The organism is Capnocytophaga sp. oral taxon 412 str. F0487 (assembly GCF_000271925.1).
Taxonomy (GTDB): domain Bacteria; phylum Bacteroidota; class Bacteroidia; order Flavobacteriales; family Flavobacteriaceae; genus Capnocytophaga; species Capnocytophaga ochracea.
Genome location: NZ_AJZR01000024.1, coordinates 1 through 57,671, shown reverse-complemented (window position 1 = coordinate 57,671; position 57,671 = coordinate 1). Strand labels below are relative to the sequence as shown.

The window sequence follows — 57,671 nt, the reverse complement described above, 5'->3', positions numbered from 1 at the left end:
TTCGAAGAGGGTTTTTACGGAAGCTAAATCGTTGTAGTTTGCTAAAAGCGTATCTTTAGCTGTGCCTTGAGTCACGCCAGGACTATTGGGACTACCAAAAGTTGCGCCACCACTACCCGCCTCGATGAGGAAAGCATCGGAATGTCCGTGGTAGCAACCGGCAAACTTGATAATCTTCTCACGACCGGTATAGCCACGAGCCAAGCGTACGGCGCTCATACAAGCCTCAGTACCGCTGTTCACAAAGCGAATCTTATCGATATGAGACACCATTGAGACCGCTAATTCGGCGATTTGGACTTCGACTTCGGTAGGAATACCGAAAGAAGTACCTTTCTTGGCGCGCTCGGTTACTGCCTCAATTACCGGAGGGTAGGCGTGTCCTAAGATGAGCGGTCCCCAAGAGGCGATATAATCGATGTACTTACGGTTGTCCTCATCGGTGAGGTAAGCGCCTTGGGCTTCTTTGATGAAAATAGGGTGTCCCCCTACGGCATTGAAAGCGCGTACGGGTGAATTGACTCCGCCAGGGAGTACTTGTTGTGCGGCTGCGAATAGTTCGCTACTTCTTTTGTAAAGCATATCTATTTAGGTAAGAGGTAAGAGATAAGAGGCAATAGATAACACTTTTACTTCTTATCTCTTATTTAAGTTGAATATCAAATTGAGTAAGGTCACGGAATTGTTGTAAACGGGCGTGTCGCTCGTCTTGGGTAAGGGTAAGCAGGCGCTCAGCTCCAAATTTCTCGATGCAAAACGAGGCGATGTTCGAGCCGTGAACAATAGCATTTTTTAGATTACTGAACGAATAGTCGTGGGTTTTGGTAAGATAGCCTACGAGTCCGCCAGCAAAAGCATCACCGGCGCCTGTGGGGTCGAATACTTCGGCTAAGGGGAGTGCTGGCGCAAAGAACACTTTGTCATCGTGGAATAATAGCGCCCCGTGTTCGCCTTTTTTAATCACCACGAACTTCACTCCCATTGCCATAATGCGCTGGGCGGCTTTCACGAGCGAATATTCTTTGGTAAGTTGGCGTGCTTCTTCATCGTTGATTGTAATCATATCTACGCGGGCGATTACCTCCATTAGCAAGTCCCAAGTGTGGTTCATCCAGTAGTTCATTGTGTCCATCACCACTAATTTGGGGCGCGATAGCATCTGGTCGAGTACGTCCATTTGCAGAGTAGGGTGCAGGTTGCCGAGTAAGAGCACTTCGGCATCGCGGAAGGCTTCGGGTACTACGGGCTTAAAATTAGCAAGCACGTTCAGTTGGGTGTCGAGGGTATCGCGTTGGTTCATATCGTTACGATACTTGCCACTCCAAAAGAGCGTTTTTCCTCCGTGCACTATCTCAATGCCCGATACGTCGATATGGCGCTGGGCGAGGAGGTTTAAGTAGTCTTGTGGATAGTCGTCTCCTACGATAGAGACGACAGCTGAGGGGACTTCGAACTGAGCGGCAGCAAGGGCTATATAGTTAGCCGAGCCCCCCATAATAGCGTTGCTTTTTCCGAAAGGAGTTTCTATTTGGTCGAAAGCAATACTTCCGAGAATGAGTAGTTTATTCATTTAAAATAGGTAAAACCAGTAAACAGTGGATTTGTGAGTAATAGATTTCGGGGGCAAAGGTAGTGAAAAAAGTGGATAGAGAGAAGGGAAAGACGAAAAAAGTTTTGTGAGAATAAGAAAGCTGAACAGAAGGGAAGTATAGGATAAAAATTTATAAAAGGAGGTTGATAGAAGAATACTTTTAAAAGAAGCAAAGAGAGGTTAAGTTTGTTGGGGAGGAATAAGGCAGAAAAGGAAGAAAGGAATGCAAATGGGATAACCCATTGTGTCTTCTGTACTATTGAATATGGCAAAGGCAAGGAGCACATAAATACCTAAGAAGTATTTATTTTTGAGTCCGTAGTATATTACTAATACGTGGAAAAGTAATAGGAAGGAGAGTCCTAACAAACCTTGGTCGACGAGAGTAGTTAGAAAATCATTATGTAATTTATTTAAGTTAGAATTTAATTGTTGTAGTATTTGAACTTCATACCCTGCACCTCCACCTATAAAAGGATGTTCTTTAAAATGAACTAAGGCAACTTCATTGACTTTAACACGTCCTTCATCATTAAAAAACGTAGTTTTAGTAATAATTTCTTTAGTAATCAAGCTTCCTATAATAAAAACTATTACTGTGAAAAGGGTAATCAGTTTAGGCTTTTTGACCTGTTTCATCAGTGATACCCAAACGAATAAAGATATCAATATAAAGATACCTAAAATAGCTACACGAGCTTGTACAGCAAAAGAAAAGATTAATAGTGTTGCAAAATATAATAATAGTTGGTAAGTAGTTATTATTTTTTTTTCTCCTTCTTGCCAAAGCCAGTATCCTGCTACACCAACAACCATACAAATCCAAGCCATCTTACTTGGGTGACTTGTTTTTGTCCAAAGAATAATATTGTAATACTTTGCTAAAAGCTCTTGATCACCCATATAGCCTAAGTAACCTTTGTTAAAAGATAAAAAAGCAAAAAAAGACTGATTTAAACTTTTTAGTAAAAAAATATAGGAGATGAATTCTAAAATAAGTAGTCCTAAAAAAATAGAAAATACTGTATAAATAAACAATTTTAGGTCAGCTTTTTCTACTTTATAAAAACAGCTCACTATAGGTAAAAAAATAAATAAGCAATAATAATCAATATGGTCAAACCCTTCTTTAATATTATTAGACCATAAAACACTTAAAAGTTTTATTGTACTAAAAATAAAAATAATAATCATTATAATATGAGGTTTGTAAAAAGTTCTCTTGTAGATACCATAAAACAAACAAAGTAAAAGTAAAACAATACTAAGACCTAGAGGGGTTTTATGATTATAAAAATATATAGCTACGATCAGAGAAGCAAAAATAGATATAAAAGCGTTAAAAAAACTAATACCTTTCAATAAAGAATCTCTTTTTTGATAGATATCTACAAAAGAAAGTCCTAATACTATTGCACTCCCAACATAGAAAAACAATAGAATATCAGTAGAATTATAAGGATTAATTGCAATAGGAGCAAAAAATAAAATTACTGAAGCAAATAAACAAAATAATTGAGAGAATAATATGGTGTGTTTCATAACGATATTTATTTAGGAACAATAATAGGGGTATAAGACTCAAGGTTCAAAATGTAATGTATCCAATTATCAAAACAGTACTTCCCCTTAATTTCTTGGGGGATATCTTCATAAGGAAGAAGTAGGAAATCTTTGAGATTATCTGTATTGCCATTTTCTATAACATAAATATTATTAGAGTTATAGAAATCGTATTTTTTAATTTCTACATTATTGGTTATTAGTTTTTTGCCATAATTTAATGCTTCAAAAACACGAAAAGACAATCCTTTGTTCTTTCCTCCTAAAATATCTATTAAAAGAGTTGCTTTTTTGGTATTAGCTAAACTTTCACTATAACTTATAGGGTGTTCAATAAAGTTGATTCCTTGTGATTGATAAGAATCTACTCCCTTTACTTTGTCAGAATTAAAAAAATATATATTTTGTTGATAGTTAAGTTCCCGAGTTATTTTAAGGATAGAAGAAACTAAGTCAACTCTATCCATTTTATTAGGATATAAACTTCCTAAAAAGTAAACACTTGGGGTAAGAGTCTCATTAGGAAGAGCATCGTCTTGAAAATAAAAATTAGTAGCAGGAAATATTCCTTTTTGTAAATCGACATCATAAGGGTCAAAAGTGTAAAAAGTATCGAATAAAGAAATATAACGTTTGCCTTCTGGGAAGATACGAAAATTATCCCACTGATAGGCTATAAACTTGTTAGCTTTATTCTTAATAGCTTTTAGAATACTTTTAGGATATAAATCTGATCGAAATACAAGAGCATAATCTGCTTTCTTTTCTATAAGATTGAAAGTCGTCCAAAAGTCTTTGTCTCTTTGAAAAGCAATACTCTTCTTGTAATCATGTTTGTTAAAAAACGTTTTTAACAAAAAATTTATAATTCTTTTGAGAGGTGTATAAGTAAAGTTAGAATTGAAAGAGAGGTATATAACATCAAACCCTAATTTTGTTAGATGGTCATATATTTCATTGTCAATCCCAAAAGCTTTAGGAGCACATAATATGATACGTTTTTTATTTTCCATTCTTTTCTTCTTCTCGTTTTAAAGCTTTAAAGTTCTCATATACTGATAAGGCTGAAACCTTACTGAGCAAAAAGCCTTCTTTACCATCTAAGACACCTAACTTGAGTATATACGTCTTAAAAAAAGCAAAACACATTTTAGTATACATTTTTAAAGCACTGTAACGTTTTCCCTTAGCGTACATTTCTTCTCCGCGTAATTTGCCGTACAACACCGCTTTTTGTCTGTACGAATCATAATCGCTTACCGAGTAATGTAACAACTTGTTTTTAAGTGCCCCTATACTACCTTCCACGGCAAGCGTCTCATGTACCTTGCGCTCAGGCACGTAATGGCATTTTGACTTGCGGAATAACCGAAAATTCTTATCTCCTTGTGTACCCGAGTAGTATATAGGCTTCCCCGCAAAGAAAAATAATCTCCGAAAATAATAAGCGTCTTTCTTGTCCGTACGGCTCAAGGTCTGTATAATCTCAGTCTTAAGTTCAGGAGTAATGCGCTCATCACCATCCAAAAAAAGCACCCAATCATTGGTTGCCTCCGCTAACGCCAAATTGCGTTGCTTCGCAAAATCTTCAAACTTATGCTGTATCACCTTTACTTTCGGAAAAGACTCGGCAATGCCTACAGTAGCATCCTTACTATACGAATCCACTACTATGATTTCGTCGCAGAAGTCAAAACACGACAGCGTTTCAGCTATGTTTTTTTCCTCATTATAAGTGATAATCAGTCCGCTCACTTTTTCAGATATAGGTGACATTTTATTATTTTTTTTGCAAAGATAGTATTTTTTCTGTATTTTTGCATTTAAAATAAAAATATTATGCCCAACATCGGTTTTGTTCACGGTCGATTTCCTTATGGAGGGGGAGAGAAAATCACCTCTAATATAGCGCCATATCTCACAGCCTTAGGATATAAAGTGTTTGTGTTTTCTTCTCATATCGCTCATCAAGAGCTTACCGACGAAGATAAACAATATATCACTTTTGTCGATATAGGCAAAACCCGCCTGTTTTCTCGCCCTAATGTGTCTTTAGCTGATAAAGTAAACGAATTAGGTATTGATGTGCTGGTGTTTGTGGGCAAGAGTTTTAGCGCTTCTGGCGAAGGTATCTTTAAGAGAACTCAATGCAAATGTATCTTTGCTCATTATGGAGCTACCTTTTGGCAGTCCGAAAACGAATTGGAAAGCCTCAAGCAAAAAGCGAAGAAAAGTCTATTACACTTTCTCTATTTCTGGGGATTCAAGATACCTTCTTACCACTTGTACAGAAAAATTAGAATCGAAAAATACCGCGTTATCTACAATCATTACCACGCCTTTACCGTGCTCTGCGAAGCTTATAAAGATGAACTCACCCAAGCTCTACAACTCACCGATAATCACAAACTAAAAGCGATTTCTACCCCTATCCCTTCAGTACCTACTCCCTACTCTTTGCAAAAAGGGAACGTTTTGCTATACGTAGGTCGTATGTCCTATAAAGATAAACGTGTAGACCGATTAGTCTCTATATGGGAAATGATATATGAGCAATTTCCTGATTGGCAATTCTTTCTTGTTGGCGACGGCAAAGAGCTCCCTAAACTACGCGCTATGGTAGAAGAACGTTCTCTACCTCGCATTACTTTCGTCGGTAAAACCGATGATATCTATCCTTATTACAATAAGGCTGCTATCTTCTGCCTTTCTTCTCAAATGGAAGGACAAGGAACAGTCCTAATGGAAGCCCAACAAGCTGGTGTCGTTCCTATTGCTTTCGACTGCTCTGCTGGGGTAAGAGGTATCCTCGCTCCTAATGGCGTAAATGGTATACTTGTAAAACCTTTCGATATGAACGATTATGCTCACCAACTTTCCGAATTGATGCGTAACGCTTCTTTGAGAAACAAAATCCAACAAAATATCCTCCCTAAAGCAAATGACTATAGTATAGAAACAATCGTAAAACAATGGGACGAATTGTTTAAAACCATATTGTAATTACTTATGAAATCTTTCCGCGCTACCGAATACAAAATTCTTGCTTACCGACTAGCTTTAGTCTACCTATTTTACTTTTTAGCTCGCATCGCCTTTTATAGTTTCAATCAGGCGCACCTCAGTGTAGACGGCATAGCCGACTTCTTACACCTCGCTTTCTACGGCTTGCTATTCGATACTACCGCCATTATCTATGTGAACCTTCTGTTCATCTTCCTAAGTGTGCTCCCTCTGCTCATCAATACCAAGCCTATTTTCCAAAAAGTGCTCTTCTGGGTGTACTTCATTTGCAATATACCTGCTTATCTGCTCAATTTTATCGATATTGCTTATTTTTCATATAATAAAACACGCCTTACGACTAACGATTGGGCTTTGGTAGAAAACGAACACAACCCACTGACGCTACTCGCAGGCTTCTTGGTGCAGTATTGGGCTATTTTTGCGGTCTTTTTAGTATCAGTAGTGCTATGGGTATTCCTCTACAAGAAATTCCGTGTGAAAGAAGAAAATGTAATGCATCGAAAACCTTACTTTATCACATCGGTAGTGGTGTTGGTGCTATTGGCACCTACGCTTATTTTTGGTATACGTGGTTTTTCGTTCAAAAAAGGGGTGATTCCACTTACTGTGATGGACGCTAGCAAATATGCCCGCGATATCTCTCAAGTGAATGTACTGCTCAATACACCATTTACCATTCTGCGCACTATGGGTAAAAACAAAGGTTTTAAAGAGTTTAAATTTACTACCGAAGACTATATTACCCAAAATATCAAACCTATTAAACAATATCATCGTAACATTACTAAACAGCCTAACATAGTAGTCATCATTCTCGAAGGAATGGGCGCTGAATACTTCGGAGTGATGAACCAAAATACTCATATCCCAAACTACCGCACACACACACCTTTCTTAGACTCTTTGGCACAACAAGGGTTCTATTTTACTAATATTTATGCCAATAGTGTTCATTCTATTGAAGGCATTTCAGCTGTAACGGCAGGTATGCCTACCTTCCAAACCGCTTGGGTAAGGTCGGGATATGCTCAGCGCAAAGTGTCATCTTTGCCCGAAATCGCACGCTCTTTGGGTTACCAAACGCTCTTTGCGCACGGTGCTACCAATGGCTCTATGAATTTCGACGGCTATACCCACCAAATTGGATATGAAACTTACTTAGGGCGTACTGAATTCAACGATGAGCGCTACTATAATGGCAGTTGGGGTATAGACGATGAACCCTTCTTGCAGTACTTCGCAAAAAACATCAACCAAATGAAGCGTCCGTTTTTGGCAACGGTTTTTACTCTTTCCTCTCACGGTCCTTATAAAGTGCCCGAACCCCTCAACAAGCGTTTTAATACCGGCGATATGCCTATGCATAACGTAGTGGAATACGCCGATTATTCCATCGGAAAATTCTTCGATACCGTTAAAAAAGAAGATTGGTATACGAACACTATCTTTGCCATTATCCCTGACCATACTACTGAAGATTATTACGATTATTACAAACAGAAGATAGCACACCACCGTTTGCCTATTATTTTGTTTAGCCCTAATAAAGCACTTATCCCACAGGGGAGCTCAGATGTATTGGGGCAACAAATAGATATTTTTCCGACTCTCGTAGATTTGATGGGGTACCAAAAGCCTTTCCGCTCTTGGGGGCGTAGCTTGCTAGCAAACAAAGCCGATGAAACTCCTCGTGCTTTTGTTACCAATACGCAGTTCTACCAGCTCATTCAAGGTAATTTTATCTATGTATTAGACCTCCAAGGTGAAGTGGTTGGTGTATATGCTAAGGACGATTTAAACCTCACTCACAACCTCAAAGACCAAATCGCCCATAATGAAGAAATGAAAAAAGGCATCGCTGATATGCGTGCCTTTATGCAAGATTTTATGAATAGAATCATTAATGATAAACTGCAATGATTACCTAATTTCCACTATCTTTCTCTGCTCCTGTCTGAACAAGCGTGTCCACCTCCTCATCCATTAGCATCTTCATATACTCATCAAACTCTTGCGATTTCATAAACGGACTCGCCTTCGCTCTGAGCACTTCTACTTGTCTTTCGTAAAAATCCTTATCCAAAGGCGCTATGAGCAACAATAATTCTCCATAGCGGTCTATGGTATACTGTATTCTAGCAGTATTAGCGTATCGCTCATCTGGCGATAAGTGTGCGTAATAATTCAGTTCTTCTTGATATTTCCCAAATATCTGCAAAGCTAATTTACGAGCGGTTTCTTTCTCTCCTACCCTAAAATAACCTTGTACAAAAGGGTCGAGAGTGAAGTAATAGCCATAAGCCTCCAAAGGCATATGCTTCATTCCGATATCCAAGATATCTTTGGCTTTATTTAATTTGCCTTCTTCTATCAGTTTTTCGGTAAGACGTGCCAAATTACCGCGGAAGATAATACTGTTCTTACGCGTTTCGGGGTCTAAGTAAATACCTGCTTTACCCATATTGCCCCAATCCCATTTCTTTATGATGTCGTACATCAAATTACTGTCTATACGACCCATATCAAAGGGGTGCTTCTTATCGATTTCTGTTTTAATAGGCACAAGTTTGTACACCAGTCCATCTAATTGCAAGTACTCCTTCATCCAGATATATTCAGCAGAGTCCATACTACCTCCGGAGAAGTATATCGGGCGTTTCCAATCGTTATAAGCCAAAATATCCAGCATCACAATACGTGCTTTATCGATAGCACTAGGGAGCGTGATATCTATATAGTCTACTATCTTATCAGCGTCTTCGGGTTTTACAATGCCGCTCTTTAATACGTTTTCTTTATTTACAGGAATCCGTATTTTGTTCGTAGGGTAGTAGTTAAAAGTTCTACTTTCACTACTACTGCTACTGAGCTGTGTATTGGGGTCATCGCTGGTTACCCATTTCACAAAGTCTTTAATATTCCAGCGGTTCTCGGTGCGTTTTTGGAAATACACCCCTTCACGCACCCCGTGAGCATATTGTTTGTGCACCATTTCACCTGGGATAGGACTACTTTGGTACGCTTGGCGCTTCATTTGGTCGATATACCAATCCGTTTGCAACAAGCTGGTATTAATTATCCGCACATCGGTGCGATAGCCTTCTATTTCTTGGGCATACCACAGTAAGAACGTATCGTTATCGCCAATGGTGAATATCATAGCGTCTTTATCTTTAACTACCGAGCTCAAATAAGCGTCCGCAATAAACTCTGCCGAATACTTTTGCGAGCGGTTGTGGTCGTCCCAATTCTCACTTGCCATCAGCACAGGTACAGCAAGCAAACTCGCTACCACTGCCAAAGGCGCTCCTATTCGTGGCGAAAGCATCTTCCTAAGTGCGTGGAATAACGCGTATACACCCACTCCTATCCATATAGCAAAAGCGTAGAACGAACCTACTAACGCATAATCTCGCTCTCGCGGTTCAAACGGTCGTTCGTTCAGGTATATTTTCATTGCCAAACCCGTAAAGAGGAAAAGCATCATCACTACCCACGTTTGGCGTTCGCTCTTCGTCGCCATAAAAAATAACCCTAAGAGTCCTAAGAGCAAAGGCAGGAAATAGTAAGTATTACGAGCTTTATTGTTCAGCACATCGGCAGGAAGGTTGTCTTGCGACCCAAGGCGGAAACTATCAATAGGCTTAATGCCCGATAGCCAGTTGCCGTGGTCATTCTCCATCTTGCCTTGCACATCGTCTTGCCTGCCTATAAAGTTCCAAGCAAAATAGCGGAAGTACATATACCCAAACTGATACTCGAACAAGTAGTGCATATTCTTCCAAAAACTTGGCTTCTCTACTTCTATATAGTCCCGATATTCGGTAAGAAATTGGTCGTAACGCTCAGGCGGAAGCGGTTGTATTTGCATTTGCCTTTGCACTTCTTGTAAGAACTGATAGAGCTTCGGCTCGTTATACGCTTCTTCTTTTATTCTAAACGTAAGTAGCCCTGTGAGCTTCATATAATTCGCCGCGTGTTGCGCACTCCACATTCTCGGCAAAACACCCTCTTGTTTGCTATTCGACGCCATCTGAGCGTTTTTGTACTGATTCACGATGATGTATTTGCCTAAGGCATAATCGCGCTCGTATTTTGGCTTCGCATCTTCATACGGGTTCTCTTCGTCTAATCCAGCGTATTTATCCGAATACATAGGACCGTAGAACAAATGCGTTTCGGGGTATTGTTCAAGGTTGTAATAAGCTAATAGCAAACGCGCATCAGTCGGACTGTTCTCATTGATAACCGTATCAGCATTCGCGCGAATAGGTATCATTAGCCAAGACGAAAACCCTATAAACACAAACAACAAGCATAAAACGCCCGTTTGCAAGCGCACTTTGTTTTGCTTATAAGCGTAGTTCAGCGTAAAATAGAAGAACGCAATAACCGAGAGTCCCGCGATAATAGTCCCTGAGTTGAACGGCATACCGAAGCTATTCACAAAAAATACTTCCAAATAACCAAAGTACGCCAAGGTGTAAGGTAATATTAGTTTAAATATCAACAGCAAAATAGCGATAGAAACTACATTAGCAATGATGAAGTTCACTACCGTTTTCTTGTAGTTACTCTTGAAGAAATAAAGCATACCAATGGCAGGAATGGTCAGTAGCGCCATAAAGTGCACCCCAAACGACAGCCCCACTACTAACGATATCAGTAACAACCAGCGGTCGCCACGTGGTTCGTGCAAACTGTCCGTCCACTTAATGCCCAGCCAAAACATAGCCGACATAAATAGCATTGCCATTGCATACACTTCTGCTTCCACCGCGTTAAACCAAAAACTATCCGAGAAAGTATAGGCAAGAGCCCCTACAACCCCACTCCCCAAAACAGCGATAAACTGCCCTTGGGTAAGCGTAGCAGGCGTTTTTTCTTCAACAGAATTGGTTCTTTTTAAAGCGATTTTCTTGGTCAAATTTACAATGATGAAGTACAAGAAAAGAACCGTAAAAGCACTCGATAAAACCGACATATAATTCACAAACAGCGCAATCTTATCCGAGTTGGGAGCAAAAGCAGCTATAAAAGCACCCATCATTTGGAATAAAGGCGCTCCGGGAGGGTGACCCACTTCCAATTTCGCTGAGGTAGCAATATACTCGCCACAATCCCAAAAGCTAACCGTAGGTTCTACCGTAAGCCCATAAGTGATAAGAGCTACGGCAAAAACAGCCCACCCCACAATGAGGTTATATTTCTTAAATTGATTATCTGTCATCAGTATTTTATATTTCAAAGTGCAAAGGTAAGAAACAATTACCAAATGAGCAAATTTGTCAATCAGATATAACCCCCTCACTTCTCCATTTTCTCATTTTCAAATTTGCTAATTCTCTAATTTCTCTTCCCCTTTTCCGTCCCTACATTCCCCCTTTGGAGGGGGCTAGGGGGAGGTTTCCTCCGCTTTTCCGTCGCTCTCTACTCGTCACTACACCCCCTCTCCTTGGGAGAAGTCTCCGAATAGGAGAGTATGTGAACGGGGTGAGGATTCCTTTTCTTTCGCCTCGAAACCCCGTTTTCAGCATTTTTAGCCCTGTTGTATTATACTATTAATCAATTATTTATATACCCTTTCTATAACAATCGTCCAAGATTCGTATAAGCTTCCTATAAGCTCTCTATAAGCTAACCCCACTCTTCTTACACCCTTTTTTCATCAAAAATCCTCCCTTTCTTCTTCCGAAACACTCCGTTTCCTTCCGAATACACCTAACAGTCCCAACATATCGCTTTTTCATCTCAAACTTTGCCAAAGTTAATCGCCCGTCGTGCTACGACTGCCTGTGCGGCTCGCACCTTTGCCAAAGTTAATCCCCTCCGCTGGTTTACAAGGCGCAGCCTTTATTTTGTTTAAATTTTGTTTGATTTCTGAGGCACAGCCTCATTCCTCTAATACAACCTCACACCCATTTCCTCATTCTCTCATTCTCTCATTTTCTCATTTTCCTCGCCCGTGCGGCTCGCACCCGCCCGTCGTGCTACGACCTACTTCTTCAAAAACCCTTTTAAAAAGGCTATTTGTTCGTCCTTCTCTTTCAGCCGTGCCTCATACGAAGCGATAAGTCTCTCTATCGTCTCTTTATTCTCTTGATAAAAGTGCTCTATTCTTTGAGCAGAAATACTAGAATCTTTATTATAGCTATTATGTTGCACCCAACTCTCCCCTATGTCTAAAAGCTCATTTACAGGAATGCCCAAAACAGTAGAGATTTGGAACATTCTCTCCACCGAAAGTTTAGTCTCGCCTGTTTCTATTTTTCTATAAGCAGGAGGAGTAATTTCTAAATCATCAGCCATATTTTCATACGTATAGCCTTTTTTGCTTCTTTCTTTAGCAATTCTTTCTAATATTTTGTTTATTTCCATACCAAATATATACTATTAGTTTTCTTGGCAAAGATAGGAAAAATAGACTAATGCGCAATTTTTTTTAACTAAAAGTATATTTTTCATAAACCAATAGTTTATTTTTTCTTCTTAAAAGTATTGCGGAATTCAAAAAAGATACTATACCTTTGTAATGTGATTTAAAACCAATGCGTTATTATGAAATGGAATAACAGCTCTATTTTTATTGCTTTATCAGCTACTTATATAGTGCTTTCTTATATCTCATCAGCAGTGCTAAACCTAAACGGGGTAATGGCACATTCCTTATCCGAACAACTCACCGCCGAACAGATTAACGAAGTACTCTCATTTAAAGATAAATGGCAATGGGTAGGCTATGTGTTCGTTCCTATACTACTACTGATAAAAATAAGCGTTACCGCCCTGCTGATAGACATAGGTTGTCTGTTTTACAATGAGAAACTACCTTATAAACAGCTTTTTCGTATGGCGCTATTAGGCGAATGTATCTTTTTAGCCGTCCCTATTATTAAGTTGTGTTGGTTTGCGTTCTTTCAGCCCAATTTTACTTTGGAGGACGTGCAGTATTTCTATCCGCTTTCAGCACTGAATATCACAGGGTATAAAGGTATTGCTGTTTGGTTTATCTATCCTTTGCAAGTGCTGAATTTATTCGAAATAGCCTATTGGTTTTTTATGGCGATACAACTGAATAAAGCCATCGGTAGCACCACCGGCAAAGGGATTAACATTATGGCAAGCGGTTATGGGGTAGGTTTACTCTTATGGGTAGTATGTGTGATGTTCTTTACCTTAAATATTTCGTAATATGAAGAAATCAGTCATAAAGAAACTCATTATAGCAGTCGTACTACTATTTCTAAGTTTTATGGGTTTTCAAATCGTACAAAAGTTACAATACAAAAAGCAAGTACAGCAAAAACTCAACACTTTGCCCGAGTTTAGCTTTCAAACCTTAGAAGGGAGTGCTTTTACGAAAGCGAACCTTCCTAAAAATAACAAAGCAGTTTTTATCTATTTCAATACCGAATGTGGCTATTGTTTCTATGAAACCAAAGACATTAGCGAGCAGTTAGAACATTTTAAAGCAACCACATTACTACTCGTCTCAAACGAGAGCAAAGAAGCCATTAAAGCCTTTGCCATAAAGCAAAACTTACTGGGTAAAGACAAGGTAATATGCTTGCAAGATAGCACTTACACTTTTGCTAAACAATTCGAAGCCAATAGTATACCCTATATATTGGCGTACGATGCGCAAGGCAAATTACTACTCAGGCATAAAGGACAACTAAGAGCCGAAAAACTATTACAGCTTTTAGGCGAAAAATAAAATCATCTGTTAAGGAGAGGAGCAAAAAAGCTAGCGTTTGTGGATACTTCTTTTAGATGATAGTAATTATTTATTAATATAAAATTTTTAAACGATGAAAAAATTAGAATTAAAACAAATGGAAGAAATCCAAGGAGGAGATCCTAGAACTGCTTTTGCTTGTGGTTTTGGTGTAGGAATGGCCTTGTTTGGATGGGGAGTACTGGGACCCTTTGCTTTAAGTGGATTAACCCTATGTATGAATAGTGATACTTTCACGCGTAATAATGTTGAATTAGAAACTATTAAACCTATAGAAAATGAAATCATTAAACTTTAATCAAATGAGTGAAATTCAAGGAGGAAGCGACACAAAAGATTTCGTCTCTGGTCTTGTTTGCGCATATGGCATATTCACTATAACTACAGTTATAGGAGCTGTTATGGCTGTTGCAGGTTGTTCTACTTTCTTTGATTGGCAACAAGCACCAATTGAACCAATAGAACCTATTAAAGCAATTGATAACAACATTTTTAATGAAAAATAATGTAAATAAATTAAGACATATTGCTATGTTAGTTTTTATTTTTTTCTTCTTTATATACAATATGATAGAATATTTACGAGAAGGGGAAGGATTGAACTATGTAATATCAAGTGGCTTAATTTTTATAGCTGTTTTAATATCGCTTCTCTATCCTAGGAAGGAGAATAAAATATAACATTATTAATGTTTTAATATTGAGCGTTAGCTTGCTTCAATGTAAAAAATTTTAACCTTAACAACCCTCATTTAGGGTTTCTTAAATGAGGGTTGTTAAAACCTTTTGTTTTTGAGGCACAAGCCAAAAAAATAATTACAGCTTATTATGCGCATTTTTGGCAATTTATTTAGGCTTTTTGTAGTAGCTATTACTATTGTATTATTCTATCTTGTAGATAAGACAGAAGGGAATATCGTTTTGTACAACATTGTATTAAATATATTTTCTTTATCTATTTTTATTCCTTTAGATAACTTTAAAGAAAATAAATACATTACTTTCAAAGAGCAAAGTTTATATACCCCTAATTGGGTAGTATTGTTGTTGCCTTTACTAATGGGGTTCTTTTATAAAATAGAAAACACTTTTTCTATCCTTGAAACAGTAGTATTAGTTGTAGCTTTGCTTATCTTGGCAACAGTTATTGTTAAACTAAGTTTATATCTTTTAAAATTCAAGAGGTATTACTATATTTATATATGTATTATGGGAATACTTCTCCAAAACTATATAGCTTTTTTTAGCGATACTTTTTTTAAAAATATATCCTTTATCTTAGCTTTAAGTGTAGCAGGAGCAGGCTTCTTGTATGAAGAAAAGAGAAAAGAACAATCCGTATGAAAAAGGAAGATTTATCTAAAATATTTATAGCTTTATACGCTGTATTATTAGCCCTCTACGTAATAGTCATTGTATTTGCTTTTGAGAAAGAACACTTCACCGAAGCCTTTTTAATGGACTCAGTAGTGTTCATCTCCTTGCATTTGGTTATCCCTTTCATATATCCCGAAAAGTATAAAGAAGGGAAGGTGCTAGCCAATGTAGGTCAGTTGCTCAAAAATCCTTTCTTTATAGGGTATTTTGTATTAAGCAGTGTATACCTTTGCAAAAATATCATAGGCTATCAGTGGTACGAAGTGCTTTTAGCACATATAGTAACCGTTCTTGTAGTGCTTCTTGTTTTAGAGGCTTTGAGGCAGTACATAGCTAAACACTATAAAAAGGAATATTATATTACTATTTGCTATTTTATACTATTTCTTATCATTCTCGCCAAACTTATTTGGTTTTAAAACCATTAATTTATGAGACCTTATTTAAGAAAGGATTTAAGAAGTGTTATATTTATAGTTGCTTTTCTTACTGCAGGAGCTAGCATTGCTTACGTTGTAGTGATGAATCCTGAACCCAAAATATTTTGGGCTATGATGATCAATGTTTTTGTATGTGTATCCACTGGTATATCTGTTGGTATAGACATTTACAAAATACGAAAAGAAGAAGAAAAAGAACAACAAAAGCGTTAGCTTGCTTTATAAAATTTAACCTTAACAACCCTATTTAGGGTTTCTTAAATGAGGGGAGTAAAAATACTTAGTTATGAATCCCAGAAACCCTATTGTTATTATAGCAATGATACTCCTCGCTTTGGGTAATACTATCTATGCTGTAGTGGAATATTTCCATAATGAAGGAGGTATTGCCCAAATAGTATCGGGCATTCTATTCGTTATTACTTTTTTAGTAGTATATTTTGAGACCAAAAGGAAAAAAACTAAAAGCTAACTAACTTTATCAGCCCTTCTGTTATATGTCTCTCTCCCTAAAACTTATTCATAAAACTTTTGTACTCCAGCACGACCAAAGCGATTGCGGAGTGGCTTGCTTGTTGTCTCTTGTCCAATATTACGGTGGTGCGCACACCTTAGAAGAACTCCGCTCCCTTAGTGGTACTACCGTGCAAGGCACTACCCTATTAGGGCTCTACCAAGCTGCCAATTCCATAGGTTTTGAGGCAGAAGGCAACGAGGCTGATATAGAAGTTCTCAAAGCCTATAACGCTCCGCTTATACTGCATTTAACTATGGGCAACTTAGAGCATTATGTAGTGTGCTATGGCTTTGAAAAGGGTATATTTATCATTGGAGACCCCGCCAAAGGTATTATAAAACTATCTCCACAAGAATTAAACAGCCTTTGGCGTTCTAAAACTTGTCTAACACTCACCCCTACTCCGCAGTTTAAAAAGAAAACAACACAGCAAAAAGCACAGTTTAAATGGTTTTTAAACCTCATTCAAAAAGACGTACGCCTGCTACTCATCAGCGGACTCTTAGGCACAGTTATAGCTGTTTTAGGTTTAGCTATGGCTATCTTCTCTCAAAAACTCATCGATAATATCCTCCCCTCAAAAGACGTTAGTAAACTCATTCAAGGCGTGCTATTGCTCACTTTCTTGTTATTGGCACGCATTGGTATTTCAGTAGTGAGAGAATATTTCTTACTCTTGCAAGCCAAAGACTTCAATACGCGTATCAATGAGCAGTTTTTTAGCAAACTCCTCCACTTGCCCAAATTCTTTTTCGATACACGCAAAATAGGCGAATTAGTAGCCCGCCTAAACGATACCCAGCGTATTCAACGGGTCATAAAAATGCTCGTGAGTGCTACGTTTATTGATATTTTGGTAGTGCTTATTACGTCTGCGTTCTTGTTTTACTACTCTTGGCAAGTGGGGGTATTCACTTTGCTTTCCATTCCCATTTACTTTTTTGTCATTCATAAAAACAATGCTAAAATCGTTGCCTTACAACGCGAAGTAATGCAGAGTTACGCTTTGGTCGAAAGTCATTATATCAATACCTTTCAAGGCATTACCGATATAAAGATAGGTAATAAACAAGGAGTCTTTTCAAAAGTAAACAAGACTATTTTTCTCTCTTCACAAGAGAAAGCATTTCAGTTAGGTAAAGTAAACATCAAACTCTCTTGGATTTCAGGGGCGATAAGCGTCATTTTCTTAGTGAGCATACTCGTTTACAATGCCATACAAGTGCTAAACGGAACATTACTATTAGGCGAACTGATGGCTATCCTCTCAATGGTAGGTTCTTTATTGCCCTCTGTTCTCAATTTAGCCCTGATAAGCATTCCTATCAACGAAGCTAAAGTGGCTTTTGCTCGTATGTACAATTTCACAGCCATACCTCCTGAGCAAGAAGAAGGTGAAAATATCCACACTATCGATAGGATAACCTTAGAAAACGTATCGTTTCGCTTTATAGGTAGAAAACCTATCTTGCACCATCTTTCTTTACAAATAAACAAAGGCGAAATAGTGGCTGTTGTAGGTGAAAATGGTTGTGGTAAGAGTACGCTTGCCAATCTGTTATTACAGTTTTACCCTCCTGATGAAGGTATTATTTACATCAATCAGCAATACCCTTTAAACACTATTGCTACAAAGAGCTATCGCAGTAAAGTAGCCTATATTCCTCAAGAAGTAGCTATTTTCAACGGAAATGTATTGGATAATATTTTATTAGGAACTCCTTGTAAAGCAGAAGACCTCTTGGCTTTTCTTAGTGAATATGGCTTCGACACTTACTTCAATCAGTTTCCACAAGGCTTAGCTACTCAGCTGGGAGAGAAAGGTGTAAATATCTCAGGCGGACAAAAACAACTTATTGCCTTTGCGCGAGCGCTGTTTAAGAAACCTCAATTGCTCATTTTAGACGAAGCTACCTCAGCAATGGATAGGCATACCGAAGCTTTTGTGCATAGGATACTCAATCAAATTAAACGCGATAGTCTTACACTCTTTATTTCTCATCGTTTGCATTCCTTACAACACTTCGCCGACCGTATTTGTATTTTAGAAAACGGCACCGTAAGTCATTCAGGCACTCACAACCACCTTATGCAAACCCAAAACTTCTACAGCGATTTCTTTCTAAGGAATAAGCCTACCCATTAATATCAGTTCAATATAATATATAATACTATTTTTCCCCTGCTCATCGCCCTACAACCTTACATTCCCTTCGTCATTCGTCATTCGTCCCTCGTCATTACTTCCCTTTTCCGTCGTACTCCCTCCTAGTGCCTATGGCCTAAGGTCTAGAGCCTCTTCCTCTTTCTTTCGCCTCGAAACCCCGTTTTTAACATTTTTAGCGTTGTTGTATTACACTATTAATCAATTCTTTACACACCCTTCCTATACCAATCGTCCAAGATTCGTATAAGCTTCCTATAAGCTCTCTATAAGCTAACCCCACCCATCTTACACCCTTTTTTCACCAAAACTTCTCTCAGCTCTCTTCCGAACTTCTCCGTTTCCTTCCGAATTCTCTAATGTATCACTTTTTGTAGCACACACTTTGCCCAAGTTTTTGTCTGTGTGGCTCGCACCTCATTTTCCCATTTCCTCATTTCTCACACCCCCTTATTTCCATCTCTATTTTCGTTATAGATATATTTGCCTTATATTTTAATTATAAAACGTTAAAGATTGTTAAATAAGATAGATTTGTCGCTATTTTGTTTGTAAATGTGAAATAATTTTTCTTACTTTGCCCAAAAATAAAAAACAAATTGTACTATGGAAAACACAGCAAAACTGATTTTTGAAGGGAAAGAATATGAATTTCCTATCGTAGTAGGCACCGAAAACGAAAAAGCGATTAATATCGAAAAATTGCGTGCCCTTACTGGATTAGTAACCTTAGATTCGGGTTACAAAAACACGGGGTCTTGCAAGAGTGCCATTACCTTCCTCGACGGCGAACGAGGCATCTTGCGCTATCGTGGCTATAATATCGAAGATTTAGCTGCTAAAGCTGAGTTCCTCGAAGTAGCCTATCTTCTTATTTTTGGAGAACTCCCCACTGCCGAACAGTATGACGATTTCAAAAAAACAATTCACAAGTACACCCTTGTTCACGAGGATATGCGCCATATTATGGACGGTTTTCCGCGCTCGGCTCACCCTATGGGGGTATTGGCATCAGCTACCAGTGCGCTCACTGCTTTTAACCCTGTACCGGTAAACGTGCATTGTCCTAAAAACGTGTATCAAGCGGTCTGTAAAGCCATTGCCAAAGTAACGATTATCGCTTCTTGGGTGTACCGCAAGCGCGAGGGTTTACCGCTGAATTATTACGACAACAGCAAGGGCTATATCGAGAACATTTTGCGCCTCTTCTTCGAAATCCCTACTGAGGAATATAAAATCAACCCTACGGTAGTGAGTGCTCTCAACAAACTGCTCATCCTTCACGGCGACCACGAACAGAACTGCTCTACTTCTACCGTGCGTTTGGTGGGCTCTTCAGAGGCGGGTCTGTTTGCAAGTATTTCCTCTGGAGTTTCAGCCCTTTGGGGTCGCCTCCACGGCGGGGCAAACCAAGCGGTGATTGAAATGCTTGAAGAAATTCATAAAGACGGAGGCGATGTCGATAAGTTCATTAATAAAGCAAAAGACAAAAATGACCCTTTCCGCCTGATGGGCTTTGGGCACCGTGTATACAAAAACTTCGATCCACGGGCTAAAATCATCAAAGTGGCTGCCGATGAGGTGCTCAACGCTTTGGGAATCGACGATCCTATTTTCGGCATTGCCAAACATCTCGAAAAGGTAGCTTTGGAAGATGACTACTTCAAATCGCGCAACCTCTATCCCAATGTCGATTTCTATTCAGGTATTATCTACAAAGCCTTGGGTATGCACTTAGAGATGTTCACCGTGCTCTTTGCTATTGGTCGTCTCCCTGGTTGGATTGCTCAATGGAAGGAAATGCGACAAGGAGGAGAGCCTATCGGTCGTCCACGACAAATATACGTAGGTGCCACCGAAAGACCTTTTGTTGAATTGAATAAAAGATAAAAATGAAAAACATTATCTATACCATTACCGATGAGTCGCCCTATTTAGCTACGCATTCGCTATTGCCCATCATCAAACGCTTTTGCGCCTCTTCGGGTATCAACTTTGAAGCCAAAGATATCTCATTGGCAGGGCGTATTTTAGCCTCTTTCCCCGATTTTCTCACAGCAGAACAACGGGTGCCCGATGCTCTTAGCGAACTGGGGGCGTTGGCAACGCGTCCGGAAGCCAATATCATCAAGTTGCCTAACATCAGTGCTTCGGTACCCCAACTGAAAGCGGCTATTGCCGAACTGCAATCACAAGGCTATGCGCTCCCCGATTACCCTGAAAATCCTACTGATGAAGCTGAAATGGCTATCAAACAGCGGTATGACAAGGTGAAAGGCAGTGCGGTGAACCCTGTCTTGCGCGAGGGTAATTCCGATAGGCGTGCACCTAAATCGGTAAAACAGTACGCTCAAACACACCCGCATTCAATGGGAGCGTGGAGTGCTGAGAGTCTCACAGAAATCGCTACGATGCAAGCGGGCGATTTCTACCACAACGAGCAATCGGTCACCCTCAAAAAAGCCGATGTGGTGCGTATAGAGTTGGTAAGCCCTAAACACGAGGTGCAGGTGCTCAAAGCCGAACTTCCTTTGCAAGCGGACGAAGTGATAGATGCTACTTTTATGAGCAAAGAGGCGCTTTGCAAATTCTATAAAAAAGCCTTTGCCGAAGCGAAAGACAAGGGTGTACTCCTCTCTTTGCACCTGAAAGCTACAATGATGAAGATTTCTGATCCTATTCTCTTTGGCTATGCGGTTGAAACGTACTTTGCTAATTTGTTCCAAAAACACCCACGAGAACTGAAAGCCTTAGGGGTGAATGCGCGCAATGGTCTTTCGGATATCCTCGCCAAAATAGCACAATTACCAGCTGAAGAACAAGAACCTTTAAAGCACGATATCGAGGGAGCACTTACACGAGCAACTGCCTTGGCAATGGTGAATTCTGATAAGGGGATTACCAACTTGCATTTCCCTAACGATGTGATTGTAGATGCTTCTATGCCAGCAATGATTCGCAATGGGGGCAAGATGTGGAATGCTAAAGGCGAGGCTCAAGATACTTTGGCGGTACTGCCCGACAGTACTTATGCGCGTATCTACCAAGTGGTGATTGACTTCTGTAAGAAACACGGGGCGTTTAATCCTGCTACGATGGGAAGCGTTGCCAATGTGGGCTTAATGGCGCAAAAAGCTGAGGAATACGGCTCGCACGACAAGACTTTCGAAATCCCTCATAGCGGACGTGTACAGGTGGTAGGCACCGATGGTAAAGTGTACTTATCGCACAAGGTAGAAAAAGGCGATATCTGGCGTATGTGTACTGCGAAAGATGCTGCCATACAAGATTGGGTGAAATTAGCGGTAACACGCGCACGCCTCAGCAAAACGCCAGCGGTTTTTTGGTTGGACGAGCACCGCGCTCACGATGCGCAACTCATCAAAAAAGTAAAACACTATTTGGCAACACACGATACCGAGGGGGTAGATATCCGTATAATGTCGCCCGAAACGGCGATGCTCTTCACCTTAGAGCGCACTCGCAAGGGCAAAGACACCATTTCGGTAACGGGCAATGTGTTGCGCGATTACCTCACCGACTTGTTTCCTATCTTGGAATTGGGTACCAGTGCCAAAGTGCTCTCTATCGTCCCTTTGATGAACGGTGGCGGACTCTTTGAAACGGGTGCAGGGGGCTCGGCACCTAAATTAACCGAACAGTTTCTTGCCGAAAATCATCTTCAATGGGATTCCTTAGGAGAATTTCTCGCCTTAGGAGCTTCATTAGAGCATTTTGCGCAAAAACACAAGAACCCCAAAGCCTCAATCTTAGCCCAAACCCTTGATGAGGCAACGAGTAAGCTGTTGAACAACGATAAATCGCCTCAAGCCAAAGTAGGTACGCTCGACAATCGCGGAAGTCACTTCTATTTGGCGCTCTATTGGGCAGAAGCTTTAGCGACACAAACTCAAGACAGCGCACTTGCCAAAGAGTTTGCTCCTATCGCCAAAGCCCTAAAAGACAACGAAGCGACTATCGTGGAAGAACTCACCCGTATACAAGGTACACCGGTAGAGTTAGGAGGTTATTACCACCCTGATTTCACCAAAGTAGCAACAGTAATGCAAGGAAGTAAAACACTAAAAAAGATATTATGATTTTTGATATTGAAATGATAAAGAAGGTCTACGCCCAATTTCCTGAACGCGTAGACAAAGCCCGCCAAGTGGTAGGAAGACCCCTTACCCTTGCTGAAAAAATATTGTATACCCACTTGTGGGACGGCACTCCTTCACGTGCCTTTGAGCGCGGAAAAGACTATGTAGATTTCGCCCCCGACCGTATCGCTTGTCAAGATGCGACCGCCCAAATGGCGCTCTTGCAGTTTATGCAAGCGGGCAAAAGCAAAGTGGCTGTCCCTACCACCGTACACTGCGACCACCTTATCCAAGCCAAAGAAGGCGCTACAACCGACCTGAAAGTAGCTACCGAACAGTCTAAAGAAGTATTCGATTTTCTCTCTTCGGTATCCAACAAATATGGTATTGGTTTCTGGAAACCTGGCGCAGGGATTATTCACCAAATAGTCTTAGAAAACTATGCTTTCCCTGGCGGAATGATGATAGGCACCGATTCGCATACGGTGAATGCTGGCGGATTAGGAATGCTCGCCATTGGCGTAGGCGGGGCTGATGCCGTAGATGTGATGGCAGGAATGCCGTGGGAACTGAAATTCCCTAAGCTCATAGGCGTAAAACTCACGGGTAAACTCAGCGGGTGGACTGCCCCCAAAGATGTGATTCTTAAAGTTGCCGATATCCTCACCGTAAAAGGGGGCACGGGCGCTATTGTGGAATATTTTGGCGAAGGTGCTAAATCGCTTTCTTGTACGGGGAAGGGTACTATTTGTAATATGGGTGCCGAAATAGGGGCTACTACCTCTACTTTTGGCTATGATGAGGCGATGCGTCGCTATCTGCTTGCCACTGGACGCGAAGAAGTAGCCCTCGCTGCCGATGCGATCGCTCCCTACCTCACCGCCGACCCCGAAGTATATGCTGACCCCGAAAAATATTTCGACCAACTCATCGAGATAGACCTCTCTACTTTAGAGCCTTATATCAACGGTCCTTTTACCCCCGATAGAGGTACTCCTGTATCCAAAATGAAAGAAGTAGCTCGCGCCAACGATTGGCCTCTCGAGGTGCAATGGGGGCTCATCGGTTCGTGTACTAACTCGTCTTACGAAGATCTCACCCGCGCGGTTTCGGTGGTAAAACAAGCCTTGGAAAAGAGAATTACCCCTAAAGCTTCCTTTGGTATCAACCCAGGCTCTGAACAAATACGCTATACTACTGAACGCGACGGCATCATAGACATCTTCGAGCAGTTGGGCACCCGTGTGTTTACCAACGCTTGTGGTCCCTGCATTGGTCAGTGGGACAGAGAAGGTGCCGAAAAACAAGAAAAAAATACGATTGTGCATTCTTTCAACCGCAACTTCTCCAAGCGTGCTGATGGTAATCCCAATACCCACGCTTTTGTTGCTTCCCCCGAAATCGTTGCAGCTTTGGCTATTGCTGGTAGGTTAGACTTTAACCCTATCACTGATACCTTGCTTAACGACCAAGGTGAAGCGGTAAAACTCACCCCTCCTTATGGCGAAGAGTTGCCCTCTAAAGGTTTTGCGGTTGATGACCCTGGCTATCAGGCTCCCGCCGAAGATGGTAGCAACATCGAGGTCGTGGTATCACCTACTTCCAACCGCCTCCAACTGCTCACGCCTTTCGCTCCTTGGGACGGCAAGAACATCACAGGAGCTAAACTCCTCATCAAAGCGCAAGGAAAATGCACCACCGACCATATTTCGATGGCAGGAGCTTGGTTGCGTTTCCGCGGACATTTGGACAATATTTCCAACAATATGCTCATAGGGGCGGTAAATGCTTTCAACGGTAAAACTAACTCTGTGAAAAACCAACTTACTGGCAAATACGACGAAGTGCCTAAAGTACAGCGCGCCTATAAAGCCGCGGGTATTCCTTCCATAGTAGTAGGCGACCACAACTATGGCGAGGGCTCTTCACGTGAGCACGCTGCTATGGAACCTCGTCATTTGGGCGTACGAGCGGTATTGGTAAAATCGTTTGCGCGCATTCACGAAACCAACCTTAAAAAACAAGGAATGCTCGCCCTCACCTTTGCCAATGAAGCCGATTACAATAAGATTCAAGAAGACGATGTGATCAACTTCCTCGACCTCACCGCCTTTGCGCCTGGCACTCCTTTACACTTAGAATTTGTACATAAAGATGGCAGTAAGGACGTGATTACCTGCAACCATACCTACAACGCCCAGCAAATAGGTTGGTTTAAAGCAGGAAGCGCCCTGAACCAGTTAAAAGTTAAAAGTGAAAGATAAAATGAATAGTGAAAAAGAAGCTGTCCGAAAAAGTCTCAAAATAGCATTTGCGTCGCTACACTTTGCCAAAGTTAATCGCCTGCCGTGCTACGACCTTTGGCAAAGTTAACCTCCTCTGGTGCAAGCTTGTAATTCGTACCCCATTTGCTAATTTCCTAATTCTCTAATTCCCTCATTTCCTCATTTCTCTCGCCTGTGCGACTCGCACCTTTGGCTCGCACCTTATCTTGATAATACATTATAGGGGCGTTTTACAAACGCCCCTATAAACAGAATTCTTCAGATAGATTCATTTTTTTATTGGAATAGTTGTATCAAATTTTCTATGACCCCGAAGTTTGTTTGCTGTGCTAATTCATTCAAACGCAATTTGTAAGTGTTATTAATCTTTAGTAAGAAAGATTTGGAAATATTATAAAAATATATTACTTTTGTAGTACAAAATAAGCTATTTAAATAATTATAAAAAACATTGAATATGAATACTTTACAACAAATAGAAGAAGATGTAAAAGAGTTTTTAGATAAAGGGACTAAGATTTTTTTTAATGAACGAGATTTTCAAGTAGAATTAGCCTTTTACTTAAAAGGAACTAACCATTATAAAAATATTCATTTAGAGTATTCTTTACCTTTAGGAACAACTATATCTTCTAAGGAAAAGAAGAAAAATAAAACAGAATGGGTATGGAATGAGCAACTAAAACAAAGGTGGGAGGAAAAAGGGGGAGATTATACTTTTCTAAAAAAAAGGAAAAAGACTCCACAAAGTATAGAAACTTATGAAAAAACAATTAGGATAGACATAGTAGTGGAAGGGTATGATAATTACTTTTACCCTATAGAACTCAAGTATAAAACTAAAGAGCAAAATGGATCTTTTGAACGTTTTCAAGAAAACTTAGATAATTTAGAAATTTTAAAAGATCATGGTGCTAGGAATTTAGGTAGATATTCTTTTTGGAAAGATGTAGCTCGTTTGCAATTTGTGAAAGGATGTTTTAACAAAGTGAAAGGAGGAATTTGTGTATTTATAACTAATGACAATAAATATACAAAACACCCCACTGATAGTTCACAAAATTTTAGTATGGAAATGAAACTAGAACCTTTAGAAAGTCCTCTTAAATGGCATGAAAATTTTAAACTTCAACATACTACTCACCCTGAGTTTTCATTACAAGGAAATTATCGAGCTATAGATGTAAGTAATGAATCTAATACAAAATGGAAAACTCTTCAAAGAACTATTTTTAAAAACGAAAAGAAGAATGAAAAAGAAGCAAAATCTGTAGATTTCTATTACTGTATAGTAGAAGTATAATTATAAAACAAATATAAAAAGATGTCACTAATAAATAGAAAGAAAATTATTATACCAGAACCCAAAGGTATAATTGAAGGCTACCAGCAAGTTTTTAATGGAGCAGAAGATTGGGTAACTAACAATACTAGTTTATTTTTAGCTAACCTTGCTTTTTTATTGAGAGATTGTTTAAAAGTCGCAGATGAATATAATGATGTAGGCTTTTTTGAAACTGACCCCTATACTTTTATTCCTCCTAAAAATCTTTTAGAGTTCTACTTAGCAAAATATTTGCGTAATCAGTTGGATAAAGAAAGATGGAATCTCCTTTTTAAGAAACCTATCAATGGAATTGTTCCAGATATTAGACTTGTTGAAAAAGAAGATTCTAATAATTATCAAGAGAAGAAAAGGAAACTCAGAACTATCATAATTGATTTGTTTGCAGAGTTGTGGTTGTACCCTATGTACTACAAATCAGACTTTATTGTAACAAAAGCAGATGATGAGAGAGAGATGCCAACTATTTCTCTTGATGAGTTTGTAGCGGAAATTAAGAGAAGAATTAAATCCTATAACGTTTCTACTGAAGACTATTATATAATCTTACCTATTATTAATGTGGTAGGCAAAGGAGAAGGGATAGATTTAGAAGAGCTTGCCAATAGATTAGGTATTCCAAGAAAGAATATTATTATCTTAGCAAATGAATCAACAAAACTAAAACTTACAGAGGAATTAGACGCTTTTATCAGCTTTTTACAATCCTTGAAAATTCTTTTTGAAATTGAAGGTTAGACTGTACAAGTATCTTAATAAACTCTTTTTATTTTGAGTCTTCTAAAGAAGAGATAATCAAACAAAAACCACCGCTGTGCATTTATCCGCTCAACGGTGGTTCTTTATTACCTTAACTTTCCTAATGAGCAAATTTCCAAATTTCCTCATTCTCTCATTTTCTAATTTCCTCATTTCTCTCGCCTGTGCGACTCAAAATAGTATTAATTGGTATTATTTTTGCATACAAAAAATCATTAATAATAAAACATATGAGTAAAAATGTATCCGACCAATTGGTCGAAATGTTAGTACAAGCAGGCGTAAAAAGAGTCTATGCCATTACTGGCGATAGCCTCAACCCTGTAAACGACGCCATCCGTCGCGATGGTCGCCTTGAGTGGATACACGTCCGCCACGAGGAATCAGCAGCTTATGCAGCCTCTATGGACGCCGAACTAAACGGCATAGGCTGTTGTATGGGAAGTTCAGGACCTGGACACGTGCACCTTATCAACGGACTCTACGACGCCAACCGCTCAGGCAACCCTGTGATTGCCATTGCCAGCACCTGCGCCACCCATAAATTTGGTACCCACTGGTTCCAAGAAACCAACCCCTTCTTGCTGTTTCAAGATTGCAGTAAATACGTGTATGTAGCCAATACCCCCAAACAGTTCACCACAATGATGCAACGCGCCATACAAACGGCTATCAACGAGAAAGGCGTGGCGGTATTGGGACTCCCTGGCGATGTAGCAGGCGCCGACCTCGAAGAAGTGCCTTCCGCTACACAAACCTTCTTAGCAAAACCCGTAGTACGCCCTTCCGATAGTGAACTCGACAAATTATCAGCCGTACTAAACGACGCTAAAAACAAGAAAATAGCCCTTTACTGCGGTCACGGTTGTCAGTATGCGGTGAAAGAAGTAGAACAGCTTGCCGAAACCCTTAAAGCGCCTATTGTCGCTTCTTTCCGTGGCAAAATATTCTTCGACCGCACCGATAGCCCTTATATAGCGGGAATGAACGGCTTGCTCGGACACCGTTCAGGTTATGATGCTTGCGCCAAAGCCGATGTGCTCGTAATGCTCGGCACCGACTTCCCTTATGCGGAGTTCTTGCCTAAGAAAAGTACTATTATCCAAATAGATGAACGCCCCGATATCATTGGGCGTCGTGCCAAAGTAGATTACGGTTTTGCAGGCGATGTGAAGGACACCATTACCGCCTTATTACCTAAACTCACCCCTCGCACCGACGATAGTTTCCTCAAAGACATTCACAAAGAGTATTTGGATCTTGAAAAATCATTGGACGATTACACCAAAAAGAAAACCGAAGAGAACCAAATAGACCCCGAATATGCAGCTAAACTTTTGGATAAATACGCCGCCAACGATGCTATTTTCACCGTCGATACAGGTATGAATGTAGTATGGGCAGCGCGCTTTATCAAAGGTACAGGCAAACGTTACCTCACCGGTTCGTTTAACCACGGTTCTATGGCAAACGCCCTCCCAATGGCAATTGGGGCAGCAGCCTCCTCCAAAGGCAGACAAGTGGTAGCAATGTGTGGCGATGGCGGTCTATCAATGCTCTTGGGCGACTTGGCTACCCTGATGCAATACCAATACCCTGTGAAAATATTTGTGTTCAACAACCGTTCGCTCGCAATGGTAAAACTCGAAATGGAAGTATCGGGCTACCTCGATTGGCAAACCAATATGGTAAACCCTCCTTTCGACAAACTTGCCGACCTGATGAACATCAAAGGCTATGAAGTGCGTAAAACCGAAGACCTCGAAGCCACCGTAAAAGCAGCTTTCGAGCACGACGGACCTACCTTGGTGAATATCTACACCAATCGCGATACCTTAGCGATGCCTCCTCATATCACTTTTGAACAGATGAAAGGTTTTGCAACCAACATCATCAAGAAGATAGGTCAAGGTGACTTTGCAGAAGCCAAAGGCAGTATTGCCAACAGTATAAAACACATCAAGGACGTTTTTTAGATTTTAATTTTGATAATAAAAAAGTCGCTAAGCGAGATGCTTAGCGACTTTTTTTCTTGTATTTACTCTGTTACTCTCTTTTCTTCAATTCTCAGCCTTGTATCTCAAACGCACAATCCTTGTCCTAAAATCCTACAACCCTTGAATAAGAATTTGCCCATAAAAAATTATCGCCAGAATTTTGCACCGTAAAAACTTGATAAGGAGAAAAGCCGAAAGACAAAAGGTAAATATAAAGTCGACGCCTTCCATCTTTTAGTTCTTTGACCTCTTATCTAAAAAATCAATCATTATGGCAAGAAGTAAAAATAATGTAGTAACCGAAGGATTGAGCGGTATGTTAGCTCGCCAAATCGTATTCCGCCAACGCGCAGGACAAACCATCGTAGGGAAAGCCCCCGTTCGCTCTCAGAAAGCAAGCCAAGCACAACAGCTACATCAGCAAAGGTTTGCCCGAGCAGCTTTCTATGCTAAAAGCGCTTTGCAAAATAGTGCACTTAAGCAAAGCTATGCCGAGGAAGCTAAAAAGCGTCCAGGTACCACCCCCTATAATATGGCAATTGCCGATTATCTTAAAGCTCCTGTGATTGACGCGGTAGATACCTCAAACTATACAGGTTCCGTTACCGGAGAAAAGATTGTCGTACAAGTGTCCGACACTTTTAAAGTAACAGGCGTGAAAGTGAAAATCACCGACCACGATGCTACACTTGTAGAAGAGGGGAATGCTACCTTCCAAGAAGGTAAGTGGGTGTATACCACCACTGTGGTAAACGCTTCTCTTACCGGCGATAAGGTAATAGTAACAGCCACCGACCGTCCTGCCAATGTTACCACTAAGGAATTTATCCTTTAAAGTGAGTAACAACAAGAAAGGTAAAGCCAGTTTTGCTGGCTTTACCTTTTATCTTTTACCTTAAAATCACCCTTATTACAAAATAATTCGTACCTTTGCATCGCTTGTTACCTTTTACTCACACACCACCCAGCTGTGAGTCATTACTGATTTTACCTTTTACCTTTTATTTTTAATAGAAAAATATTATTATGGAACATTCACACCACCAACACGACCATCATCACCACGGTCACGACCACCATCATCACACCGTAACTGACCTCAGTACTCTCAATCGTGCCTTCTACATAGGCATTGGGTTGAATCTGCTCTACACAATTATTGAGTTTGCAGTAGGCTTTCGCGTCGATTCCTTAGCACTTATCTCCGATGCAAGTCATAATCTAAGCGATGTTGCCAGTTTAGTGATTTCACTTATCGGTATGAAACTCACCCATCGCACCGCTTCTCAGCTTTATACCTATGGCTACAAAAAAGCATCTATTCTCGCATCGCTCATCAATGCGGTACTACTGATGTACATTGTGATAAAAATCTTTATCGAAGCCTTCGAGCGTCTTGCTAATCCGCCCGAAATGGTCGGTTCAGCAATTATGCTTACAGCTTTTATAGGAGTAATAATCAATGCAGTTTCAGCATTCCTATTCTACAAAGGACAGAAGACAGATATCAATGTCAAAGGGGCTTTTCTGCACCTAATGCTCGATGCTTTGGTATCGGTAGGGGTAATTATCTCAGGGGCAATTGTATATTTTACCGGTTGGAACTTAGCCGACCCTATCAGTAGTTTTATGGTAGGTATCGTGATTCTGTTCTCCACTTGGGGATTGCTCAAAGAAAGTGTAAAACTCATCTTAGATGGAGTGCCTCACGACATCGATAAGGAACATATACAGCATCTTATAGAAGAGCACCCAATGATAGAGAGTGTACATCACTTGCATATTTGGGCGCTCAGTAGCTCACAGAACGCTCTCACGGCTCATATTGTACTGAAAGAGTGCATTACGCTTAAAGAATTTATGAATATTAAAGCCGAGTTAAAGCACAAACTCTCACACGAAGGGATTACCCACAGCACTTTTGAAATAGACACCGATAATTGCCACTGCGAAGAAGAAAAATGTAATTAATACCACAAAGCTAATAATACCAATAAAACCAATAATTAGAAGATTAAAATTAGAGTATGAAAGAAAATATTTTGAAAACAAAAAGTCTTGATTTTGCTATTAGAATAGTAAATCTTTATAAATATTTATATGAAAGTAAGAAAGAATTTGTACTTTCTAAGCAAATATTGCGCAGTGGTACTTCTGTAGGAGCAATGATATGTGAAGCTGAACATTCTGAAAGTGCTGCTGACTTTGTACATAAAATAGCTATATCACAAAAAGAAATAAATGAGACGCTCTATTGGTTAGAACTTTTATGTAAGACAGATTATATTACAGTTACTGAATATGAAAGTATCAAAGAAGATGCTATAGAAGTAGCTAAAATAATCTCAAGCAGTATAAAAACAGCTAAAAACAATATTAAAGCAAAAGCTAATAGCCTAAACAAACAATAAACTACTATATAAAATCACTATTTATTACCAGTATTATTGGCATTACTGGTATTATTGGTATTAGAAAGGATTCCGCCACTAAGGGCAAACTCCATTGCTTTTTGGGAAGAGAAACCTTCAGCAGGCTTTATGTTATCTTTAGAAGTAACAATCACCCAACCAGAAATAGCATACGAATGCGGAAGATAAACACTTACCATTTCGCTGAGCTCAGCAAAATCCATAGAAGGTTGGGTAAGGAACCCAATACGCCATATTTCGGGCGTTTCATTCACTTTTACCCATACCGGATTAGTAAGCTTGCGTTTGTCACCTACAAAAGAAGCTAAAATATCTTTAATAGAAGAATAAATAACCTTTACACCGGGAATATGAGCTACTAAATAATCTAATAGTCCCACGAACAGTTTCCCTAAAATCAGTCGACTACCAATAAAACCAATAATAGCAGTACCAAGTAAAACCAAAGCAAAGACTAACCCTGGGTAAGCCTTTGAGATATCAGGCACAAGGTTATCTACACTCTTGAATATCGACCAAATAATCCAGATAGTAGCACTCAGCGGACCTATGATAAGTATCCCCTGAAAAAAGTATTTAATAAAGGTACTGAAATAATTCTTTAACATATATTTTATTACTAAAAAATAGAAGTATGTGTTTGTGCGGTAAACTCTTCTAAGAACTTCATTCCTCTATACGAATTCCCTTTGTTATTAAGTTTCGGACTCCATACCGCAATGCTATATTGATTAGGCAAAAGAGCTACAATACCACCTCCTACACCGCTTTTACCTGGTAGTCCCACCTTAAAAGCAAACTCCCCCGACTCATCATAGAAACCACACGTTTGCATCAAAGCGTTTACCCGTTTAGTACAAGTTTCAGTAAGGATTTGAACTCTATCGTGCATACGGATACCATCGTTGGCAAGAAACGAGAAGATATATGCCATCGATTTGCAAGTAAGCTCTAATGAACAAAGTTTAAAGTAGAAATTGAGTACCTCAATAGGGTCATTCTCTATGTTCCCTAATGATTTGATATAATAACATAAGGCAAAATTGCGATATCCTACTGATTTCTCCGATTCGGCTACTAATATAGAGTAATTTATACTATTATCATTAGCTAATTCTCTTACAAAAGTTAAGAAATCGGCTTCAGCATCTTCCAAGATAGAGAGGAGAATATCACAAACTACAATAGCCCCTGAATTGATAAGAGGGTTACGTGGAATACCGTTATCGGCTTCTAACTGTATTAATGAATTGAATGAAGTGCCCGAAGGTTCTACATCTACACGTCGCCATAGTTGGTCGCCTATAATACTATACGCCAACGAAAGTGCTAATACCTTAGAAATACTCTGTGCTGAAAACTTTTCATCGCAATCACCAATCCCATACGATTGTTTGTTGAGGCTATAAAAATATACCCCAAACTTATCGGGGTTCACTTGTGCCAATTCTGGGATATAAGTAGGAACTTTACCTAAATTATCAGCAGATAAAACAGATTGATATATAGTGTCAATTATTTTAGAATATTTCATATGTATTTATTGTGGATTGTTCGTTCTAATGATTTTGATTTGCTTGATGCGTTTCTTGTCAAAAGCCTCTACAATGAATTTATAGTTGCCAAAGAGGATAGGTGTTCCTTTCTGAGGAAAGTTGCCCGAAATCTCCAAGAGAAAGCCTGCAAGCGTTTCGGCATCACCGCGATTTTCATCAAATAGAGCCTCTTCTTCATCAGTAAATTCAAGAATGCGATAGAAGTCCTTCAAAACCGTTTTTCCTTCAAAAATAAAGACATTATCATTGATTTTGGAGTGTGTTACATCTTCATCGTCAAACTCATCGTTGATATTTCCCACAATCTCTTCTATGATATCCTCTAAGGTAATCACTCCACAAGTACCACCGTACTCATCTACTACAACAGCGAGGTGTATCTTCTTCTCTTGAAACTCGCTCAACAAATCGTCTAATTTCTTGTTTTCGGGAACGAAGAAAGCATTGCGTTTCACACTATTCCAGTCGAAATCAGTTTTGTCTAAATGTGGCAAGAGGTCTTTGATGTAAATTACCCCTGTGATATGGTCTAAATTCTCGTGGTATACGGGAATGCGTGAATAGCCTATCGCCACGATTTCGTTTAGCAACTCCTGATATGAGAGTTCTTCGCTGAGAGCAAAGATATCTACACGGGGTACCATTACTTCGCGGGTTTCGGTATTGCCAAAAGAGACAATGCCCTCTAATATCTTCTTTTCCTCGTTGGTGGTATCTTCTTCGGAGGCAAGTTCTAAGGCTTGCGAGAGTTGTCCTACTGAAATATTGCTTTTCTGTTTGCCCAATTTCTTTTGTATCCATACGGTAAAGTTTTTCATCGGCATACTGATGGGTGTAAAGAAGGTGTCGAGGATATAGATGAAGTAAGCTACGCGCTGTGAAAACAAAATATTGTTGCGATTGGCGTAGATTTTAGGCAGGATTTCACCGCAGAGCAAAAGCACAAAGGTAACCACGCCCACATCGAGTACTGCCCGTACCCAAGGAGTTGTAATTCCCCCGAAGAGGAAGTCTCCTAAATCGGCAAAGAGGAGTACGATAGAGATGTTTACCAAGTTATTGGCGATAAGTACCGTTGCCAATAGCTTTTTAGGATTCTCTGCGAGCTTGGCTATAATATTGCCGGTAGGCGTTTTTTCTTCTTTGAGTGTTTCAATCTCAGCAGGAGTAAGCGAAAAGAGAGCTACCTCGGCTCCTGAGATAAGAGCAGAGCAGAATAATAATAGTATAAACACTGCAAATTGAATAACGATACCCACGTCAATGCTTAAAAAAGGCATTAATGAGAGTACCGACAAAGGTTCTGTTTCCAAAATATTATTATTTCGTTACACATTTAGAAAGGAGGCTCCGTGCTTACGGGCGGTTCAGGAGCCTTAGGTTCAGCTGTTTTAAGAGCTGGTTTAGGTTGCCCATCACGTTTAGGATTTGGTAGGAAAGTTACATCGGAAGCGTGGATTTCAGTTGTTTGGCGCATCACGCCGTCTTCCGTTTGCCATTTACGTGTTTTGATGCGCCCTTCGACATAGATAAGGTCGCCTTTGTGAGTGTATTTCTCTACGAGTTCTGCCAGCTTGTTGCGTACGATAACAGTATGCCATTCGGTACTGCTAATGCGCTCGTTGGTAGCGCGATTGGTATACTCATCATCAGTGGCTAAGGGGAACTGACCAATGCAGTTACCTTCGCTGAAATAGGTAAGCTTCACAACATCTCCCATACGACCTATGAGAATAACTTTATTTAAAGTTCCGTTCATTGATATATATAAATATAAAGTTGATAATCTAAATATTCTCCAAAAGTACGACAAAATTTTAAAACTACCAAAATTTGGTAATGAAATTTGCAGTGAGAGCTGATACGGGATAGCTGTGTATATCGGAGATAAGTATGCTATTATCAAGGAGTTCGGTGGTGGTAACTATCCAAAAAGAAGTATAAATATGCTGGTGGGTGAGTTTGTGGATTACAGGCATTTCGTTGTACAAGCTCACGGTAGCAGAGGGTAAGATAGAGGCTATTTCTTCGGTAGTAGCAGGAGCGTGAGTTTCGAGTAGAGGAAACTCATAGAGCCCGTGCCAGATATCTTTGCCTTTGCGCTTTTGCAAAAGGGTTTGTCCGTAAGGATTGAGCCATACGAGATAGTTGAAATAGCGTTTTTTAATAGTGATTTTCTTGATTTTTACGGGTAGGACGTCTACTTGCTGATGATGAAAAGCCCAACAGTGGTCACGTAATACACAATTTGCACAATCGGGACTCTGGGGAGTGCACTGCAAGGCGCCGAACTCCATCAGGGCTTGGTTATAAGTGCCGGGGTTGTGCTTGTCTAAACATTCGTAAGCTAATGCTTTGAACTCTTTGGCACCTTGTGGACTGTTAATAGGTGTTGCAATACCAAAAAGACGAGAGAGCACACGGTATACATTACCATCGACTACGGCACAAGGTTCGTTATAACAAAAGGAGGCTATGGCACTTGCAGTATAATCGCCTATACCTTTGAGTTTTACAAGTTCTTTATAGGTTTTTGGGAAGACACCTCCCAATTCAGTAGCGATATATTGCGCTGTGTGGTGTAGATTCTTAGCGCGCGAGTAATAGCCTAAGCCCTGCCATAGTTTGAGCACTTCTTCTTCGGGGGCATTGGCTAAATCGGTGATGGTAGGGTACCGACTGATAAAACGCTGGTAGTAAGGCAGACCTTGCACTACGCGCGTTTGCTGTAAAATTACTTCGGAGAGCCATACCTTATAGGGATTAGCGGTGCCACGCCAAGGCAAAGACCTTTGCGCAACTTTATACCAAGAAGTTAGTTTGTTGATGAGCCAATCTGTCAATTTGTGATTTTGCTAATTAGATAACTACGGCAGTGCCGCTAACAGTAACCATTAGCATACCGCCGTTAGCGCCTACGGTTTCATAATCGAGGTCGATGCCAACGATCGCATTAGCACCTTTTTGGGCAACACGTTGTTGGAGTTCAGCAAGGGCAGAATCTTTAGCTTCGCGGACTTTTTGCATAAAATAGTGTTTCTGCAGTAGGACTTTCTGTATCAAATCCATAAAAATCTTTTCTGACTTAATATTTTTTATGACTACATTTGCTACAGCAATATCCTTCTTTCCATTTTAAAAAAGCTACTTAGGCTTGTTCATACTTATCATTCCAAAGCCTAACATAGGAATATCTTTTAAAATAAAGAAATCAGTAACGGGAACTCCTTCTATATAGTAATAGGTTTTAGCAGAAGTAAAAAGAAAACTCAAAGTAATAAGAAAAGTAATTGTACAACCTACAAAGGCTAATTTACGCACTATCGGAGAGAATATCCCTATTATCAGTGCTACTGCTATAGCTATCTCTATTACGCCTATGAGATTGGAAACTCCTTGCAAACTTAGAATTTTATAAAGCCATGATAGCAGGAAACTTTGTTCTACTAAGGATTTAATTCCCTCTGCCTCAGCGTGAGTAAACTTGAATGCGCCTATCCAAAGTAGAATTGTTGCCACTCCAAAAAGACTGATGTAATACCCTATTTTGTAACATAGGGAGATACTGTTATTTTTCATTTCTTGCGATTTATTATATTGCAAAGTTGCGATTTTTTTAAGTAAAAAAATTACTGAGGTGCCTATTAGTTACATACTAAGGAATTTGAGTTATATGAAAGTCTTTTATAGGTTTATATCCTTTCCATTGGTCAGTAGTAACTTGTGCTGTTTTCCTTCCTCTTTTTCCTCCTATGGTAAATTCATCAACCTAAACACTATTATTCAATTTGTGCGATTCACTGGATTTCATAGTTTCACAGACTTTTTGCATAAAATAGTGTTCCTGCAGTAGGACTTTCTGTATCAAATCCATAAAAATCTTTTCTGACTTGATATTTTTTATGACCACATTTGCTACAGCAATATCCATCTTCCCATTTTGAAGAAGCTAAATATTCTTCGCAATCTAAGTCAGTTTTAAAGCGTTCAGTAAACTATAAGAGGTTTTGTCCATTAAATAATCTCATAATGCATTAATTTTCAGAGTGCAAATATATGAAATTATTTTGACATCTCAATTTCTGATTTCTCGGTATTTTCTTTTTTCTTGTCGGTATCGTTATTCTCTTTGGTAGCATCTTTGAACTCGCGAATACCTGTGCCCAGACCACGCATTAATTCGGGAATTTTCTTGCCTCCAAAGAGCAATAATATAAGGGCTACAATGATGACTACTTGCCAGGGACCTACTACCCCTAAAAATATACTTAGCATAGTTATTAGATTTTAGTTGTTAGTTATTAGTGAATTAGGTATGTCGGAATTGTCAAACTTAACGGACGATTCTGAACAAAGAAATAATATATAGTGCAAAATTACAAAACTTTTTTGAATTGGCAATCTTTTTCTAACGACTAAATTCTATCGACTTGATAATAGCTTCGAGTTCGAAGAGCATATCGCGTTTAGCAACGCCTGGGGCATATAAAAAACCTTCGGCTACTACCAGGCGGTTATGAGCTTTGTCTTCAATAATATAATTGATATAGGGGCCTCCAAGGGCGAAATCTTTTACTTCCCACAAGCCTTTGCTTTCAATGGTTTTTCGTCCTTTTATCTTCGTTTCGCTGATGCTGGGAGCCAAATAGGTTTCGGTAACCATATACATACCTTCTTTGGGACCTGGAATATATTTTTTGCCTATGGAATCGCGCATCTTTACGATGGTTTTAGCGCGCCCTTCTTCATCGGCAGGGATACTTCCCAAAGGCATTTCGTAAAGGATAATACTTGCTCTTCCGCCTTTGATAGGGCGTTCTATCCAGAAGAAATTGTCGCCGTATTTTCTCACCTGGTACACGGCGGGCATCACGAATTTGAAGCCTAAGGTTTGTTCTACTTGTTTGTCTTTGCTAAGGGCATTGTTAAAACGATGACGTGTTTCTTTGAGGTCGTTGTTCTTGAACGCAAGGATAAACTGGTCGTGAAATTCTTCGACTTTACAGGCTATATCGCGCACTTGTTTGCCTTGTACTTCGCATACTACTTGTGGTTTGGCGTATACATCGTCGCTGATAGTTGCTTCGTTTTTATTACCGCGATGCACAATAAGCACATTGCGACTGTTACGGGTGTTGCCTTCAAATACTTGTGGGGGCACTTGATGTAACGAAAAGATAGGTTCTTCCGTAGGTAGTCCATCGATAGGGGCGGCGAAGTAACGGCGAATGGTATCGCCTACGGCGCCTTCCCATAGGTCGTTATCGATGACCACGGCGAGGGTGTTGATTTGCCCTACTGAAGAGGGGAGGTAAGTTTCTCCGTTTTTATTGTTGCTATTGTTACAACCCAATAGGAGCAAGGAGCAGGCGATGCTTGCAAATAGAAAGCGTTTCATAAAAATAACTGATTATTTCTTTATAAGAAAAAATACAGCTAAAATCGTTCCAAAATCACTTTTTTGGTAAAAAATATTGTTAGATTAGCAAGAAGGTGCGAGCCGCACAGGCTGTTAAATTAGGAAATGAGAAAATTAGCAAATTAGAAAATGAGAGAATGGGAAAATGAGGTAAATGCCAATAATACCAAACAACCAACTTTGCCCAAGTTTCAAACTTTGCCAAAGTTTGAGATGAAAAAGCGATGTGTTGAGGTTATTAGGAGGATTCGGAAGATATCGGAGAAGAACGGAAGAAAGCTGAGAGAAAATTTGGTGAAAAAAAGGTGTAAGGAGGGTGGGGTTAGCTTATAGAGAGCTTATAGGAAGCTTATACGAATCTTGGACGATTGGTATAGAAAGGGTATATAAGTGGTTGAATCATAATGTGATATAACAACACAAAAAATGGTAAAAACGAGGTTTCGAGGCGAAAGAAAGAGGAAGAGGCACTAGGTCTTAGGCCATAGGCACTAGGGGGAGTATGACGGAAAGGAGAAGGGATAATTAGGGAATTAGCAAATTAGAAAATTAGTAAATGGGAACGTGTAATAGAAACATCCCCCTTTACACATACCCAGCTGTCGCTGGCTACCTTCAAAAGGGGGAATGTAGTGACGAAAAAAGTGAAGGAAACCTTTCCCCCTTCTCACATACCCAGCTGTCGCTGGCTACCTTCAAAGGGGGAATGTGATGATGGGGGAAAAAGAGGGGTGGGGTGGAAATCCGTGAATAATATGTAAATTATTAAGGAGGTAAATGGTGCTACTTAGGTAATTGGTAGGCAATGAATAATAGGGATAATTTGTTTAAAGACTTAAATAGCTAATTTGCTACATTGCGAAAATTAGATTTCTGAACAATAACAGTAGCGAGAGCTGTGGTAAAACCCCAATGAGCCAACTTAAAAACATTAGCCATAAGGACTTCTGGTTGAGGTAAGCTTGTGCTGAAATACAGGCTCCGCTGAGGAATAAGAAAAAGGCTATTATGTAGGTCATATCTTTTTCTACGGCAATACTGAGCAATACTGAGAAGGTAGTAAGCGCCCCCATTCCCATAGCGAACATATTGACTTGCAATCGCAGAAAATGTAAAAACAAAATTATAAAACAGCTGATAGCTAAGTTCATCACATAGAAGTAGAGGATAGGATAGGGGTCGATGGGGGTGATGCCAAAAGCTACCCCTAAGAGCATTGCTATATAGCCGTACAAAAGCCATTTTTGTTTTTCTAACGGAATGATAAAAGGGTTCTGCAACCAGCCTACTACAAACAAGATGAGGTAGATGAGTGTAGGGATAGCAATGGTAACTATTAGTAATAATAGCCACGTAAACTTCATTTGCTCTACCGGGAGAGGGAAAGGGATATTAAAAAGCACCACCATAGCTCCGTAGATAGGGAACCAGATGGGGTGAGTAAAAAAAGCTATGATATAACTCAAAAAACGCATTGTATTCTTCTTTTTTTGCAAAGGTAGTACAAAATAGCAAAATAGCAAATTTGAGAAAGAGCAAAAAAGCCCCTCGCGTGAGCGAGGGGCTTTTTATTTAAGGAGTGTAAATAATGTTTTCTACTAAATCGTTGTCGGTATTCTTGGCGAGCTGTGAGTTTTTCTCGTTAAAAGGTGTGGTATAGAGAAACTCTTCGCTACTTAAATGTCCTGTGGGCATCTCGTCGGGGTTCGTCTCGGCAACTTTATTGGTTCCAGACAGTTCTTTCAGTTCTTCAACGACAATCTCTTCAAAGAAATTGTCTTTCCTTGTTTTTACATTTTTCATCTTGTCTGCTTTTAAATTATTATTAAACTTTCTTTTAGTGCTTAGGTCACACGCCATAGGGCATAGGTTTCGAGGGGTAGCGTTTCTCAAAAGAGGGTAACATTTCCCCCTTTCACATACTCAGCTACGCCAGCTGGCTGACTTCTCTTAAATAGGGGGAGAAGGGGACTGAAAAGTGACTTTTCACTTTTTCCTTGTCTGCCTCTTTTTCTTTGTTACTTGTGTGGTTTGCACCTCTTCTTGCTCGTGTGGTTTGCATCTTTCGATGAAATCGCTGAGCACGTTCATATAGTTGATGAAGGCTTCGTAGGGCGAGTCATAAGGCAAACGATACTTGTGATAGTCCGCCCCCGAAAAAAGCTTAGTACGCATAAAATAGAAGTGCTCACTGGCTTGCAGACGAGTATAATCGTCTATGAGGTCGGCGTTCTTTTTCTTTCTTACTTCTGGTTGTATCTTAAAGAGCTCTCGGAAGGCTTCTTTTTGTAACTCGTTACCCAACCAAGAGGTGGTATCGCGCTCTTCGTCTGTCCACGAAATAGGGTAGGGCACAGGCAAGACATCTTTAGCAGGGTGCTTTTTGGCTACTTCCTTAGGCAATAAGAACTCATAGTTATCGTCTTCCATCATATAGATGATGAAATAGCGCAAGAAGTCGAAAATACCGCTTTGGGCGTTGTTGTAATAGCCTATTACCTCGTAGTTCATAAACAGGTTGAGCACCTCGCTATCTTGCAAGCTGTTTTTCACCCAACTGATATACTTTTCGGAAGTGAGTGGGTATTCACTCCAATTTCTATCGGAAAAGCGTATGGCGATATCATCACTGAGTTTGCTGTTTTTGAGCAAAAGGTTGAGGTTTTCGTCGATAGCGTTTTTGTAGACAAAGTTTGGACTCTTCCAACCCAATACGTGCTTAGCTCCATCGGTGAGCATCGTCTTGAAACCGAGTTTTGCGACGCGTTCGCCTATGGTATCGGAATAGATGAGAGAGGTGTTGCGAAAAGTTACAGGCTTCTTACCAAAGAGCTGTTTGATAGCCGTAGTATGTCGTTTTACTTGTTGTTCGAACTCATCGGTATCATCGGAAAGCGAAGCCAAAGAGTGGGAATAAGTCTCTGCCAAAAACTCTACACTACCGGTTTGGGCGAGTTCTTGGAAAGAGCGTATCACCTCAGGAGTGTGCATTTCGAGCTGATCGATAGCACTTCCTGTGATAGAAAAAGCTACTTTGAACTTGCCTTTGTATTTATTGATAAGCTCCAAGAGCAAGGCGTTAGCAGGTAGATAGCAATGCTCAGCCAAATCTTCAAGCTCAGAGCGATTGGCGTAATTATCGAAGTAATTATGTTTCTTACCGATGTCGAAGAATTGATACTTTCTAAGACGTTCGGGGTGATGGATTTGGAAATAGATACAAATTGACTTTTTCATCGTTGGTTATTTTATATTAAAGATTCGTAAATGTTTTTGAGTTTCAAGGAAGCTTTTTCCCATTTTAGTTGATTTACCTCGTCGTACCCTTCACGTTGCATATAATGAGCGAGGGTAGGGTAAGCCAAAATACCATAAATAGCATCGGCAAGGGCGTTGATATCCCAATAGTCTACTTTGATAGCGTGGTTCAGTACCTCAGCCACTCCCGATTGTTTGGAGATGATAGTAGGTACTCCTGAGCGCATTGCTTCCAAAGGAGAAATCCCAAAGGGCTCAGATACTGAGGGCATCACATACACATCGCTGTATTGGAACATACGCTGTACGTCGTTACCTCTAAGGAAACCTGTGAAGTGGAAGCGGGTTCCCAATCCCAATTGTGCAACACGGCGCACTAAGGGGTTCATCTTCTCGCCACTACCTGCCATTACAAAGCGTACGTTAGGCATACGTTTCATCACTTTTGCAGCTGCCTCAACGAAGTATTCAGGACCCTTTTGCAAGGTGATACGCCCTAAGAAAGTAACGATTTTATCCTTAATACCGCGTTCTTCTTTGGCATCAGTTTCGGCTTTAAAGTCTACTGCATTGTGCACAGTAATCACCTTCTCGGCAGGGATACCGTATTTTTCAATGACGATATTGCGCGTCCAGTTGCTCACGGTTACTACTCTATCGGCAGCTTCCATACCGCGTTTTTCGATGTCGTAGACTAATGTGTTGCGGTTATACTCGCCCCCACGGTCGTATTCGGTAGCGTGTACGTGTACGATAAGGGGCTTGCCGGAAATCTTTTTGGCGATGATACCCGCGCTATAGGTAAGCCAGTCGTGGGCGTGAATCACATCGAACTCATAGCGTTGGGCAACCGTACCCGCTACTAAGGCATAGCGGTAGACCTCCTCCATCAGATTTGCACCGTATTTGCCTGAAAACTGAAATTTGTTATGATACGAAATGCGCTCGCGGTGTTCGCCTTCTTTGAGGTATTGGTCGCGTTCGCGGGCGAAGGTTTCGGGGTCCAGGTAAGGCACGAGGTTCGAACCTATCTCCATAAAATTGATGTGTTTCCAGAAATCTTCAATCTTTTCAGCGTTTTGCAACATCTCTACATCGCTAGCGTTGATAATCTTAGCCACATTGCCGTCCTCATCACCGGAGGCTTTTGGCATCACAAACAGCACTTTTACGCCGTTTTTAGCCAATCCTTGGGCAATACCTAAGCAGGCTGTTCCTAATCCCCCACTGATATGAGGGGGAAATTCCCATCCAAACATTAATACTCTTGCTTTCTTCATATGCTTTTATTTATTCCTTCCCCAATCCCCTCCCACGCGGGGAGCAAGAAGAGCGTTATTCTAATTTTTGTTTTGAGATGATGCTGATTAACTCATAATCATCGGGCAGGTTACCATCTTGAATAGGGTAGTCATAGATGATTCTCTTGACTTTCAACTGATATTTATAACCTTTTTCAAGGGTAATACCTTTTATTTGGTTGTTGCTAAAACAAAGTTCTTTATTACCTATTAGTGCTTTAAAACATTCGAATTTCACTTCAGGCCAACTAAAGGCTTCTCCTATCTCTCCTGTAATTGTAAGTGTCACTTTTTGTACTTCTTTAACTCCATTATTGGTGTAATCACTTTCTTTACTAAGGCAAGAACAGCACAAGACACATATCAATAATATTAAGATATTTTTTATCATATTAAAGTAACTTTCTCAAAGTGTTGCAGGCATCTGGCTCAGTAGCCATTGAGCACGTAATATCTCAGCTACATTCTTAGCTTTGGCAATACAACCGCGTGAGTGGAATGGTGGATTGCCGTCGTAAATAGCCGATATAGTACATACGCCGTGTTCGTTGAGCTCTTCTTCAAAGTTTTCCAAGATAGCTTGCGCTTCTGGCAGGTACTGTGCTCCAAAGATTTTCAGATAAGCCTCTATATAGAACCCAATAAACCAAGGGTGTGCTGACCCGTTGAATGTGGCTTTGTCGCGCACATATACATTGCCTACACTCACGCCTTCATAACGAGGGTTTTGAGGAGATAAACTGCGCAATCCGCGAGGGGTGAGCAACTCTTGGGTGACAATGTCCAATACTCTCTTCTTGGTTTTCTCGTTTATGGGAGCATAGTCAAGCGCGCAAACAATGAGCTGATTAGGTCGTACATCTACGTTTTTATTCGTGCGGTTGGCATAATCGGCAAGGTATTTCTTGTCCTCTATCCAAAAAGTCTCTACAAAGCTCTTTTCGATGGTTTCAGGTAGCGTAAACCACTCGCCTAAGAAAGCCTTATCTTTTGCCTCTTCTGCTAAGGCAAGGGCGTAACACACGGCATTATACCAGAGGGCATTCACTTCTACTACATAACCGTTGCGTGGTACGATAGCGCCGTAATCGCTTTGCGCATCAAACCACGTAAGCGGACGTGTAAGGTCATCACTCCAAATAAGTCCGTTAGCTTCCATACGGATATTCTTATGAATACCTTGTTTGTAGGCGTTTAAGATACTTTTGATTGTATCGCCATACTCCTTCCAAAGTTGTTTCTTACTCTTAATAGTTTCCTTTTCATACTGTTGAAGCGTCCAGAAGAACCACAACGAGGTGTCGGCATCATATTCAGGGTGTATATTGTGCGTACTGATTTCCTTAGCAAAAAGCCCTTCGTAGAAGTATTTTTGAGTAGAAGTGAGCACGTCTTCAAATATCTTGGCTGTACTGCCCGATAGAGCAATACCTGGTAAGGCAATAAAAGTGTCGCGCATATTGCTGTCGAACCAGTGATAACCTGCCTTGATACGGGTTTCGCCTGCCTTGTGAATAATAAACTGAGAGGCAGCGTACTGCAAGCATTCTTCAAACGAATTGCGGTCGGCGCGCTCTTTGAGGTACTTGGTAAAATCCTTTGCAAGGTTCTTAGGATTAGCTTCCTCTAAGCTGGCTGAAAAGACGATGCTTTCGCCTTTCTTGAGGCTCACTTCGAAAGCTCCTACACTTAGGAGGTCTTCTAGGTAGTCATACCCGCGTTCTTTTTCCTTGGTGTAATAGATGTTGTTGTTCCAATAAGCCCCACCGCCAAAATTAGCGGATTTACTGAGTTGCATATAGAGATAAGGAAACTCTGGGTATAGTTTTACACGCACACCACCGCCTACCGCTTCAGCTTGGGTATTGGCTACGGGGTTTTGCTTGCTAAGAGAATGGATATCGCGGAAAGCCAAGAGAGGGTTTAGGCGCAAAAGGGTAGCCGAATGAGCTTCTAGTAGTGTATAGCGTATCAATACTTGGGGAGCATTGTGCATCATCAAGATTTCTTTTTTCAGCAGTACGCCACCTACTTGGTAAGTAACGGTAAATGCTTTTTCGTATGAAATATCTACGATATACTTATGCCCGCGCGGTTCATAGGTACCTTCGTATTTATGAACGCCGAAATTGAAATCGCGTCCGTGCTGAATGATACTTTCATCTAAGGAGGAGAGCATCACGTAGTTTTTGCCTCTGAACTTTTCAATAGGCACTACTAGTAGCCCGTGGTATTTACGGGTATTGCAAAAAACGAGAGTAGAGGAGCAGTAGCCTCCCCCTCGGTTCGTACCGAGAAACTCTCTATCCAGAGAGTATTCAAGATTAATTAGTTGGTCTTTTTTAAATGATAAATAACTCATATTTCAATTAACAATTTACGATTAATAATTTACAATTTAGGTTGTAGTATATACTTTGCCAGCATTGCTGGAATATCTCACACAGATTTCACGAATCTCACAGATTTCTTCACGGATATTTCTTTTTATAATGTTTATTTGTGCCACGGATTACAGCAACAAGTTGCTGAGATTTTCACAGATTACCTAATTCAGCTATGCTACCAATCTAACAATACCTTTATTAATATCTACTTCATTGAAATTTACTAAAAATCCTACTTTTTTATGAGTAAGTTTTAAATAGGTTAACAGTTGTTTCTTGTATATAGGTTTTATCTCCTCTACTGATTTTAACTCTAAAATAATCTTATCCTCTACCAATAAATCTAATCTAAAAGCAGTTTTTAACATAACTCCTTTATAAACAATAGGAATAGGTACTTCTGAAAGTACTTTCAAACCTTTATTTTCTAGTTCGTATTTTAAAGCGGTAGCATAAACACTTTCTAATAAACCTGTACCTAATTGGTTATACACTTCATAAATAGCTCCTCTTACTTTATAACTAAGCTCTTCTTCTACTATCATCTTCTATCTTATTTATTGTTGGTTTTTTTTCACCTTCACTAGGGTGCTTTAGTCTGTGCTATCTCTCACCGAAGGTGAGTAATCAGTGGAAAAGATATACAAAATATAAGAACTCTTATACATATAAATCTGTGAGATTCGTGAAATCCGTGCGAGGCTTTTAAAATCGTTAGTTTGCTAATTTCAATATAAAGCCAATTCTCGCGGGTATGTACAACGACAGCAAATTCTCCTTGCCGGTGTACTGCGTAAAATGCTCTACGCTTTCATCAATGCGGTTGTCTCCTCCAAAGGCGAGGTTATCGGTATTAAGAACGGTAATGTATTTACCTGCTGGCACATCAAACTGATAATCGGTGTAAGAGGTAGTGGGGTTAAAACTGAAAACAAATAAGTACCCACTGCGCTCGAATATGAGTAGCTGTCGCTCGATGTCGCGCACCAACACACGAGGTTCACGGTCGAGGAATTTGCTTTCGGCGGCAAAGTGTATCATCGCGCTATCAAAAGCGTTGAGGTATTTAAACTTCAAGTCGGTATTGTCTACCAAACTCCATAGCCTGCGTGCGTGGGCATAACTCCAGTTGTTGCCAGCACGCGGAAAGTCAATCCACTCAGGGTGTCCCCATTCGTTGCCCATAAAGTTGAGGTATCCCCCACCTGCGGTGCCAAGAGTTACCAAACGTATCATCTTGTGCAAAGCTATTGCACGGTCGATGATGAGACTGTGGTCGAATACGCTCATTCCGGTATATACTTCCTTATCAGTAAGCCAGAAAAAAATCGTTTTATCACCCACCAAGGCTTGGTCGTGGCTTTCGGCATAACTGATGGTGCGTTCTTCGGCGCGTTTGTTAGTCAGTTCGTAATAGATATTGCCTACGTGCCACTGCTCATCGGGGACTTCTTTGAGGAGCTTAATCCAATAATCGGGAATACCCATACTTAGCTTGTAATCGAAGCCTATGCCTTTTTCAGCAATAGGTGAGGCAAGACCAGGCAATCCGCTCATCTCTTCGGCAATGGTCAGCGCTTCGGGGTAGAGCTCGTGAATAAGTTGGTTAGCCATAGTGAGATACACCAAAGCGTCGTCGTCCTCATTGCCATCATAATAGAAACTATAATTGGTAAAGGCTTTGCCCAAACCGTGATCGTAATAAATCATACTGGTAACGCCGTCAAAACGGAAACCGTCGAAGCGGAACTCTTCAAGCCAGTATTTGCAGTTAGAGAGTAGGAAGTTGAGTACTTGGGGCTTACCATAGTCAAAACAGCGGGAGTCCCAAGCGGGGTGTTTACCGCGCTCACCGCGGTGGAAGTAAAGATAGTCGGTACCGTCGAAGTAGCTGAGCCCTTCTGCCTCATTGCTTACCGAATGCGAGTGTACAATATCAAGCAGTACACGTATGCCCAAGCCGTGGGCAGCATCGATGAGTTCTTTGAGTTCTTCGGGGGTGCCAAAGCGTGAACTCACCGCAAAGAAGTTAGCCACCTGATAGCCAAAAGAACCGTAGTAAGGGTGCTCTTGTATTGCCATCAGCTGGATGGTGTTGTAGCCCAAAGCAGCGATACGGGGCAGTACATAGAGGCGAAACTCTATAAAAGTACTCACGCGCTGGTGCTCAGTACTCATCCCGATGTGTGCTTCGTAGATAAGCGGATGTGGAGCAGCTTTTGGGCGCGGGTGTTGCCAAGGGTAGGGGTGCTCGGGGCACCACACTTGGGCGGAAAACACCTTGGTATAATCGTCCTGCACGGCGCGGATAGTATGTGAGGGGAGGCGTTCGCCACTGCCTCCTTCCCATTCCACGAGTAGTTTGTAGAGCATTTCGTGGCGGAGGATATTAGCAGGAATACGCAATTCCCAGTCTTGGTCGTTTAGTTTAGTGAAAGAATAGTGTTTGTTTTTTTGCCAGTCGTTGCTATCACAAAGAAGAAAGATAGCTGTTGCATTTGGAGCCCACTCGCGTAGCACCCATTCTGTATGAGTACGGTGCAGACCGTAGTAGAGGTGCGAATTACAAGCATCAGCCAGGCACTTAGCGTCCCCTTGCACTCTATGAAGGACATCGATAAAGTGCTGATGCCTTCCCTGAATAACAGGGAGGTATGGTAGCAATAGTGGGTCGTTCATAAGGTTTGGTATTCTGGCTACGGAAAAGTCAAAAGATTGGCTTTTAGGTAAGTCAATTAAATTCGCCGTAAAATTAAAACAATATTTTGATAATTGCAAATTTTTTTGCAATTATTTTACAATAATTTTATAGTCTGTTATGATAAACTTATGTAGTTTAATAGAATACAAACACTTATAAAGTAGAAGACATCACTGTTAATGCTGTGTAAAAACAACTTTTTTATTACTTTTTACCCACATAAATATACCCCAAAGTACCTATCAGCAGTAAATGTAAGTAAATAGCATACATCACCAGCTGGGGGTAATCTATCGTGTCGGCAAATTTGTATAGGGCAATTACCTGCGCTCCATATGGGATAAGCCCCTGCGCATAACAAGAGAAGATATCCAATACCGATGCCACACTGCGCAACGGTATTTTAAACTGTTCAGCAATCGTTTTGCTCGTTTTCGAAGCGATAAGAATAGCCACCGTGTTATTCGCCACGCACACATCGGCTACTGTCACCAAAAAGCCCATCCCTAAAAGAGCCGACGAGCCACTTTTGATGCGCTGAGTAATGAGGTTCATCAAAAACCGAATCCCGCCAAAATGCTCTACCAAAAACGCCAATCCTCCTATGATAAAGTATAAGAAGAAGGTATCAGCCATTCCCATAAAACCTTTGTGAATATCGGTAGCAAACTGCAAGAAATGAAACTTGCCGTACGCAAACCCTATCACCCCCGAGATAAGAATACCTAAGAAAAGCGACACAAATACGTTTACCCCAAAAAGCGCAATTACCACCACCGCCACATAAGGCAAAATAAGCACAGCGTTAAAATCGCTATACAACTGATTGTGAAGGTGATTTTCAGCGTCAGGATTTCCTATCAACAGCAGTATGATAACCGTTAAAATCGCCATTGGTATCGCAATTTTAGCATTCGCCTTCATCTTTTCGTTCATCTGACATCCAACCGACTGCGTGGCGGCAATCGTTGTGTCCGAAATAAGAGATAAGTTATCCCCAAACATCGCCCCCGATAGCAGTGATGCGCCTATGAGTGCCGTGTTCGATTGGCTTTGGGTAGCAAGGTCAAACACTATCGGCGAAAGCGTCATTATAGTACCCACCGAAGTGCCCGTAGCAAATGAAAGAAACGATGCAATGATAAAAATCCCTACCGGAAAATACTCTGGCGAGATGTAATACATACCCATATTCACAATACTATGCGTACTTCCCAAAGCATTAGCCACCGAAGCAAATGCCCCAGCCAAAAGTGCAATCATACACATTTGTAGTACATTGCTATCACCCGCCCCTTTAAAGAACAATCCTATTTTCTCTTTCATAGGAGCTCGGTAGATAAGCAAAGCCACTACCACCGAAAAAAGCGCAATAATAGGAGCAGGTAGCGAGTAGAAGTTGTCGAAATACAACCCACTACCTAAAAATAATGCTACGAATACGAGCAGAGGAATAATACTGATGATAGTTGTTTTCTGCATAGTTATTGTCTGTTTTATAGCAAATCAAAATCACTTTTGTGTCCCTTCCCCCCTTCGCTTTTGCAGATTGTCCCCCTTCGGGGGCTCGGGGACTTTATACTAATACTTGCCAATCTCCTTTATCTTTACCCTACCATAAAAATAAAAAAGCCTTAATTCACTTACTGATGAATTAAGGCTCTTGTGCGGGTGAAGGGACTCGAACCCCCACGCCGTGAAGCACTAGATCCTAAGTCTAGCGTGTCTACCAATTTCACCACACCCGCAAATGATGAACGTTTCAATGATTGACGGCGCAAAAGTACAACAGTTTTTTTTAACTGCAAATTTTTTCCGTGTTTTTTTATTCTTAATCTCACCTTAGCCCCACCAATACATTAATTATCAGTTAAATTTATCAACCAAAAATCATTCCTTCATCTTGCCTTCCCTTTTTTATCGCTACCCCTCTTTTTTTCCGTCACTACATTTCCCCTTTGAAGGTAGCCAGCAATAGCTGGGTATGTGTATCGCGAGAGCGGAGTATGTGTAAAAGGGGAGGTTTGTTTCCTTTTCCAGCTTGTCCCCCTTCGGGGGTTCGGGGGCTTACCGAATAAATGACTCGCCACATTCCCCCTTTTTCGTCATTCGTCATTCGTCATTTCTTTCACTTTCCCGTCACTACATTCCCCCTCTCCTTGGGAGAGGGTCGGGGTGAGGATTCTCTTTCTTTCGCCTCGAAACCCCGTTTTTACCGCTTTTAGCCTTGTTGTATTATATTATGAACCAACTATTTACATACCCTTTCTATACCAATCGTCCAAGATTCGTATAAGCTTCCTATAAGCTCTCTATAAGCTAACCCCACCCAATTTACAGCTCATTTTTTACCTTCCAGCTCAACTCAACCTTCCGAATCCCTCCGTTTCCTTCCGAACTCCTCAACCCCTCCACATTTGCTAATTTTCTCATTTTCTCATTTCCTAATTTTTCCTGCCCGTGTGGCTCACACTGCCTGTGCGGCTCGCACCTTTGGCAAAGTTGATTATCGGTATTTACCTCATTTTCTAAATATTTTTCTTCATTATTTATTGTCAATTACTAATTATTTTGTACTTTTGCACTTTCTAACACAACAACACCAATTTTCAACAACAAAAAAATGATTAAAATCACACTACCCGACGGCTCTGTAAAAGAGTACCAAAGTGGGATTACTCCCGCCGAAATCGCAGCCTCTATCAGCGAGGGACTGGCGCGTAACGTCCTTTCTGCCAGCTTCAATGGCAATACCGTAGAAACCGTTACCCCCCTGACGACCGACGGTAGCTTAACATTATACACTTGGGATAGTCCCGAAGGTAAAAAAGCTTTCTGGCACTCCTCAGCGCACATCTTGGCACAAGCACTCGAAGAGCTCTACCCCGGTATCAAGCTCACCATAGGACCTGCTATCGCTAATGGTTTCTATTACGATGTCGATTTTAACGGCAAACCTATTTCCGAAAAAGATTTTCCTGCTATCGAAGCTAAATTCTTGGAAATTGCTCGTGGCAAACACCCTTTCAAAATGCGCCCTGTGAGCAAAGCCGAAGCCTTGTCGTACTACGCTGGCAAAAATGAGTACAAAACCGAACTCATCGAAGCTCTCGAAGATGGTACGATCACCTTCTGCGACCACAGCACCTTCACCGACCTTTGTCGTGGTGGACATATCCCTAACACGGGCTTTGTGAAAGCCGTAAAAGTACTCAGCGCTGCTGGGGCTTATTGGCGTGGTGATGAGCACAACCCACAACTTACTCGTGTGTATGGTATCTCATTCCCTAAACAAAAAGAACTCACCGAATACCTCGAACTGCTTGAAGAAGCTAAGAAACGCGACCACCGTAAGCTCGGTAAAGAACTCGAACTCTTTACCTTCTCTAACAAGGTAGGACAAGGCTTACCTCTCTGGTTACCCAAAGGGGCTGCCTTGCGCGAACGCCTCGAAGCCTTCTTGCGCAAAGCCCAAAAACAAGCCGGTTACGAGCAGGTAGTTACCCCACATATCGGTCATAAGAATTTGTATGTAACCTCAGGTCACTGGGATAAATACGGGAAAGATAGTTTCCAACCCATTGCCACCCCTAACGAAGGTGAGGAGTATTTACTAAAACCGATGAACTGTCCGCATCACTGCGAGATATACAATTCACACCCTTGGAGTTATAAAGATTTGCCTAAACGTTTCGCCGAGTTTGGTACAGTATATCGCTACGAGCAAAGTGGCGAGTTACACGGTTTAACCCGTGTGCGTTGCTTTACCCAAGATGATGCACACATCTTCTGTACTCCTGAGCAGTTAGACGACGAGTTCAAACACGTAATCGACTTGGTGCTCTATGTATTCGGCTCTCTTGGATTCGACAATTTTACCGCACAAGTATCGTTGCGCGACCCCGAAAACCCTACCAAGTACATCGGTAGTGATGGGAATTGGGCAAAAGCCGAAAATGCCATCATCAACGCTGCGAAAGAAAAAGGCTTGAGCTATGTAATCGAAACAGGTGAAGCCGCTTTCTATGGCCCTAAACTCGACTTTATGGTGAAAGATGCCTTAGGCAGAAGCTGGCAACTCGGTACTATTCAGGTAGATTATAACCTCCCAGAGCGTTTCGACCTTTGGTATAAAGGCGCTGATAATGAAATGCACCGCCCTGTAATGATTCACCGTGCGCCTTTCGGAAGTATGGAGCGTTTCGTAGCCATTTTATTGGAACACACTGCCGGAAACTTCCCATTATGGCTCAACCCGAGTCAAGCTATTGTGCTATCATTGAGTGAAAAATATGAAAAATATGCTCAAAAAGTTTTGAGATTGTTAGAAAATTCCGATATTCGCACCCTGATAGACAATCGTGCTGAAACTATGGGCAAAAAAATACGTGAAGCCGAAACCCAAAAAATCCCGTATATGCTCATTGTCGGCGAGAATGAAGAGAAAGAAGGCACCGTATCAGTGCGCAAACGCGGTGGTGAAGATTTAGGCAGTATGAGCGTAGAAGCTTTCGCTAAACTCATCAATGACGAAATTAACAAGAGTATTAAACAATTCCAATAGCCCTTCTCCCTCCCCCAAGGGGAGGGATTGGGGTGGGGATAAAATTTAAATAGCCATCATAAAAAAAAGTAACACACCGGGCAGAGATGACAAACAACCTCATCGTATCAATCGCGATATCCGCGTTCCTGAGGTGCGTTTGGTAGGGGAAAACGTCGAAGGAGGCGTATACCCCACTCGCAAAGCATTAGAAATTGCTAATGAATTAGAACTCGATTTGGTGGAAATTTCACCAAACGCCACGCCTCCTGTTTGTAAGGTAATCGATTATAAGAAATTCCTTTACGAACAAAAGAAGCGTGAGAAAGAGCTAAAAGCCAAAGCTACTAAGGTAGTAATTAAGGAAATTCGCTTCGGCCCTCAAACCGATGACCACGACTATGAGTTTAAAAAGAAACACGGCGAGAAGTTCCTTAAAGAAGGCTCCAAAGTAAAAGCCTACGTATTCTTCAAAGGTCGCTCTATCATCTATAAAGACCAAGGGGAAATCCTCCTCTTGCGCCTCGCTACCGACCTCGAAGACTATGGCAAAGTAGAACAAATGCCTAAACTCGAAGGAAAACGTATGACGATGTTCCTCGCACCCTTACCCAAGAAAAAATAATCCCCTCCCTAACCCTCCCCCAAGGGGAGGATAAAAGTGAGGGCAAAAATAAACTCCCATAACTCCCCTCCTTGGGAGGGGCAGGGGGAGGACGGAATTATATCAATAAAAATCTAAGCAAATGCCAAAAATTAAAACTAAATCTGGAGCTAAAAAGCGTTTCAAGCTCACCGGCTCTGGTAAAATCAAGAGAAAACACGCGTTCAAAAGCCACATCTTAACTAAGAAAGCTAAAAAACGCAAGTTAGCACTCACCCACGCTACGCTCGTTCACTCTAACGACGAAGCAAGCGTGAAGAAACAATTAGGCTTAAAATAATTGTTTAAATAGTAGGAAATTAATAACCGTGGAGTAGGTACCCCTAAGAGTTTGTTTTAAGCACAAACCACCTGCTACAAAAATTAAAAAAAAGGAATTTATGCCAAGATCAGTAAATGCTGTAGCTCGTAGAGCTCGTAGAAAAAAAATAATGAAGCAAGCCAAAGGTTTCTTTGGCCGCAGAAAAAACGTTTGGACGGTAGCCAAAAACGCTGTTGAGAAAGCAATGCAGTACGCTTATCGCGACCGCCGTAACAAGAAGAGAACCTTCCGCGCTTTGTGGATTGTGCGTATCAACGCAGGAGCTCGCTTGCACGGATTGTCTTACTCTCAATTTATGGGTAAACTTAAAGCAGCTGATATCCAGCTCAACCGTAAAGTTCTTGCCGATTTGGCAATGAACCACCCCGAAGCGTTCAAAGCTATTGTAGAAAAAGTAAAATAAACGTTTAACTAAAGATATAATTCCGTATAGAAAAAGCGACTCCTTAGGAGTCGCTTTTTTATTTTTCTTGTTACGGTCTTTCTGATATTCCACCTGCCTGTGCGCTCATTTCGCCCATTTTCTTTTGTAGTCAAAGCCGGCGTTGAGCAATATTTTTTCCTTGTGCAGGTCTTCTAAATAGGCTAAATCGTTGTTGTAAAGGGGTTTGCTAAGGCATTCTACAGCTACAGGCTTGCCTTCTTTGGGTGCTAACAAAATATCGATAGTATAACCACCAAACTCGTAGTCCATTGTAATACGCTGGTCGGGGTATTTTTCTTTGAGCTGACGGTAGGTTTGTTCTTTAAAAGCACTTTTACTTTGCTGGTCGACATCGATGTGTTTGTGTCCGTAGAGGTCGAGTTCCGATAGGATTTCACGGCGAAGGGCATCATTGCCGTCGCTTACGGCACGGGCGTAGGCGAGGTAGGCGTAGACCACAGCGCGACGGTTGTTAGCACCTTCTTGAGCTAAAGCATCTTTATAGGTTGCTAACAATTCTTCGGGGATAGAGTTGCACACGTATATCTGTTCCTTGGCGCGGGTGATAATCACATTCAGCAGTTTGTAGCCTTTGGAGAAGTTCAGCGGACCAAAACTCTGTACGAACTTGCCGCCTTTCTTCTTGCCATAAGTTACCGATAAGATGATGATATCGCGCTCGTCACCTTGTATGTTCTCCAAGTTCTTGATAAAGAGTCCTGCTTGCTCTAAGGCGTTGATTTTCTCGCGGAAAGCCTTTTGGGTAGGGTCGTTTTGCTTTTGGAGTATCTGTTTGCGTATGTAGTTGCGCTGGGTGATATTGAAAGTCGCAATCCCCACCGATGGATAACTACCGTCAGGACGAGGCTCTATTTGCGAGAGGATACGCAATACTTCGGCGGCTTCCTCACGGTTGATATGCTCATCGAAAGTGCCATTTACCTGAGTGAAATGGATAGGAATACGATTTTCGGTACTGGGTAGCGGACGCAATCGGGCGTTGTAGAAAGCGTGGTTAGAAAAATCAATCAGATAAGGGTGTTTAGAACGATAGTGAAAATCTAAATGGTTCTTACTGAATTGGTATTCCAAAGCGTAATCCAAGAGCGACTCTATGTTCAGCATTGCGTTTTTGTAGGTGAGCACTTCATCTTCTTCCTCGTTATCGTCATCATCTTCGGCAGTACCGTCGAATACTTTGCTAAAATAGTTAGACGGCGGCATTTGGTGTTCATCACCTGCGATGATAATCGTCTTGCCTTTGAGCATAGCCGGCAGGTTGTCTTCAAGTTTCAGCTGACTCGCCTCGTCAAACACCACATTGTCAAAATAGAAATTCTTGCCCTCAAACAAATTGCAACAAGCATCGGAGGTGGTGAGGATAATAGGGAAGAAACTCGTAAAGAGGTCGGTGTCCTTCATCGCTATTTGTCTCAAAGTAAGTCGGTTGTGTTTTTCACTTTTGCGTTTGTTGTAGAGGTTCGCCACAGTGAGCTCTTTGTTGGTCTCTTCAAACGTTTTTACGGCTTTGCGTTGTTGGGTATTCCAGTAGCCCTCGATAAAATCTTTTTGGGTAGAGGCAAAGTAATGTACTTTCTTTTTAAAATCGGCGTAATTTTGCTCGTTGAAGTTTAACGAATCATCGGCATTTCGTTGCAAGAGCAAGGTGTAATAAGCGTAGAGGAAGGAAGCTTCCCAATGGGTTACTTTGGTAAGAGATAAAACAATGCGCTCTTGGAAATCGTTGAGCGATTGGAAGAATGCAAACCACTCGTACTGAGCTACCAAAGGCTGTTCAGGGTCGGCTTGATAGCTGTTGTAGGTCGCTAAACTGCGGGTGATAAAGGCTTTGAACTCAGCAAAGGTATTGCCAAAATTGACAGCGTCGAGCCAATTATCAGCTTCTATGCGGTTTTTAAGCGATTTTACTTCGCTTATGAGCTTGTCTAAATCGGCGTTTATAAACGAGCGTTCGTAGTAATTCAGCAGGTCTAAGGTAGCAAAATCAGCATTGACTTTGCTGTCGAAATCGGTTTGCGCTTGGGCAATAGCAGGAGTGTACTCAGCGATAACAGTTTTGTTGAGCAATAAGTTATCCGAAATAGCAATCGACGAAAAATTGCGGTGCAAACTGAGTGCTTTAATCGCAGTACAGAGTTCTTGCAAGCGTTTTTGGGTTTTCAGCACCTGCTTTTTCTCGGCAGAAAAGAGAGCCGAGAGTTTGTAGAAAAATCCTTTGGTTACCTCTGGTTGATACACAGGTGAAGTAGGAGGGAGAGTAGCGGTAATCAGCTCATACTCATTGCGATATTGCGCTAAGGTGTCCAACTGTTGTACAAATTCCTCTTTGCGCTTGTGCAGGTAATAGGCTTTATAAACGGCTACCTGCTGCTGGATAACCTCCCATTGTTGTGCGTATTGCTTGAAGGCTTCGGCGAGTTGTTGCTGGGTGTTAAACAGATTGGTAGCGGTGAGTTTTTTGGGGTTGAACAAATGATTTTGAGCGTAGGGTGCATATCGCTGATAGAGCGCCTCACCTTGTTGCCAAAGGGGGGCGAGAGAGGCAAATTCTTCATCAGTAAATTGAAAGGAAAAAGCCGAGAGGTTGAGTTCTTCTCTATCAGTTTCATAATGCATTAGTTCCGCCATTACATCTGTCCACGACAGTTGGTTGAGGAGCGGTTGGTTGAGTTTGTGGTGAATAGCATTGATATCTGTTGTAATTTTGCGCATTGCCTGCACTTGTTCGGTAAGGAGATTTTCGAGGAAAGCTGGTGTTTCTTTTTTAAACTCGGCATTATCGATATGGTTACGCACGGCATCGACAATGAATCTGCGGTCGGCAATGGCATCTTTTATCATTGTACAATACCTGCCCAAACCTTTGTTTTGCAAGGCGTTGTAGAGCACTTCAAGGGCAGTTTGCTTCTCGCATACTACTAGTGTTTTCTGTTTGTTTTCCAAAGCATTGATGAGAATCGCCGTGAGCGTTTGGCTCTTGCCCGTACCTGGGGGACCTTGAATAAGTATTTTCTGCTGACTTTTCAGCGATTCCAAAATCAATTGTTGAGAGGGGTCGGTTTCAATAGCACTTAGCGATTGGAATTGTTCATTGGCTGTTGCCTGCAAAGGCACAAATTCCTTTTTCAGCGATTCGTAATCGTTGATGATGTTCTGTTTTTGCACTTCAAAGAGGGAGAGGATACCGCTTTTTTCTATAAAAGCATCACCCTTGTTAGGCAAAAGTTCTTCATATGCTGCTTTGGTTTTTAGGGGGAGAATTTCGGTATAGTTGTTCAGCAGGAAATCCAAGTTTTGGGTAACTTTCAGTTGGTTGAGGATATCCGAGCAAAGAGAGTGCAGTTCAGGTTTATCGATTTTGCCGTCTTCCAGCATCTCGTTGGGGATAGGTTTAAGGCTTACGCCCGAATCGTTTTGCAGGTGGTTGATGAGCACCTCATTTAGGTAGATAGGATCTTCCTCGCTACGGCTTATTACCCACGTATTCATTTGGTTAGCTGGCTTTATCTTCACCGACCAAATCAGGATGGGCGCAGCTGTTAGTTGTCCGTCGCCCATATCCCGACGCAACAGTATGGGGAAGCCAAAGCCGAGTGTGTTCACCCCTTTTTCCGAAGTGATAACCTCGCTTTGGAACATCAGGTTTTCGATACTATCTACGAGTTTTTCCAGCGCTACTTCCCTTGTACCCTTTTCTTTTACTGATTTTCCTTCTTCTTTTTCATTCACTTTTACGGCTT

At 40.9% G+C, this 57,671-nt stretch carries 52 protein-coding genes, 1 tRNA gene and 1 pseudogene (1 of these 54 running past the window's edge); 24 read left to right on the top strand and 30 right to left on the bottom strand.

Annotated features, from left to right (window positions below; all coding sequences use genetic code 11):
* From hemL to HMPREF1321_RS03870, 5 genes are all read right to left on the bottom strand, one after another.
* Positions 1-582: the 5' portion of a glutamate-1-semialdehyde 2,1-aminomutase gene (gene hemL / locus HMPREF1321_RS03890; RefSeq protein WP_009421422.1), read on the bottom strand. 705 nt of this gene lie to the left of the window's left edge; 582 of the gene's 1,287 nt are visible here — the first part of the coding sequence; it begins with the start codon at positions 580-582; its stop codon lies off the left edge, out of view.
* 61 nt (positions 583-643) lie between these two features.
* Complete coding sequence (locus HMPREF1321_RS03885) at positions 644-1,570, bottom strand: PfkB family carbohydrate kinase (protein WP_009421437.1); 927 nt, start codon at positions 1,568-1,570, stop codon at positions 644-646.
* Positions 1,571-1,771: 201 nt separating this feature from the next.
* The gene (locus HMPREF1321_RS03880; RefSeq protein ID WP_009421505.1) at positions 1,772-3,133 is read right to left on the bottom strand and encodes an O-antigen ligase family protein; all 1,362 of its coding nucleotides are present in this window, start codon (positions 3,131-3,133) and stop codon (positions 1,772-1,774) included.
* A gap of 8 nt (positions 3,134-3,141) precedes the next feature.
* Positions 3,142-4,167, bottom strand: a complete 1,026-nt coding sequence (locus HMPREF1321_RS03875) for a hypothetical protein (RefSeq protein WP_009421477.1) — start codon at positions 4,165-4,167, stop codon at positions 3,142-3,144.
* On the bottom strand, positions 4,157-4,930 hold the full coding sequence (locus tag HMPREF1321_RS03870) for a glycosyltransferase family 2 protein (RefSeq protein ID WP_034575651.1): 774 nt from the start codon (positions 4,928-4,930) through the stop codon (positions 4,157-4,159). Before HMPREF1321_RS03870 ends, HMPREF1321_RS03875 begins: the two co-directional genes overlap by 11 nt.
* 63 nt (positions 4,931-4,993) lie before the next feature.
* Between HMPREF1321_RS03870 and HMPREF1321_RS03865 the strand changes: the two genes are divergently transcribed.
* Together HMPREF1321_RS03865 and HMPREF1321_RS03860 are read left to right on the top strand one after the other, a co-directional pair.
* On the top strand, positions 4,994-6,157 hold the full coding sequence (locus tag HMPREF1321_RS03865; RefSeq protein WP_009421429.1) for a glycosyltransferase: 1,164 nt from the start codon (positions 4,994-4,996) through the stop codon (positions 6,155-6,157).
* Positions 6,158-6,163: 6 nt separating this feature from the next.
* Positions 6,164-8,101 (top strand): LTA synthase family protein, encoded by a 1,938-nt coding sequence (locus HMPREF1321_RS03860; RefSeq protein ID WP_009421488.1) that lies wholly within the window; start codon positions 6,164-6,166, stop codon positions 8,099-8,101.
* A 4-nt stretch (positions 8,102-8,105) separates the two neighbouring features.
* Here the strand turns inward: HMPREF1321_RS03860 and HMPREF1321_RS03855 are convergent, their stop codons facing one another.
* Positions 8,106-11,411 carry a DUF2723 domain-containing protein gene (locus tag HMPREF1321_RS03855; RefSeq protein ID WP_009421494.1) on the bottom strand — a complete coding sequence of 1,102 codons (3,306 nt, stop codon included), beginning with the start codon at positions 11,409-11,411 and terminating at the stop codon, positions 8,106-8,108.
* Between the two features lie 767 nt (positions 11,412-12,178).
* Positions 12,179-12,559, bottom strand: a complete 381-nt coding sequence (locus HMPREF1321_RS03850; protein WP_009421502.1) for a helix-turn-helix domain-containing protein — start codon at positions 12,557-12,559, stop codon at positions 12,179-12,181.
* A 180-nt stretch (positions 12,560-12,739) separates the two neighbouring features.
* On the opposite strand from HMPREF1321_RS03850, the gene HMPREF1321_RS03845 reads away from it, so the two are divergent.
* From HMPREF1321_RS03845 to HMPREF1321_RS03800, 9 genes are all read left to right on the top strand, one after another.
* The gene (locus HMPREF1321_RS03845; protein ID WP_009421489.1) at positions 12,740-13,372 is read left to right on the top strand and encodes a hypothetical protein; all 633 of its coding nucleotides are present in this window, start codon (positions 12,740-12,742) and stop codon (positions 13,370-13,372) included.
* Position 13,373: 1 nt separating this feature from the next.
* Positions 13,374-13,898, top strand: a complete 525-nt coding sequence (locus tag HMPREF1321_RS03840; protein ID WP_009421461.1) for a TlpA family protein disulfide reductase — start codon at positions 13,374-13,376, stop codon at positions 13,896-13,898.
* 94 nt (positions 13,899-13,992) lie between these two features.
* Positions 13,993-14,217, top strand: a complete 225-nt coding sequence (locus tag HMPREF1321_RS03835; protein WP_009421453.1) for a hypothetical protein — start codon at positions 13,993-13,995, stop codon at positions 14,215-14,217.
* A complete protein-coding gene (locus HMPREF1321_RS03830; protein ID WP_034575650.1) occupies positions 14,198-14,425 on the top strand; it encodes a hypothetical protein in 228 nt (75 codons plus the stop codon). The genes HMPREF1321_RS03835 and HMPREF1321_RS03830 overlap by 20 nt, the downstream gene beginning before the upstream one ends.
* A gap of 415 nt (positions 14,426-14,840) precedes the next feature.
* Positions 14,841-15,263: a hypothetical protein gene (locus HMPREF1321_RS03820; RefSeq protein ID WP_232205418.1), complete on the top strand. Its 423-nt coding sequence runs from the start codon at positions 14,841-14,843 to the stop codon at positions 15,261-15,263.
* Positions 15,260-15,715, top strand: coding sequence for a hypothetical protein (locus HMPREF1321_RS03815; protein WP_009421427.1), 456 nt, complete (start codon positions 15,260-15,262; stop codon positions 15,713-15,715). Before HMPREF1321_RS03820 ends, HMPREF1321_RS03815 begins: the two co-directional genes overlap by 4 nt.
* A gap of 12 nt (positions 15,716-15,727) precedes the next feature.
* Positions 15,728-15,949: a hypothetical protein gene (locus HMPREF1321_RS03810; protein ID WP_009421415.1), complete on the top strand. Its 222-nt coding sequence runs from the start codon at positions 15,728-15,730 to the stop codon at positions 15,947-15,949.
* Between the two features lie 73 nt (positions 15,950-16,022).
* The gene (locus HMPREF1321_RS03805; RefSeq protein ID WP_009421428.1) at positions 16,023-16,208 is read left to right on the top strand and encodes a hypothetical protein; all 186 of its coding nucleotides are present in this window, start codon (positions 16,023-16,025) and stop codon (positions 16,206-16,208) included.
* Positions 16,209-16,233: 25 nt separating this feature from the next.
* Complete coding sequence (locus HMPREF1321_RS03800; RefSeq protein ID WP_009421413.1) at positions 16,234-18,399, top strand: peptidase domain-containing ABC transporter; 2,166 nt, start codon at positions 16,234-16,236, stop codon at positions 18,397-18,399.
* Positions 18,400-18,683: 284 nt separating this feature from the next.
* Here the strand turns inward: HMPREF1321_RS03800 and HMPREF1321_RS12170 are convergent, their stop codons facing one another.
* Positions 18,684-18,770, bottom strand: coding sequence for a glycosyltransferase (locus HMPREF1321_RS12170; RefSeq protein ID WP_232205424.1), 87 nt, complete (start codon positions 18,768-18,770; stop codon positions 18,684-18,686).
* Positions 18,771-19,023: 253 nt separating this feature from the next.
* On the opposite strand from HMPREF1321_RS12170, the gene HMPREF1321_RS03795 reads away from it, so the two are divergent.
* From HMPREF1321_RS03795 to HMPREF1321_RS03755, 9 genes are all read left to right on the top strand, one after another.
* Positions 19,024-20,307 (top strand): citrate synthase, encoded by a 1,284-nt coding sequence (locus tag HMPREF1321_RS03795; protein WP_009420787.1) that lies wholly within the window; start codon positions 19,024-19,026, stop codon positions 20,305-20,307.
* Positions 20,308-20,309: 2 nt separating this feature from the next.
* Positions 20,310-22,517 carry an NADP-dependent isocitrate dehydrogenase gene (locus tag HMPREF1321_RS03790; RefSeq protein WP_009421462.1) on the top strand — a complete coding sequence of 736 codons (2,208 nt, stop codon included), beginning with the start codon at positions 20,310-20,312 and terminating at the stop codon, positions 22,515-22,517.
* Positions 22,514-24,781 carry an aconitate hydratase gene (locus tag HMPREF1321_RS03785; protein WP_009421508.1) on the top strand — a complete coding sequence of 756 codons (2,268 nt, stop codon included), beginning with the start codon at positions 22,514-22,516 and terminating at the stop codon, positions 24,779-24,781. Before HMPREF1321_RS03790 ends, HMPREF1321_RS03785 begins: the two co-directional genes overlap by 4 nt.
* A gap of 478 nt (positions 24,782-25,259) precedes the next feature.
* Positions 25,260-26,105, top strand: coding sequence for a hypothetical protein (locus HMPREF1321_RS03780; protein WP_009421511.1), 846 nt, complete (start codon positions 25,260-25,262; stop codon positions 26,103-26,105).
* A gap of 21 nt (positions 26,106-26,126) precedes the next feature.
* On the top strand, positions 26,127-26,885 hold the full coding sequence (locus HMPREF1321_RS03775; RefSeq protein ID WP_009421473.1) for a hypothetical protein: 759 nt from the start codon (positions 26,127-26,129) through the stop codon (positions 26,883-26,885).
* 251 nt (positions 26,886-27,136) lie between these two features.
* The gene (locus HMPREF1321_RS03770; RefSeq protein WP_009421464.1) at positions 27,137-28,882 is read left to right on the top strand and encodes a ubiquinone-dependent pyruvate dehydrogenase; all 1,746 of its coding nucleotides are present in this window, start codon (positions 27,137-27,139) and stop codon (positions 28,880-28,882) included.
* Between the two features lie 292 nt (positions 28,883-29,174).
* Positions 29,175-29,738 carry a hypothetical protein gene (locus tag HMPREF1321_RS03765; RefSeq protein WP_009421447.1) on the top strand — a complete coding sequence of 188 codons (564 nt, stop codon included), beginning with the start codon at positions 29,175-29,177 and terminating at the stop codon, positions 29,736-29,738.
* Between the two features lie 191 nt (positions 29,739-29,929).
* Positions 29,930-30,874, top strand: coding sequence for a cation diffusion facilitator family transporter (locus tag HMPREF1321_RS03760; protein ID WP_009421444.1), 945 nt, complete (start codon positions 29,930-29,932; stop codon positions 30,872-30,874).
* A 56-nt stretch (positions 30,875-30,930) separates the two neighbouring features.
* Positions 30,931-31,314: a four helix bundle protein gene (locus HMPREF1321_RS03755; RefSeq protein ID WP_009421465.1), complete on the top strand. Its 384-nt coding sequence runs from the start codon at positions 30,931-30,933 to the stop codon at positions 31,312-31,314.
* A 17-nt stretch (positions 31,315-31,331) separates the two neighbouring features.
* Here the strand turns inward: HMPREF1321_RS03755 and HMPREF1321_RS03750 are convergent, their stop codons facing one another.
* The 21 genes and pseudogenes from HMPREF1321_RS03750 to HMPREF1321_RS03650 all read right to left on the bottom strand — a co-directional run bounded on the left by HMPREF1321_RS03750 (position 31,332) and on the right by HMPREF1321_RS03650 (position 50,049).
* A complete protein-coding gene (locus HMPREF1321_RS03750) occupies positions 31,332-31,943 on the bottom strand; it encodes a DUF502 domain-containing protein (RefSeq protein ID WP_009421487.1) in 612 nt (203 codons plus the stop codon).
* Between the two features lie 11 nt (positions 31,944-31,954).
* Complete coding sequence (locus HMPREF1321_RS03745; RefSeq protein WP_009421458.1) at positions 31,955-32,869, bottom strand: glutaminase; 915 nt, start codon at positions 32,867-32,869, stop codon at positions 31,955-31,957.
* A gap of 6 nt (positions 32,870-32,875) precedes the next feature.
* A complete protein-coding gene (gene gldE / locus HMPREF1321_RS03740; protein ID WP_034575648.1) occupies positions 32,876-34,171 on the bottom strand; it encodes a gliding motility-associated protein GldE in 1,296 nt (431 codons plus the stop codon).
* Positions 34,172-34,227: 56 nt separating this feature from the next.
* Positions 34,228-34,650 (bottom strand): single-stranded DNA-binding protein, encoded by a 423-nt coding sequence (locus HMPREF1321_RS03735; RefSeq protein WP_002674608.1) that lies wholly within the window; start codon positions 34,648-34,650, stop codon positions 34,228-34,230.
* A gap of 64 nt (positions 34,651-34,714) precedes the next feature.
* The gene (mutY, locus tag HMPREF1321_RS03730) at positions 34,715-35,734 is read right to left on the bottom strand and encodes an A/G-specific adenine glycosylase (protein ID WP_034575647.1); all 1,020 of its coding nucleotides are present in this window, start codon (positions 35,732-35,734) and stop codon (positions 34,715-34,717) included.
* A gap of 16 nt (positions 35,735-35,750) precedes the next feature.
* Positions 35,751-35,960 carry a heavy metal-binding domain-containing protein gene (locus HMPREF1321_RS11475; protein ID WP_009421481.1) on the bottom strand — a complete coding sequence of 70 codons (210 nt, stop codon included), beginning with the start codon at positions 35,958-35,960 and terminating at the stop codon, positions 35,751-35,753.
* Positions 35,961-36,035: 75 nt separating this feature from the next.
* Positions 36,036-36,470 (bottom strand): DUF417 family protein, encoded by a 435-nt coding sequence (locus tag HMPREF1321_RS03725; RefSeq protein ID WP_034575646.1) that lies wholly within the window; start codon positions 36,468-36,470, stop codon positions 36,036-36,038.
* Positions 36,471-36,549: 79 nt separating this feature from the next.
* Positions 36,550-36,919: pseudogene (locus HMPREF1321_RS03720) on the bottom strand (IS1595 family transposase); the annotation flags it as partial.
* A 34-nt stretch (positions 36,920-36,953) separates the two neighbouring features.
* The gene (gene tatA / locus HMPREF1321_RS03715) at positions 36,954-37,166 is read right to left on the bottom strand and encodes a twin-arginine translocase TatA/TatE family subunit (RefSeq protein WP_009421490.1); all 213 of its coding nucleotides are present in this window, start codon (positions 37,164-37,166) and stop codon (positions 36,954-36,956) included.
* A 133-nt stretch (positions 37,167-37,299) separates the two neighbouring features.
* Positions 37,300-38,289, bottom strand: a complete 990-nt coding sequence (locus HMPREF1321_RS03710) for a DUF4837 family protein (protein WP_009421497.1) — start codon at positions 38,287-38,289, stop codon at positions 37,300-37,302.
* Positions 38,290-39,161: 872 nt separating this feature from the next.
* Entirely contained in the window at positions 39,162-39,785 is a 624-nt protein-coding gene (locus tag HMPREF1321_RS03700) for a hypothetical protein (protein WP_009421420.1), read from the bottom strand.
* Between the two features lie 97 nt (positions 39,786-39,882).
* The gene (locus tag HMPREF1321_RS03695; RefSeq protein ID WP_009421486.1) at positions 39,883-40,113 is read right to left on the bottom strand and encodes a hypothetical protein; all 231 of its coding nucleotides are present in this window, start codon (positions 40,111-40,113) and stop codon (positions 39,883-39,885) included.
* Positions 40,114-40,296: 183 nt separating this feature from the next.
* Complete coding sequence (locus HMPREF1321_RS03690; protein ID WP_009421504.1) at positions 40,297-41,547, bottom strand: glycoside hydrolase family 57 protein; 1,251 nt, start codon at positions 41,545-41,547, stop codon at positions 40,297-40,299.
* 11 nt (positions 41,548-41,558) lie between these two features.
* Positions 41,559-42,848 carry a glycosyltransferase family 4 protein gene (locus HMPREF1321_RS03685; RefSeq protein WP_009421480.1) on the bottom strand — a complete coding sequence of 430 codons (1,290 nt, stop codon included), beginning with the start codon at positions 42,846-42,848 and terminating at the stop codon, positions 41,559-41,561.
* 55 nt (positions 42,849-42,903) lie between these two features.
* Positions 42,904-43,260, bottom strand: coding sequence for a DUF4377 domain-containing protein (locus tag HMPREF1321_RS03680; RefSeq protein ID WP_009421432.1), 357 nt, complete (start codon positions 43,258-43,260; stop codon positions 42,904-42,906).
* 15 nt (positions 43,261-43,275) lie between these two features.
* Positions 43,276-45,231, bottom strand: a complete 1,956-nt coding sequence (locus HMPREF1321_RS03675; protein WP_009421492.1) for a glycogen debranching enzyme N-terminal domain-containing protein — start codon at positions 45,229-45,231, stop codon at positions 43,276-43,278.
* A gap of 195 nt (positions 45,232-45,426) precedes the next feature.
* Positions 45,427-45,801 (bottom strand): GxxExxY protein, encoded by a 375-nt coding sequence (locus HMPREF1321_RS03670; protein WP_009421412.1) that lies wholly within the window; start codon positions 45,799-45,801, stop codon positions 45,427-45,429.
* A 169-nt stretch (positions 45,802-45,970) separates the two neighbouring features.
* A complete protein-coding gene (locus tag HMPREF1321_RS03665; RefSeq protein WP_009421416.1) occupies positions 45,971-47,935 on the bottom strand; it encodes an alpha-amylase family glycosyl hydrolase in 1,965 nt (654 codons plus the stop codon).
* A gap of 226 nt (positions 47,936-48,161) precedes the next feature.
* On the bottom strand, positions 48,162-49,439 hold the full coding sequence (locus HMPREF1321_RS03660) for a Na+/H+ antiporter NhaC family protein (RefSeq protein ID WP_009421509.1): 1,278 nt from the start codon (positions 49,437-49,439) through the stop codon (positions 48,162-48,164).
* 184 nt (positions 49,440-49,623) lie between these two features.
* Positions 49,624-49,705, bottom strand: a tRNA-Leu gene (locus HMPREF1321_RS03655).
* Between the two features lie 197 nt (positions 49,706-49,902).
* Positions 49,903-50,049, bottom strand: a complete 147-nt coding sequence (locus HMPREF1321_RS03650; RefSeq protein ID WP_034575664.1) for a hypothetical protein — start codon at positions 50,047-50,049, stop codon at positions 49,903-49,905.
* A gap of 531 nt (positions 50,050-50,580) precedes the next feature.
* On the opposite strand from HMPREF1321_RS03650, the gene thrS reads away from it, so the two are divergent.
* The 4 genes from thrS (at position 50,581) to rplT (ending at position 53,889) form a co-directional block, all read left to right on the top strand.
* On the top strand, positions 50,581-52,521 hold the full coding sequence (gene thrS, locus HMPREF1321_RS03640; protein ID WP_009421493.1) for a threonine--tRNA ligase: 1,941 nt from the start codon (positions 50,581-50,583) through the stop codon (positions 52,519-52,521).
* A 106-nt stretch (positions 52,522-52,627) separates the two neighbouring features.
* Positions 52,628-53,125: a translation initiation factor IF-3 gene (gene infC, locus HMPREF1321_RS03635; RefSeq protein ID WP_111971986.1), complete on the top strand. Its 498-nt coding sequence runs from the start codon at positions 52,628-52,630 to the stop codon at positions 53,123-53,125.
* 121 nt (positions 53,126-53,246) lie between these two features.
* Complete coding sequence (rpmI, locus tag HMPREF1321_RS03630; RefSeq protein WP_002674635.1) at positions 53,247-53,444, top strand: 50S ribosomal protein L35; 198 nt, start codon at positions 53,247-53,249, stop codon at positions 53,442-53,444.
* A 100-nt stretch (positions 53,445-53,544) separates the two neighbouring features.
* Positions 53,545-53,889, top strand: coding sequence for a 50S ribosomal protein L20 (gene rplT, locus HMPREF1321_RS03625; RefSeq protein ID WP_002674637.1), 345 nt, complete (start codon positions 53,545-53,547; stop codon positions 53,887-53,889).
* Between the two features lie 105 nt (positions 53,890-53,994).
* Here rplT and HMPREF1321_RS03620 read toward each other — a convergent pair whose 3' ends face one another.
* Positions 53,995-57,570 (bottom strand): DEAD/DEAH box helicase, encoded by a 3,576-nt coding sequence (locus tag HMPREF1321_RS03620; protein WP_157461780.1) that lies wholly within the window; start codon positions 57,568-57,570, stop codon positions 53,995-53,997.
* Positions 57,571-57,671: the final 101 nt, after the last annotated feature.

Bases quoted from the DNA above. Each gene is read 5' to 3' on its own strand.
- HMPREF1321_RS03885 (WP_009421437.1), bottom strand. From the start codon at position 1,570: ATGAATAAACTACTCATTCTCGGAAGTATTGCTTTCGACCAAATAGAA.
- HMPREF1321_RS03880 (WP_009421505.1), bottom strand. From the start codon at position 3,133: ATGAAACACACCATATTATTCTCTCAATTATTTTGTTTATTTGCTTCA.
- HMPREF1321_RS03875 (WP_009421477.1), bottom strand. From the start codon at position 4,167: ATGGAAAATAAAAAACGTATCATATTATGTGCTCCTAAAGCTTTTGGG.
- HMPREF1321_RS03870 (WP_034575651.1), bottom strand. From the start codon at position 4,930: ATGTCACCTATATCTGAAAAAGTGAGCGGACTGATTATCACTTATAAT.
- HMPREF1321_RS03865 (WP_009421429.1), top strand. From the start codon at position 4,994: ATGCCCAACATCGGTTTTGTTCACGGTCGATTTCCTTATGGAGGGGGA.
- HMPREF1321_RS03860 (WP_009421488.1), top strand. From the start codon at position 6,164: ATGAAATCTTTCCGCGCTACCGAATACAAAATTCTTGCTTACCGACTA.
- HMPREF1321_RS03855 (WP_009421494.1), bottom strand. From the start codon at position 11,411: ATGACAGATAATCAATTTAAGAAATATAACCTCATTGTGGGGTGGGCT.
- HMPREF1321_RS03850 (WP_009421502.1), bottom strand. From the start codon at position 12,559: ATGGAAATAAACAAAATATTAGAAAGAATTGCTAAAGAAAGAAGCAAA.
- HMPREF1321_RS03845 (WP_009421489.1), top strand. From the start codon at position 12,740: ATGAAATGGAATAACAGCTCTATTTTTATTGCTTTATCAGCTACTTAT.
- HMPREF1321_RS03840 (WP_009421461.1), top strand. From the start codon at position 13,374: ATGAAGAAATCAGTCATAAAGAAACTCATTATAGCAGTCGTACTACTA.
- HMPREF1321_RS03835 (WP_009421453.1), top strand. From the start codon at position 13,993: ATGAAAAAATTAGAATTAAAACAAATGGAAGAAATCCAAGGAGGAGAT.
- HMPREF1321_RS03830 (WP_034575650.1), top strand. From the start codon at position 14,198: ATGAAATCATTAAACTTTAATCAAATGAGTGAAATTCAAGGAGGAAGC.
- HMPREF1321_RS03815 (WP_009421427.1), top strand. From the start codon at position 15,260: ATGAAAAAGGAAGATTTATCTAAAATATTTATAGCTTTATACGCTGTA.
- HMPREF1321_RS03810 (WP_009421415.1), top strand. From the start codon at position 15,728: ATGAGACCTTATTTAAGAAAGGATTTAAGAAGTGTTATATTTATAGTT.
- HMPREF1321_RS03805 (WP_009421428.1), top strand. From the start codon at position 16,023: ATGAATCCCAGAAACCCTATTGTTATTATAGCAATGATACTCCTCGCT.
- HMPREF1321_RS03800 (WP_009421413.1), top strand. From the start codon at position 16,234: ATGTCTCTCTCCCTAAAACTTATTCATAAAACTTTTGTACTCCAGCAC.
- HMPREF1321_RS03795 (WP_009420787.1), top strand. From the start codon at position 19,024: ATGGAAAACACAGCAAAACTGATTTTTGAAGGGAAAGAATATGAATTT.
- HMPREF1321_RS03790 (WP_009421462.1), top strand. From the start codon at position 20,310: ATGAAAAACATTATCTATACCATTACCGATGAGTCGCCCTATTTAGCT.
- HMPREF1321_RS03785 (WP_009421508.1), top strand. From the start codon at position 22,514: ATGATTTTTGATATTGAAATGATAAAGAAGGTCTACGCCCAATTTCCT.
- HMPREF1321_RS03780 (WP_009421511.1), top strand. From the start codon at position 25,260: ATGAATACTTTACAACAAATAGAAGAAGATGTAAAAGAGTTTTTAGAT.
- HMPREF1321_RS03775 (WP_009421473.1), top strand. From the start codon at position 26,127: ATGTCACTAATAAATAGAAAGAAAATTATTATACCAGAACCCAAAGGT.
- HMPREF1321_RS03770 (WP_009421464.1), top strand. From the start codon at position 27,137: ATGAGTAAAAATGTATCCGACCAATTGGTCGAAATGTTAGTACAAGCA.
- HMPREF1321_RS03765 (WP_009421447.1), top strand. From the start codon at position 29,175: ATGGCAAGAAGTAAAAATAATGTAGTAACCGAAGGATTGAGCGGTATG.
- HMPREF1321_RS03760 (WP_009421444.1), top strand. From the start codon at position 29,930: ATGGAACATTCACACCACCAACACGACCATCATCACCACGGTCACGAC.
- HMPREF1321_RS03755 (WP_009421465.1), top strand. From the start codon at position 30,931: ATGAAAGAAAATATTTTGAAAACAAAAAGTCTTGATTTTGCTATTAGA.
- HMPREF1321_RS03750 (WP_009421487.1), bottom strand. From the start codon at position 31,943: ATGTTAAAGAATTATTTCAGTACCTTTATTAAATACTTTTTTCAGGGG.
- HMPREF1321_RS03745 (WP_009421458.1), bottom strand. From the start codon at position 32,869: ATGAAATATTCTAAAATAATTGACACTATATATCAATCTGTTTTATCT.
- gldE (WP_034575648.1), bottom strand. From the start codon at position 34,171: ATGCCTTTTTTAAGCATTGACGTGGGTATCGTTATTCAATTTGCAGTG.
- HMPREF1321_RS03735 (WP_002674608.1), bottom strand. From the start codon at position 34,650: ATGAACGGAACTTTAAATAAAGTTATTCTCATAGGTCGTATGGGAGAT.
- HMPREF1321_RS11475 (WP_009421481.1), bottom strand. From the start codon at position 35,960: ATGGATTTGATACAGAAAGTCCTACTGCAGAAACACTATTTTATGCAA.
- HMPREF1321_RS03725 (WP_034575646.1), bottom strand. From the start codon at position 36,470: ATGAAAAATAACAGTATCTCCCTATGTTACAAAATAGGGTATTACATC.
- tatA (WP_009421490.1), bottom strand. From the start codon at position 37,166: ATGCTAAGTATATTTTTAGGGGTAGTAGGTCCCTGGCAAGTAGTCATC.
- HMPREF1321_RS03710 (WP_009421497.1), bottom strand. From the start codon at position 38,289: ATGAAACGCTTTCTATTTGCAAGCATCGCCTGCTCCTTGCTCCTATTG.
- HMPREF1321_RS03700 (WP_009421420.1), bottom strand. From the start codon at position 39,785: ATGCGTTTTTTGAGTTATATCATAGCTTTTTTTACTCACCCCATCTGG.
- HMPREF1321_RS03695 (WP_009421486.1), bottom strand. From the start codon at position 40,113: ATGAAAAATGTAAAAACAAGGAAAGACAATTTCTTTGAAGAGATTGTC.
- HMPREF1321_RS03690 (WP_009421504.1), bottom strand. From the start codon at position 41,547: ATGAAAAAGTCAATTTGTATCTATTTCCAAATCCATCACCCCGAACGT.
- HMPREF1321_RS03685 (WP_009421480.1), bottom strand. From the start codon at position 42,848: ATGAAGAAAGCAAGAGTATTAATGTTTGGATGGGAATTTCCCCCTCAT.
- HMPREF1321_RS03680 (WP_009421432.1), bottom strand. From the start codon at position 43,260: ATGATAAAAAATATCTTAATATTATTGATATGTGTCTTGTGCTGTTCT.
- HMPREF1321_RS03675 (WP_009421492.1), bottom strand. From the start codon at position 45,231: ATGAGTTATTTATCATTTAAAAAAGACCAACTAATTAATCTTGAATAC.
- HMPREF1321_RS03670 (WP_009421412.1), bottom strand. From the start codon at position 45,801: ATGATAGTAGAAGAAGAGCTTAGTTATAAAGTAAGAGGAGCTATTTAT.
- HMPREF1321_RS03665 (WP_009421416.1), bottom strand. From the start codon at position 47,935: ATGAACGACCCACTATTGCTACCATACCTCCCTGTTATTCAGGGAAGG.
- HMPREF1321_RS03660 (WP_009421509.1), bottom strand. From the start codon at position 49,439: ATGCAGAAAACAACTATCATCAGTATTATTCCTCTGCTCGTATTCGTA.
- HMPREF1321_RS03650 (WP_034575664.1), bottom strand. From the start codon at position 50,049: ATGTGGCGAGTCATTTATTCGGTAAGCCCCCGAACCCCCGAAGGGGGA.
- thrS (WP_009421493.1), top strand. From the start codon at position 50,581: ATGATTAAAATCACACTACCCGACGGCTCTGTAAAAGAGTACCAAAGT.
- rpmI (WP_002674635.1), top strand. From the start codon at position 53,247: ATGCCAAAAATTAAAACTAAATCTGGAGCTAAAAAGCGTTTCAAGCTC.
- rplT (WP_002674637.1), top strand. From the start codon at position 53,545: ATGCCAAGATCAGTAAATGCTGTAGCTCGTAGAGCTCGTAGAAAAAAA.
- HMPREF1321_RS03620 (WP_157461780.1), bottom strand. From the start codon at position 57,570: ATGTTCCAAAGCGAGGTTATCACTTCGGAAAAAGGGGTGAACACACTC.